Consider the following 57,671-nt stretch of genomic DNA (forward strand, 5'->3'; position numbering starts at 1 on the left):
CTGCCGCCCGGCAACATCAAGGTACGCTTTTTCGTGCCCGAGGCCGCGCTCGGCAGCCTGCGCGCCGGGCAGACGGTGCATATCGCCTGCGACGGCTGCGGCGCCGGCGTGAACGCACGCATCACCTACGTCGCCAATCAGGCGGAGTACACCCCGCCTGTCATCTACAGCAACGACACGCGCGACAAGCTCGTGTACATGGTCGAGGCGCATCCCGACGCGGCGCACGCCGTGAGGCTCAATCCGGGCCAGCCGGTGCAGGTGACGCGCCAATGAGCGATCGGACAGCCCCGACGATCGCGAACGGCGCCGACGGCGCCGGGGGCGATACCAGCGATACCAGCGGTGCTGGCGGTACTGGCACCGCTGACGGCGATAACCGCAATCGCGGCGATGGCGGCAATGGCGGCAATAACGGCAATAACGGCGCTGCGGGCACGGGCGATTTTGCCATCGACGTGCGCGGCCTGAACAAACACTTCGGCGACAAGCACGTGGTGAAGGACGTCTCGCTGCAAGTCAAGCGCGGCGAGATCTTTGGCTTTCTCGGCCCGAACGGCAGCGGCAAGACGACCTGCATTCGCATGATGTGCGGCCTGCTCACGCCGGACTCGGGCAGCGGCACCTGCCTGGGCTTCGACATCTTGCGCGAGAGCGCGCAGATCAAGCGCCACGTGGGCTACATGACGCAGCGCTTCTCGTACTGGGAAGACCTCACGATTCGCGAGAATCTCGATTTCGTCGCGCGCGTCTACGGCATGCCGAACCGCCGCGAAGCCGTCGATCGCGCGATCGAGTCGCTCGGGCTCAGGGGGCGAGCCGGCCAGTTGACCGGCTCGCTCTCGGGCGGCTGGAAGCAGCGCCTCGCGCTGGCCGCCTGCATGCTGCACGAGCCCCGGGTACTGCTGCTCGACGAACCCACCGCCGGGGTCGACCCCACGGCCCGGCGCGACTTTTGGGAGGAACTGCACGAGCTCGCCGCGAACGGCATCTCCGTGCTGGTGAGCACGCATTACATGGACGAGGCCGAGCGCTGCCACAAGCTCGCCTACATCTCCTACGGCGAACTGCTCGCGCAAGGCACGGCCGCGGAGGTCATCGACGCGCAACATCTGTCGACATGGACCGTGCACGGCGAGAACCTGATCGAGCTCGCGCGCGAACTGCGCGGGCAGTCGGCCGTCGCGCAGACAGTCGCCTTCGGCAGCGCGCTGCACGTGAGCGGCCAGGATGGCGACGCACTTGCCCGCGTGCTGCATGAGGTGGCCGACGCACGCGGGCTGCGCGTGGCCCCCATCGAAACCGGTCTGGAAGACGTGTTCATCTACCTGATGAGCCACGCGAAGGACAATTTCGGAGACGGGACGTGAGCGCGCCGCTCGGCTTCTCGCTCGCACGGTGGTGGAGCATCGTGTGCAAGGAATTCTTGCAACTGCGCCGCGATCGCGTCACGTTCGCCATGATCGTGGGCGTGCCCCTCGTGCAGCTCGCGCTGTTCGGCTTTGCGATCAACACGGACCCGAAGCACATGCCGACGGCCGTGCTCATGCACGACGACAGCGAATTCACGCGCAGCTTCGTGGCCGCCATGGAGCACTCCGGGTACTTTCGCATGACCGGAACGCTCGCGAGCGAAGAGGCCGGGCGCGCGGCGCTCGCGCAGGCACGCGTGCAGTTCGTGCTCAATATTCCGGCCGACTTCACGCGCCGGCTGCTGCGCGGCGAGCGGCCGTCACTGCTCGTGGAAGCGGACGCGACCGATCCGATGGCAATGGCCTCGGCGCTCGGCGCGCTGCCGGCCATCGCGCAGTCTGTCGCACAGAAGGATCTGACCGGCGTGCTCGCGCCGCTCGCCGGCGGCCAGAGCGCGTTCGACGTGCAGGTGCACCGGCTCTACAACGCGGAAGGCATCACGCAGTACAACATCATCCCGGGACTCATGGGCGTGATCCTGTCGATGACCCTCGCCATGATGACGGGACTCGCCATCGTGCGCGAACGCGAGCGCGGCACGATGGAAAACCTGCTCGCCACGCCGGTGCTGCCGATCGAGGTCATGACCGGCAAGATCGTCCCGTACATTGCCATCGGGCTGATTCAGGCGAGCATCATCCTGATCGCCGCGCGCTTCGTGTTCCACGTGCCCTTCGAAGGCAGCGTGGTCGCGATCTACCTTGCCGCGCTGGTGTTCATCGCGGCGAACCTGACAGTCGGCATCGCACTGTCATCGTTTGCGCAGAACCAGCTCCAGGCCATGCAGCTCACGGTGTTCTACTTCCTGCCCAACATGCTGCTCTCGGGATTCATGTTCCCGTTTCGCGGCATGCCGGCATGGGCCCAGGCGATCGGCAACGTGCTGCCGCTCACCTACTTCAACCGACTCGTTCGCGGCATCCTCCTCAAGGGCAACGGCTGGAACGACGCGTGGCACGACCTGTGGCCGCTGCTGGTGTTCTGCGCCGTACTCATGGCGGTGGCCGTGAAGTTCTACAAACGCACGCTCGACTGAGGCCGTCATGCGCGCTACACGCCGCCCGTTGCGCATCTGTTCGCCCGGCCGCATGCCGTGGCTGCCGCTCGCGCTGAGCGCGACGCTCGCGGCGTGCGCGGCCGGCCCCGACGCCCGGACGCCGGACGCCCCCGACGCGACGCAGTACACGAGCGGCGCGCAGCCTGTCGTCACGGCGAGTGCGGACGGGGCGCAGGGCGCGGCGCAAACGTTCGACATGCAGGCCGAGGTGCCCGTCGACTGGTGGACGCGCTTCGGCTCACCCGCGCTCGACGCCCTCGTCGCGCAGGCGCTGGCCGACAGCCCGACGCTGCGCCAGGCCGAAGCGAAACTGCGTGAGGCGCAGGAGGATTATCGGGCGCAGCTTGGCGCGCGCATGCTCCCGTCGGCCGATCTGAAACTCTCCGCAACGCGCGAGCAGGTCGATCTCTCCTCGTTCGGCATCACGTCCATGCCGAGCCCCGGGCCGTTCACGCTCTACAACGCCAGCGTCGACGTGTCGTACACGCTCGATCTGTTCGGCGGCAATCGCCGCGCACTCGAAGCGCTCGCCGCGCAGGTGGACTATCAGCGCTTCGAGGTGGAGGCGGCACGGCTCTCGCTGGCGGGCAACGTCGTGACCGCGGCCGTGCGGCAGGCCAGCGCACGCGCGCAGTGCTCCGCGCTCGAAGGCATGGCGGCGGCGCAGCGCACACAGCTCGAGGTCATGCGCGCCCGGCAGCGCGCGGGCGGCGTGGCGCCCCTCGACGTCGAGAATCAGGCGGCACTCGTTGCGCAGACCGAGGCACGGCTGCCGGCGCTGCGCGCCCAGATCGCCCAGTACGATCATCAGCTCGCTCGCCTGACGGGCCAGGCGCCAGGCGCCTTCGCCACGCCCGCGATCGATCTGGCGTCGCTGCAATTGCCGCCGACCGTGCCCGTGGCGCTGCCCTCGTCGCTGGCGCGCCGGCGCCCGGACATTCGCGCCGCGCAGGCGCTGCTGCATCAGGCCAGCGCCAATGTCGGCGTGGCGACGGCAAACCTTTACCCGCGCTTCACGCTCACGGGCAGTTTCGGCACGCAACGCATGCGCGGGGCGGACCTGGGCGACGGCATCAACATCTGGAACATCGGCATGAACCTGCTCCAGCCGCTGTTTCGCGGCGGCGAGCTGCGCGCGCAACGCCGGTCCGCCATCGCCGCCTACGATGCCGCACTGGCGGCCTATCGCGACACCGTGCTGGTCGGGCTCGCCCAGGTTGCCGACGCCATGCGGGCGCTGGAGGCGGATGCCGCCACGCTCGCCGCGCGCGCTCAGGCGGCCCGCAGCGCCGAGGCGGCCTACCGGATCGCCACCGCCCGTTATCGCGCCGGCGGCATCAGTCACTTCGCCCTGCTCGACGCGCAGCGGCAGGCGCTCGACGCCGCGCGCGAGCGCCTCGACGCACAGGGTGCGCGGCTGATCGACACCGCCGCGCTATGGCAAGCGTTGGGCGGTGCGGTGTCGGACACGCCACTACCGCGCCACTGACCCGGCCTCGCCGGTTCGCGCGCGCGCCTCGTCGGTCAGGCACTGCATCAGCGTGCCGACGGGCGCGCGCTTGAGTGCGGACTGGCGAACCAGCACGCCCAACTCGCGCGTGAGCGGCGCGCCGCGGAGCGGCAACACCTGTACGCCGGCGACGGCGGCCTTCGGAGCGGCATGCCCGCCGGCCGTCGCCGACGGTTTCCCGTCCACCGGCAGACCGATCAACGTGGCCGGAACGATCGACCAGCCCAGCCGCGCGCGCACCATGCGCAGGATCACTTCCGGTTCGTCGAGCTCCACGCCCTCGCGCACCCACAGGCGATGGCGGCGCAGATAGCGCTCGACCAGTTCGCCGCCATACGACCGACGGTTGTAGCGCACGAACGGCAACGACGCGGCCCAGTCGGCGACCGTGCCGCGGACACCCTTCGGCGCAATGGCAACGTAGGGCTCCACCATGAGCGTGCGCCACTTCATGTCTGCCGGCACGCCGATGCGCGGACGGATCATCACCGCCAGATCGAGCGCCTTCGCATCGAGCTGCGCGAGCAACTGCACCGACATGCCCGGCACGATGTTCAGGTGCGGCATCGCACCGAGCGAGGCCCAGCGTCGCACCGCACCGGGCAGCAAGCCCAGTTGCGCCGTCAGAATCGCGCCGACATGGATGGGCGCGAGCGCCGCCTGCATGCCTCGCGCGTCGGCTTCACCCCGCATCGCCTGATACCCCGCGATCACGCCCTGCGCCTGCGCGAGCAAACGGCGGCCGTCGTCGGAGAGAGAAACGGCGCGGCCGGTGCGCTCGAACAGTTGCACGCCGAGGTCCTCTTCGAGCCGTTGGATCTGAGCGCTCACGGCCGATTGCGTGAGCCCGAGACGCGCACCCGCCGCGGAAAAGGACGCTGTTTCGGCTGCCGTGACGAAGGTTTTCAGGTAGCGGATCATCTATCGAAAAATATGTTGCTGAGCGGCCGAATTATTCGTTTCTGATTACTTTTATCGATGGATAGAATGTAGCGCAAATCGGCGATGCCCAGCGTCGCCGCCCACGAACGGTCGCGCGCCCGCCGGGCGTGACGGCATCCGTTTTCCCAAACATCGCCCCGGAGTCCCTGATGACCACCCCGCTCTTTCACCTCGCCTTCCCCGTAGACGACCTCGAAGCGGCCCGCCGCTTCTACGGCGGCGTGATGGGCTGCGCCGAAGGCCGCAGCTCGGATCACTGGATCGACTTCGATTTCTTCGGGCACCAACTGGTCGCGCACCTCTCGCCGGAGCGGGCCGGCAAGCGCATCACCAACCCGGTGGACGGCGACGAGGTTCCCGTGCCGCATTTCGGCGTTATCCTTGACATGCCGGCGTGGCACGCGCTGGCCGAGCGCCTTCGCGCCGCCGGCACGCGCTTCGTGATCGAGCCGCACATCCGCTTCGCCGGACAGGTCGGCGAGCAGGCGACGCTGTTCTTTTACGATCCGGCCGGCAACGCGCTGGAGTTCAAGGCATTTGCCGACATGTCGCAGGTCTTCGCGAAGTAAGCGCGCGGCCCCCGGGGTCTTCCAAGGTTTCGTTTCATCGAATTTTCCGTTTTCGCCAAGAGTCTTCTCATGAGCCAATTCGTCATTTCCGCGCCGCCGCAGGCGTCGGTCGCCATTGCCGGCAGCGATGCCCGCTTTCCCGTTCGCCGCGTGTTCTGCGTCGGGCGCAACTACGCCGCGCATGCACGCGAGATGGGCAGCAACCCCGATCGCGAACCGCCGTTCTTCTTCATGAAGCCGGCCGACGCCGTGGTGGCCGCGCAGGGCACGCTGCCCTACCCGCCGCTCACGAGCGAGCTGCATCACGAAATCGAACTGGTGGTAGCGCTCGGCGCCGGCGGCGAGAACGTCGACGCCTCGCAAGCGCTTTCGCTGGTGTGGGGCTATGGCGTGGGTGTCGACCTCACGCGCCGCGATCTGCAGCAACAGGCCAAGGACACGCGCCGGCCGTGGGACTGGGGCAAGGCGTTCGATGCATCGGCGCCGTGCGGCGAGTTGCACGCCGTGGCCGACATCGGCCATCCCGGCAAGGGCCGCGTGTGGCTGGACGTGAACGGCGAGAACCGCCAGAGCGGCGACCTCGACGAGTTGATCTGGTCGGTGCCCGATCTGATCGCGGAAATCTCGCGCAGCGTGAAGCTGGCGCCGGGCGACCTCATCTTCACGGGCACGCCCGCCGGTGTCGGCGCGCTCGAGCCGGGCGACAAAGTCACGGCGGGCGTGGCAGGCGTGGGCGAGATCGCTTTTACCATCGGCCAGAAACCGGCGGTCTGATCGTCGCATGCCAATCCGGCGGCGCAGGATATCCACAGCGACTGTTGATAACCCTCTGCATAAGTCGGTCGCCGCCGGCGCAAACGCCCGTGGGCGTTGAGTGTCAAGTGCTTTGCCCAATTTGCCGTCACCGCGGCTGTCACGGCGAACGCGATCGGGCGGCTCGCCTGACGCCGGACGCCGGACGCGCCGCGCTCATGGGCAGTGTGGTACACGGCGCCCTGCCGCCGTGCAAGCCCGGGCATTGCCCCCCGAGCTTCGTCGCCGCGATCGTGTTCATTCCTGAAACACTTTTCGCCGCACGCCTGGCGGCGCCCTGTTTCGCTTTCCGAACTTCCCCGCCAATTCAACGGGTTGCAGCGTCTGGCATGCTTCTCGCATTGATGTGGAGGCAAACCGTCCGCTTCTGGGGAAGCCTCTTCGCCAGGATCGGTTGCCTCGGGAAATTACGCCATGCACGCCACATGGCCCCGGCACGCCCGATGCCAGATCCTCCGCCGGGAGCGCCCCGGACGCGGACGGATTGCACCTCTGGACGACGACGGCCGCAACGGTCGGACGACGGAAGCTTTTCGGGGAGGGGATCATGCAAATGCGCCGCACCGGGCCTTGCGCCCTCAGTCCCTGCGTCCGGTCGCTCGCGCCGGCGAGTCCGGCCAAGTCCGCCCGTCGCCATCCACGCGAGCGCTGTGCGAGCTGGCGGCACCGCCGGCACGATGCGATCGGCGATCGCCGCCACGTCGCCCCGGGACGGGCGATGCGCTAAAGCCGCGCACGCCGCGCCGTCACCCGAGCGAATTGCGCAGCGAATCCTTCAGGCCTCTTCGGCCCACGCTTTCGCGGCGCGCACCGCGCGCTGCCAGCCGGCGACCGCGCGCGCCACTTCGTCCTCGGGCAGCTTGCGCGAGAAGCGTTGGTGCAATTGCCACTGCCGCTCCAGGGTGTCGATGTCGGGCCAAAAGCCCACCGCAAGCCCGGCAAGATAGGCGGCGCCCGCCGCCGTCGTTTCGATCACTTTCGGGCGCACGACGTCCGCCCCGAGCAGATCCGCCTGCCACTGCATGAGCAGATCGTTCGCCGCCGCGCCGCCGTCCACGCGCAGCTCCGAGACGTGCATGCCGGCGTCGGCCTCCATGGCGCGCAGCACGTCGAGCGTCTGGAATGCGATGCTGTCGAGCGCCGCGCGCGCCACATGGGCGGCCGTGGTGCCACGCGTCGCGCCGAACAGGGTGCCGCGCGCACGCGGCTGCCAGTGCGGCGCGCCAAGTCCCGCGAAGGCCGGCACCAGCACCACGCCGTCGGCATTGGGCACGCTCGTGGCAAGCGCTTCGACATCGCGCGAGTGACGGATGATCCCCAGCCCGTCGCGCAGCCATTGCACGACCGCGCCGCCGATGAAGATGCTGCCTTCGAGCGCATAGTCGACCCGCTCGCCGATCTTCCACGCCACGGTCGTGAGCAGATTGTGGCTCGACGCCTGCGGCTTGCCGCCGGTGTTCATCACCATGAAGCAGCCCGTGCCGTACGTGTTCTTCACCATGCCCGGCGACAGGCACATCTGCCCGAATAGCGCCGCCTGCTGATCGCCCGCCATGCCCGCGATCGGCACCGGGGCGGAGAACAGGGACGTGGCCGTATGACCGTAGACCTCGCTCGAGGAGCGCACCTCGGGCAGCATGCTGCGCGGCACGCCGAGCAGCGCGAGCAGTTCGTCGTCCCAGGCGAGCGTATGGATGTTGAAGAGCATCGTGCGCGATGCGTTCGAGACGTCGGTCACGTGCAGCTTGCCGCCGGTAAGATGCCACACGAGCCAGCTGTCGACGGTGCCGAACGCGAGATGTCCGGCCTGCGCCGCCTCGCGCGCGCCTTCGACGTTATCGAGAATCCAGCGGATCTTGCTGCCGGAGAAATACGCGTCGACGCGCAGCCCCGTGCGACTCGCGATGAGCGGCTCCGAGCCGTCCCCGCGCAGGCGGTCGCAGAAATCGGCCGTGCGACGGTCCTGCCACACGATGGCGTTGTAGACGGGCTCGCCCGTGCGGCGGTCCCAGACGACGGTAGTCTCGCGCTGGTTCGTGATGCCGATGGCCGCGATCTCGCTGCCCGCGACGCCGGCATGCGTGAGCGCCTCGGCGGCCACACCGGCCTGCGTCGCCCAGATTTCGCGCGGATCGTGCTCGACCCAGCCGGGATGCGGATAGATCTGTCGGAACTCCTTTTGCGCCGTCGCCACGACGTGACCGTCGCGATCGAACAGCAATGCCCGGGAGCTCGTCGTTCCCTGGTCGAACGCGAGGATGTATGCGCCTCGTGCCATTGCGCCCGTCTCCTGTGGTTTTCGTGTGAGTTGCGCGGCGCTGCGGCCCCTGCCGCCCCTGCCGCCCTTGCTGCCCTGCACTGCCTATGCAACCGCCTCGGGCACCATCGCCATGTGCCGCGCGAACCATTGCCGCACGCTCGCCTCGCCTTCCGGCCCGACGTGCAGGCCCAGCTTGGTGCGGCGCCAGAGCACGTCCTGCGCCGTGCGCGCCCATTCGTGCTGCACGAGATAGCGCAGCTCGGCCTCGTAGAGATCGCCGCACACGCACTCGCCCAGACTGCCGAGCGAGGTTGCGTCGCCCAGGAGCACGCGCGTGCGCGTGCCGTAGGTGCGCGCGTAGCGGTACGCCAGCGCTGCCGGCAGCCACGGCAGTTGCGCGCGCAGCGAGGCCTCGAAGGCGCCGGCGTCGGGCTCGGCCATGTCGCCGCCCGGCAGCGCGGCGCCGGCCGTCCAGTCGCCCTGCGTGAAGCCGAGCGGTGCATGCAGGTGCGACATCGCTTCCTCGGCCAGACGCCGATACGTCGTGATCTTGCCGCCGAACACCGAGAGCATCGGCGCCCGTCCCGGCGGCGCATCGAGCTCGAGCTTGTAATCGCGCGTGACCGCCGACGGGTTGGCAACGTCTTCCTCCATCAGCGGACGCACGCCCGCATAGGTCCAGACGACGTCCGCCGGCGTGATCGGTTGCGTGAAGTACTCGCTTGCGGACTTGCACAGGTAGGCGATTTCGTCGTCGCTGATCGCGACCTGCGCGGGGTCGCCGCCGTATTCGACGTCGGTCGTGCCGATGAGCGTGAATTCGCGCTCATACGGAATCGCGAAGATGATGCGCTTGTCCGGATTCTGAAAGATGTAGGCGTGGTCGTGATCGAACAGCCTGCGCGTGACGATGTGGCTGCCCTTGACGTTGCGAATGCGGTGAGTCGAGCGCTGGTGCAGCACGTCGCCGAGCAAATGGCCGACCCACGGGCCCGCCGCATTGACCATGGCCCGCGCGCGCACGGTCTGCACGCACCGCGGCCCGCCGTCGGTCGTCTCGAGCGTGGCGCTCCACAGGTGTTCGCCGCGCTCGGCGCCCGTCAACCGCGTGCGCGTCAGGATCGTGGCGCCGCGCTCGGCGGCGTCCTGGGCGTTGAGCACGACCAGACGCGCGTCCTGCACCCAACCGTCGGAATACACGAAGCCGCGCTGTAGATCGCGGCGCAGCGGCGCGCCCGCACGATGGCGGCGCAGATCGATGCTGCGCGAGCCCGGCAGGATTTCGCGACGCGCGAGGTGATCGTAGAGGAACAGGCCGGCGCGAATGAGCCATGCCGGGCGCAGATTGGGCATGTGCGGCATGACGAAGCGCAACGGCCACATGATATGCGGCGCGGCGCGCAGCAGCACCTCGCGTTCCTGCAACGCCTTGCGCACCAGGCCGAACTCGTAATACTCGAGATAGCGCAGGCCGCCGTGAATGAGCTTGGTGCTGGCCGAGGACGTGTGCGAGGCCAGATCGTCCTGCTCGACGAGCAGCACGCGCAGCCCGCGCCCGGCCGCGTCGCGCGCAATCCCGGCGCCGTTGATGCCGCCGCCGACGACCAGCAGGTCATACGGCGCGAGGCGGTTGTCCGATGGCGATTGGGCGGCTGTGTGCACGTGCGGCTCCCGGTCGTGAGCGTCAAGTCATCGAAATTCGAATCCGGCAGGCTGGCCTCGGTTCGAATGGCGTTGCCAATGTTCGCCAACGCCCCATGCGATGTTCGTTTTCGAACATTGATATTCGAATTCTAACAGACAACACCCCACGAGTTTCGAATTCGCGCATTGACACGTCGCCATGTGCGAATTCGCACACCCCCGTTCCCCGGGTCAGTTGACCACGTGCACCTGCGTGCCGGCCTCGGCGATCACCTGCGCCATGCCGTGCGGCACGGGCCGGTCGGTGAAAAGCGCGTCGATCTGCGACAGATGGCCGAGGCGCACCAGCGCAGGCCGGCCGAACTTGCTGTGGTCGGCCGCGAGAAACACGGTGCGCGAATGCGCGATGATCGCCTCGGCGACCCGGACCTCGCGATAGTCGAAATCGCGCAGGGTGCCGTCCGGATCGATGGCGGAAATGCCGATGATGCCGAAGTCGACCTTGAACTGGCGGATGAAGTCGAGCGTGGCCTCGCCCGTCACCCCCTGATCGCGCGCGCGCACCACGCCGCCGGCAATGATCACTTCGGCGTCGGGATAGCTGCTCATCATGGCCGCCACGTGGAGGTTGTTCGTGATCACACGCAGGCCGCGATGGCGCGACAGGGCGCGCGCCACTGCCTCGGTCGTGGTGCCCAGGTTGATGAACAGCGAGGCGTGATCGGGAATCTGTTCGGCCAGACGAGCGGCAATGCGGCGCTTCTCCTCGGCGAGCTGCGTCTGGCGAGCGTCGTAAGCTTCGTTTTCCGCGCCGCCCGGCAACCCGACGCCGCCGTGATATCGCCGCACCCATTTGCGTTCCGCGAGGGAATTGATATCGCGCCGAATCGTCTGCGGCGTGACGTCGAAGCGCGCGGCGAGCTCGTCGACCGTCAGGAAGCCGTCGCGCCGCACCGCGTCGAACAGCGCCTGCTGGCGCGGGTTGAGCGGCGGCTGTCCGGCATCCGCTCCTCCTTCGGCGGCGACTTCGGACACATCGGAAACTTCAACGGGATCGGTAGAGGACATCGGCGCGCATTGAGGAAAGCCTTCGCGCGGGCTTGGTGGCCGCGCGTTCGCCGCCATGATACCGCGCCCCCGGCGCTCGCACGTTCACCCGCCGTCACGCGGCGCCAGCCGGGGCACGCGGTTTATGTGCGTTATGCGGGTCATGTCCGCTGTGCGGCTTATATTCGACGCATGCGAGGCGTCCTTACAGGCACTGGCGGACTGCGTCGGCCAGCGACTGCGGGCCGGTCGAGCCGAGATAGAGCGAGCCTTCGCTGCCCGACTTGTGCGGCGCGAGGTCGAGCACGGCGAGCACGCCATCGTCGTTCGAGGAGAGTTGCAGCGTCTGGCCCGGGCCGGCCTTGCTGCGATCGAGCCGCGCATACGGCAGTTGCTTCTTCCATAGCCGTGCGGTGCAGGCGCTCACGCGCACGAGGGTCTTCTTCGACGAGCCCTGCCAGACGGCCCCGTTGGCGCGGGCGTCTTCCACGGTGTCACGATAAGCGGGCAGCGTCTCGACTTTTACATTTTCCGGTGCAACGTCGGCGACGCTGCCCACCGGCGGATCGTCGTGTGCGACGGCAGGCGGCGTCTGTGCGCACCCGGCCAGCATGACGACGGCAGCGCCCAATGCCGCTGCGGCGATGGTGCGCGCACGGCGGCCTGCGGGCGCCTGGGCCGCGCGCGTCGCCGGTTCGCCGCCGTGCCCGGCGCCCCGATCGGTGTTTCGCGCAATGTCAGGCTTCGCGCCCCGCTTTGTGCTCCGCTTTGTGCTCCACTTCATGCCCCGGCTCCACGCTCGCAAAGGGCCGCCGCCCGCGCGATGCCGCCGTTTGCCGAAGCCGGCCGGACATCGCGTCGGGAGGCGACACCTGGTATCTGGTCACGGCGCACACGATGGCTGGCAGCCGCGGGACGTCTCGCGCACCCCTGCCCGGCCGCGGCTCGCGCCGCCTTGTTCATGAATCCTTTCGGGCGCTCATCTTACTCGCGTTATTCATAGCATGGCAATTCGCGCAATGCGCGCTGGCCCGAATCGCGTATATTGCTGGTTTCTGTCACACTGCGCCGCGACGCCTCGCGCCCCATCCCGCCGCGAGCCGAAGCCCGTTCGCGCCCCGCCCCCCGCGCGGAAAGATCTTCCGCGCGGCCGGTCCGCCACAAGCGATGACGCCGACGCCGGCGGGCCAGATGCGCCAGTCAATCCCTGCCAACCCATTTTTGCGACCGTCCCGATTGCCATGTCCAGCAATGCGCAAGCCCCGATCATCGTCATCGCTCCCGATTCGTTCAAAGGTTCGCTGAGCGCGCCAGAAGTCGCGCGCGCCGTCGCGTCCGGCATCGCCCGCGTGCTCCCGGACGCCGACCTGCGCCTGCGTCCGATGGCCGACGGCGGCGAGGGCACGCTCGACGCCCTGCTATCGGCCGGCGGACGGCGTGTGCCGTTGTCGGTGCGCGGTGCGGGACAGGCGTCGGTCACGGCCGAGTACGGCATCATGCCGGACGGCACCGGCGTGCTCGAGAGCGCCAACGTGGTGAGCATCACGGACCCCGTGGGCATGCAGACGCCGGTCGCCGAGCGCTCGACGGTGGGCCTGGGCGAGCTGCTGCGCGCCCTGCTCGATACGGGCGCGCGCCGCGTGCTCATCGGCCTTGGCGGCAGCAGCACGAATGACGGCGGTGCGGGCCTGCTCGTCGGCCTCGGTGCGCGTCTGCTCGACGAGGCCGGCGAAGTCGTCCAGCCGGTACCGGCGGCCCTGCACCGCGTGGCCTCGATCGATCTGAACGGTCTCGACGCCCGGCTCAAGGACTGCGAACTGATCGCGATGTCCGACGTGAACAATCCGCTCAACGGCGCGCAAGGTGCGACGGCGATCTTCGGGCCGCAAAAGGGCGTGAGCGAAGCGCAGGTCGAGCCGCTCGATCGCGCCATCGCGCATTTTGCCGTTCATGCGCACCGCGCGTTCAATGCCAATGAAGCCGCGAGCCGCGCCGGCGCCGGCGCTGCCGGCGGACTGGGCTTCGCGCTGCATCTGCTCGGCGCGCAATTCCGCTCGGGCGCGGAAGTGGTAGCCGAGCGCGTCGGCCTGCCCCAGGCGGTCGAGGGCGCGGACTGGCTCATCACCGGCGAAGGCCGCAGCGACGGCCAGACCCTGTCGGGCAAGACGCCGATGATTGCCGCACAGGTCGCGATCAAGGCTGGCGCGACGGCGTCGCTGCTCTCCGGCGCCATCGACCGCAGTGCGCTGGACAGCCTCTCGCGCGTGTTCTCGGGCTGCTTCTCGCTGACGTTCGGCCCGACCACGCTGGAAAAGGCCATCGCCGACGCCGCCGGCCTGCTCGCCGACAGCGCCGAACAGATGGCGCGTCTGCGCTACACCCACAGGGGCTGAGCGCCGCCGGCCGGCGCGTCACACCATCAAATCCACGAAGCGATGCACGGGCATCGCTTCGAGCCGCTGCTGATCGAGCGCCACCTCGAGAATGCGTTCCTGGGCTCGCGCGGCGAAACGACGCGCGAGATTGGCGCGGAATTTCTCCACGAGCAACGGAATTCCCTCGGCGCGGCGCCGCTTGTGCCCGATCGGGTACGCCACGAGCACTTCGTCGAGCGTAGTGCCGTCGTTGAACGTGACAGTCAGTCCGTTGGCGATCGAACGCTTGTCAGGGTCATGATAGTCGCGCGTGAACTGCGGATCTTCCACGCACACGATCTTCGCGCGCAGCGCGTCGATGCGGGGATCGGCCGCCACGTCGTCCTCGTAATCGGCCGCCGTGAGCCGCCCGAACAACAGCGGCACCGCCACCATGTACTGAATGCAGTGATCGCGATCGGCCGGGTTGGCGAGCGGACCCTGCTTGTCGATGATCCGAATCGCCGCCGCATGCGTGCGAATCGTCACCGAACGAATGTCCTGCGCGCTTCGCCCGGACGCCTGCATCTGCCGGTGCAGCGTCATGGCCGCTTCGGCGGCAGTCTGCGCGTGAAACTCGGCGGGAAACGAAATCTTGAACAGCACGTTCTCCATGACGTAGGACCCGTAGGGACGCTGGAACGCGAACGGCTTGCCCTTGAACAGCACGTCGTAAAAGCCCCACGTCTTCGCGGTGAGCACCGACGGATACCCCATCTCGCCGGCGCGCGCCATCAGCGCGAGCCGCACCGCGCGGCTGGTCGCATCGCCCGCCGCCCATGATTTGCGACTGCCGGTGTTGGGCGCATGGCGATAGGTGCGCAGGCTCTGTCCGTCGACGAAAGCGAGCGACAGCGCATTGATCAGTTCGTCGCGCGTGAGCCCGAGCATTTCGCCGACGACCGCCGTCGACGCGACCTTCACAAGCACCACGTGATCGAGTCCGACCTCGTTGAACGAGTTCTCCAGCGCGAGACAGCCCTGAATCTCGTGGGCCTTGATCATCGCGACGAGCACATGGCGCATCGTGAGCGGCGCCTGCCCGCCGGCCACCGCCGTGCGCGAGAGCCAGTCCGCGGTCATCAGAATGCCGCCGAGATTGTCGGACGGATGCCCCCACTCGGCCGCGAGCCAGGTGTCGTTGAAGTCGAGCCAGCGAATCATCGCGCCGAGATTGAACGCGGCCTGCACCGGATCGAGCTGGTACGGCGTGCCGGGCACCTTCGCGCCATGGGGCACGATCGTGCCAGGCACGATGGGCCCGAGCAGTTTGGTACATGCGGGGTAGGACAGCGCTTCGAAGCCACACCCGAGCGTATCGATCAGGCAGTTGCGCGCGGTATCGAAGGCGAGATCGCTGCGGATCTCGCAAGAGAGCACGTAGTCGGCGATGTCGGTGAGAACCTTGTCGGGCGCGGGACGCACGTTCGAGATGCCAGCGGACATGGGCTGCCTCCAGTGACGTTGACGCACGCCGCCTGCGCGCAATCGCCTTGCGGGCGCGGCCGCGCGCGGCGGCTTTCGCGGACGCTCCCATGATAAGCCGGCGCGAAGCGCCATGCTCGCCGGCCGCCGATCTCCGGCGCCCGCCTCACGGCATCAGAAGGCGTCGCCCGGAATCCGCACCCAGCCTTCCATCAGCACGCGCGCGCTGCGGCTCATGATGGCCTTGGTGACCGTCCATTCGCCGTCGACCTCGCTCGCTTCGGCGCCCACGCGCAGCGTGCCGGACGGATGCCCGAAGCGCACGGCGTTGCGCGCGCCGCCCCCGGCCGCCAGATTCACCAGCGTGCCCGGGATCGCCGCCGCCGCGCCGATACACACCGCCGCCGTGCCCATCATCGCGTGATGCAGCTTGCCCATCGACAGCGCGCGCACGAGCAGATCGACGTCGCCGGCGTTCACCATCTTGCCGCTCGACGCGGTGTAGCTCGCGGGCTTCGCGACGAACGCCACCTTCGGCGTGTGCTGCCGCGTGGCCGCCTCCGACACGTCCTTGATCAGTCCCATGCGAATCGCGCCGTGCGCGCGAATCGTCTCGAACATCGCGAGCGCCTTGGGATCGCCGTTGATGGCGTCCTGCAATTCCGTGCCGCGGTAACCGATGTCCTCGGCGTTGAGAAAGATGGTGGGAATGCCCGCGTTGATCAGCGTCGCCCTGAACGTGCCCACTCCGGGCACTTCGAGGTCGTCGACGAGATTGCCGGTCGGGAACATCGCGCCGCCCTCGCCGTCCTCCTCGGCGGCCGGCTCGAGAAACTCGAGTTGCACTTCGGCGGCCGGGAACGTTACGCCGTCGAGCTCGAAGTCGCCCGTCTCCTGCACGGCGCCGTCGGTCATCGGCACGTGCGCAATGATGGTCTTGCCGATGTTGGCCTGCCAGATGCGCACGACGGCCACGCCGTCGCGCGGCACCCTCACGGGATCGACGAGCCCCGCGCAGATCGCGAAAGGCCCGACGGCCGCCGACAGGTTGCCGCAGTTGCCGCTCCAGTCGACGAACTTCTGATCGATGGAGACCTGCCCGAACAGGTAGTCCACATCGTGTCCGGGCCGCTCGCTCCTGGCGACGATGACCGTCTTGCTCGTGCTCGACGTCGCCCCGCCCATGCCGTCGATCTGCTTGCCGTATGGATCGGGGCTGCCGATCACGCGCAGGAGCAGCGCGTCGCGCGCGGCGCCCGGCACCTGCGCCGCTTCGGGTAGATCCTGGAGGCGGAAGAACACGCCCTTGCTCGTGCCGCCGCGCATGTACGTGGCGGGAATGCGGATTTGTGGCTGATGCGCCATCGCGTCTCTCCTCAGGCAGCCGCTTGCGACGATTCGAGAAAGTCCTGGGCGAAGCGCTGCAGTACGCCGCCCGCCTCGTAGATCGACACCTCCTCGGCCGTGTCCAGACGGCACGTGACGGGCACCTCCACACGCTCGCCGTTGCGGCGGTGGATGACGAGCGTGAGATCGGCGCGCGGCGTGCGCTCGCCGATCACGTCGAACGTCTCGCTGCCGTCGATGCCGAGCGTCTTGCGATTCGTGCCCGGCTTGAATTCGAGCGGCAGCACGCCCATGCCGACCAGATTGGTGCGGTGAATGCGCTCGAAGCCCTCGGCGACGATCGCCTCGGTGCCGGCCAGGCGCACGCCCTTGGCCGCCCAGTCGCGCGAGGAGCCCTGGCCGTAGTCGGCGCCGGCAATCACGATGAGCGGCTGCTTGCGTGCCATGTAGGTCTCGATGGCTTCCCACATGCGCGTGATCTTGCCTTCGGGCTCGATGCGTGCGAGCGAGCCCGTCCTGACCTGTCCGTCCACGACAACCATCTCGTTTCTGAGCGTCGGATTGGCGAAGGTGGCGCGCTGCGCCGTCAGGTGGTCGCCGCGATGCGTGGCGTATGAGTTGAAGTCCTCTTCCGGCAGCCCCATCTTCGCCAGATACTCGCCCGCCGCGCTGTCGGGCATGATGGCGTTCGACGGCGAGAGGTGGTCGGTGGTGATGTTGTCCCCAAGCACCGCCAGCGCGCGCATGCCGCGCAGCGTGCGCTCGCCCGCAAGCGCGCCCTCCCAGTACGGCGGGCGGCGGATGTAGGTGCTCTTCTCGCGCCAGTTGTAGAGCGGCGCTGCGCGCTCGCCCGAATCCACGGCGGCGGCGAACATCGGCTCGTACACGCGACGGAACTGCTCGGGCTTCACGCTGCTGGCGATGATGGCGTCGATTTCCTCGTCGCTCGGCCACAGGTCGGCCAGGCGCTGCGGCTTGCCGGCCGCGTCCACGCCGAGCACGTCCTTCTCGATGTCGAAGCGGATCGTGCCGGCAATGGCGTAGGCCACGACCAGCGGCGGCGACGCGAGGAACGCCTGCTTCGCGTAGGGATGAATGCGGCCGTCGAAGTTGCGGTTGCCCGAGAGCACCGCCGTGGCGTACAGGTCCCGCTCGATGATCTCCTGCTGGATCGCCGGATCGAGCGCACCCGACATGCCGTTGCACGACGTGCAGGCGTAGGCGACCACGCCGAAGCCGAGCTTCTCGAGCTCGGGCAGCAGGCCGGCCGCTTCCAGATACAGCGTGACGGCCTTCGAGCCGGGCGCGAGCGAGCTCTTGACCCACGGTTTGCGCGTGAGGCCGGCGCGGTTGGCGTTGCGCGCGAAAAGGCCCGCCGCGATCATGTTGCGCGGGTTGTTGGTATTCGTACAGCTGGTGATGGCGGCAATGATGACCGCCCCGTCGGGCATCCGGCCCGGCTCGTTTTCCACCTTGCCGCTAATGCCGCGCGCGGCGAGCTCGCTCGTCGGCACGCGCTTGTGCGGATTGGACGGACCGGCGATGTTGCGCACCACGCTCGAGAGGTCGAACCTCAGCACACGCTCGTACTGCGCGTCGCGCAGGCTGTCGGCCCACAGCCCGGTTTGCTTCGCATATGTCTCGACGAGGCGCACGAGCGCGTCGTCGCGGCCGGTGAGCTTCAGGTACTTGATGGTCTGCGCGTCGATGTAGAACATCGCCGCCGTGGCGCCGAACTCCGGCGCCATGTTCGAGATCGTGGCGCGGTCGCCGAGCGTGAGGTTCGCGGCGCCCTCGCCGAAGAACTCGAGATAGGCCGAGACCACCTTTTGCTTGCGCAGGAATTCAGTGAGCGCCAGTACAACGTCGGTCGCGGTAATGCCCGGCTGCGGCTTGCCGGTGAGCTCCACGCCCACGATGTCGGGCAGGCGCATCCACGACGCGCGCCCGAGCATCACGCTCTCGGCCTCCAGGCCGCCCACCCCGATCGCGATCACGCCCAGCGCATCGACCATCGGCGTGTGCGAGTCGGTGCCCACGAGGGTATCGGGATACGCCACGCCGTCGCTCACCTGCACGACCGGGCTCATGCGCTCGAGGTTGATCTGATGCAGGATCCCGTTGCCCGGCGGAATCACGTCCACGTTGCGAAACGCCTTCTTCGTCCAGTTGATGAAGTCGAAGCGGTCTTCGTTGCGACGGTCCTCGATGGCGCGGTTCTTGGCGAATGCGTCGGGGTCGAACCCGCCGCACTCCACGGCGAGCGAGTGGTCGACGACGAGCTGCGTCGGCACGACCGGATTGACGAGCGACGGATCGCCGCCTTGCGCCGCGATCGCATCGCGCAGGCCGGCCAGATCCACGAGCGCGGTCTGGCCCAGGATGTCGTGGCACACGACACGGGCCGGGAACCACGGGAAGTCGAGATCGCGGCGTCGCTCGATCAGTTGCCTGAGCGAGTCGGTGAGCGCGGCCGGCTCACAGCGGCGCACGAGGTTCTCGGCCAGCACGCGCGAGGTGTACGGCAACGTGTCGTAGGCGCCCGGTGCAATGGCCTCGACGGCGGCGCGGGCGTCGAAGTAATCGAGCGACGTCCCGGGCAGGGGTTTTCGGTATTCGGTGTTCATCATGTGAGGAGTATCGGCCCAGCTTGCGGCGAAAGGCTGCCAGCGGCTGGCAAGATGCCGGCCATGCCGCAACGCGCAGGGCGCCCGGCATGGCCGCGAGAGGCGTCGGAGTGCCGTGCTACGGCAATCTCAGCGCTTCTCGATCGGCACGAACTTCTGATCTTCCGGACCGACGTAGTTGGCGCTCGGACGGATGATCTTGTTGTCGATGCGCTGCTCGATGATGTGCGCGCTCCAGCCCGACGTGCGCGCAATCACGAACAGCGGCGTGAACATCGCGGTCGGCACGCCCATCATGTGATAGCTCACGGCGCTGAACCAGTCGAGGTTCGGGAACATCTTCTTGACGTCCCACATGACCGACTCCAGGCGTTCGGCGATGTCGAACATCTTCATGTTCTGCTGGTCCTTGGACAGCTCGCGCGCCACTTCCTTGATCACCTTGTTGCGCGGGTCGCTCACGGTGTAGACCGGGTGGCCGAAGCCGATGATCACTTCCTTGTTCTCCACGCGGCGACGAATGTCGGCCTCGGCCTCGTCGGGCGAGTCGTAGCGCTTTTGCACCTCGAAGGCCACTTCGTTCGCACCGCCGTGCTTGGGCCCGCGCAGCGCGCCGATGGCGCCGGTGATGGCCGAGTGCATGTCCGAGCCCGTGCCGGCGATCACGCGTGCGGTAAAGGTCGACGCGTTGAACTCGTGCTCGGCGTACAGAATGAGCGACGTGTGCATGGCGCGCACCCACCGGTCCGACGGCTTCTCGCCGTGCAGCAGATGCAGGAAATGGCCGCCGATGCTGTCGTCGTCGGTCTCCACGTCGATGCGCACGCCGTTCTGGCTGTAGTGATACCAGTAGAGCAGCATCGAGCCGAGGCTCGCCATCAGCCGGTCGGCGATGTCGCGCGCGCCGGGGATGTTGTGATCGTCCTTTTCGGGCAGCACGGTGCCAAGCACCGAGACGCCCGTGCGCATCACGTCCATCGGATGCGCGGCGGCCGGCACGGCTTCGAGCGCTTCCTTGACCGCGGCGGGCAGCCCGCGCAGCGCCTTGAGCTTGGCCTTGTAGCCCTTGAGCTCGGCCACGCTCGGCAGCTTGCCGTACACCAGCAGATGCGCGATCTCTTCGAACTCCGAGCTCTGGGCCAGATCCAGGATGTCGTAGCCGCGATAATGCAGGTCGTTACCCGAGCGGCCCACGGTACACAGGGCGGTATTGCCGGCGCTCACCCCGGACAGGGCAACGGATTTCTTCGGCTTGAAGCCGGTGGCGGTCGTCTCGCTCATGCTCATTCCTCCAGATCAGGGATTCGGTTATTTCTGCTGTGCGAACAGCGCGTCGAGCTTGTGCTCGTATGCGTGATAGCCGATGCTCTCATAGAGCTCGGCACGCGTCTGCATGGTGTCGAGCACGGCCTTTTGCGTGCCGTCGCGGCGAATCGTCTGATAAACGTTCTCCGCAGCCTTGTTCATGGCGCGGAAGGCCGACAGCGGATACAGCACCAGGCCAACCTGCGCGCTGCGCAGCTCCTCCACGGTAAACAGCGGCGTGGCGCCGAATTCCGTGATGTTCGCGAGCACGGGCACCTTCACGGCGTCGGCGAACTGGCGGTACATCGGCAGTTCGGTCATCGCTTCCGGGAAGACCATGTCGGCGCCCGCTTCCACGCACGCGCAGGCGCGGTCGATGGCGGCCTGCAGGCCTTCCACGGCGAGCGCGTCGGTACGCGCCATGATCACGAAGTTCTCGTCGGTGCGCGCGTCGACCGCGGCCTTGATGCGATCGACCATTTCCTGCTGGCTTACGATGGCCTTGCCCGGCCGGTGGCCGCAACGCTTCGCGCCGACCTGGTCTTCGATGTGCATCCCGCCCGCGCCGAACTTGACGAGCGACTGGACCGTGCGCGCAATGTTGAACGCCGACGGGCCGAAGCCGGTGTCGACGTCCACGAGCAGCGGCAGATCGCACACGTCGGTGATGCGGCGCACGTCGGTCAGCACGTCGTCGAGCGTGGAGATGCCGAGATCGGGCAGGCCCAGCGAGCCGGCGGCCACGCCACCGCCCGACAGATAGATCGCCTTGAACCCGGCGGCCTTGGCCAACAGGGCATGGTTGGCGTTGATGGTGCCGACAACCTGCAACGGTTGTTCGGTCTTGACGGCCTCGCGCAAGGCGGCGCCGGCGGAGCGAATGGTGTGCGTCACTGGAATCCCTCGGTCGTGGGTCGCGTGCATGCGGCGGGGCTGCCCCCGCTGCGCCCGCACACGGGTTGAGATGTGGCTTCATCGGTAGCAATGGGCGTGCCAGCCTGGCGCCGGGCGTGGCCGCATGCGCCGTGCGGCAGTGCTAACGCCTTCATTTGGCAGCGGAAATCCGGCGCCGGCATGACGCTCACGGCAAGTGCATGTCGCGCAGGAGATGTCGCGGCTCGTCGCACGATGTTTCACATTGAAACATGCAATGAAACAAATCATTGCAATGTGCTACGATCTGTCTCATTCACCCGTTTTCGCCGCCCGACATGCCGAATCGCCCTGCCTCCGGTCTGCCACCGCAAGTCCCACCACCGCGCTCCCCGCACCTGCCGGCTTCCGCGGCCGGCTTGCCGCGCGCCGGACTCGCGCAGCCCGCCACGGCGGTACGCAAGCCCGTGATCTGGGCCGTAGGCATCAGCAAGCTCGGCGAGTTGTATCGCGACATCGTGCCGGACTACGCGGCGCACGCCGAAGTGCAGATCATCGACAAGGGCTACGAAGCGGTGATCGAGGCGCTGGAGCGTCTGCCGGCCGGCAGTGTGGACGGTATCGTCGCCGCCGGCTCGAACGGCGCGTTCCTGCGCGAGCGTCTGGTGCTGCCCGTCGTCCTCGTGAAGGTCACCGGCTTCGACGTCATGCACGCGCTCGGCCGTGCTCGCCGCGCGTTGCCCGCGGACTCGCCGGCCTCGCGCATCGCACTGGTCTCATACGCCCGTCCCGCGCCGGAATTCGAGCGGTTCAGAAGCGCCTTTCATCTCGACGTTGCCCAGCACGCCTACTTCGACGCGCACGATGCCGAAGACCTCGTACATCGCCTGCGTGACGAGGGCATCGAGGTCGTGGTCGGCCCCGGGCTCGTGACCGAACTGGCCGAACGTGCAGGTATGACCGGCGTCTTCCTCTACTCGCAGGACTCGGTGCGCGCCGCCTTCGACACCGCGCTCGAAGTCGCGCGCTTCGGACGCATCGAGGCGCAGCGGCGCGAGCGGCTCGACACGGTGCTGCGACACCTGCACGAGGGTGTGGCGGCGGTGGATCTGAACGGACGGATCGAGGCGATCAATGCGGCGATGGCTGGCATGCTCGGCGTGACGGTAGCCGACGCGGTCGGTCGCCCGCTCGATGCCATCGCACCGGCGCTCGACATCGGGCGCACGCTCGAGAGTGCGAGCGCCGAACTCGAGGCGATCGTGTCGATGGCGGGCAAGACCTGGGTCATCAACCGTATCCCGCTGCTCGACCAGGGCACGCTCACGGGTGCACTGCTCACCTGCCAGGACTCGCAGTCGTTCGCGCGCGTGGACCGTTCGCTGCGCTCGCGCCATCGCCCGCGCCACCTCGTGGCGCGCTACCGGCTCGACGATCTGATCGGCGACTCCGCCGCCATCGCGCACGTCCGCGCGCTTGCGCGCCGTTACGCGCAGACCGATTCCACGGTGCTCGTGCACGGCGAGAGCGGCACCGGCAAGGAACTGCTCGCGCAAGGCATTCACAACGCGAGCCGGCGCCGGGACTATCCGTTCGTGGCGATCAACTGCGCGGCGTTTCCGGAAACCCTGCTCGAGAGCGAGCTGTTCGGCTACGAGGAAGGGGCGTTCTCCGGCGCGCGGCGCGGCGGCAAGGCGGGCCTTTTCGAGACGGCCCACAACGGCACGATTTTCCTGGACGAAATCGGCGAAATGCCGATGCCGCTGCAAACGCGCCTGCTGCGCGTGCTGCAGGAGCGCGAGGTATTGCGGCTGGGCGCGACGGAGCCCGTGCCGTGCGACGTGCGCGTGATCGCCGCCACACACCGCGATCTGCGCCAGCAGGTTGCCCAAGGGCTGTTCCGCGAAGACCTCTATTACCGGCTGAACATCCTGCGCCTGGTGCTGCCGCCGCTGCGCGAGCGCATGGACGACCTGCCGCGCCTCGCCCCGCTCTTTCTCGAACGGGCGCTCGCCCGCGCCGGGGCGCGCATGAGCGTCGACGCGCTGCTCGCCACGCTGCTGCCGCTGCTCGCCACCTATCGCTGGCCGGGCAACGTGCGCGAGCTGGAAAACCTGCTGGAACGAATTGCGGTGGTTTGCGCCGACGTGGTCGACGCGCGCGAGATCAGTCGCGCACGACTCGTCGAGATCGCGCCGGAGCTGGGCCCGAATGCGGCATCCAGCGCCGGGCCGGCGTGGCCCGCGACGCCGCAAGGCGAGGCGGCGGGCACGGCGCCCGCGGCGGGCTTCGCCGGCGCAGTCGCGCACGACGCCGCCGCGCCACTCAGCGGCCGCGCGCGGCGCGCGGCGGCCGAACTCGCGCGCATCCGCACGACGCTCGCCGCCTGCGGCGGTGATCGCGCGGCGGCGTGCGAGGCGCTCGGCATCAGCCGCTCGACGCTCTGGCGAAAATTGCGCGACGCGCCGGGCGACTGAGCCGGACGCATCGCCATGCGCCGTCAGTGCTGGTGACGGATGCGCTCCCACATTTCGTGCCAGTCAAGCCGCTTGTGCGCCGAGGGCTCGTCGTGATGCGTTACCCAGAAGTGATCCACGAGCATGCCGATGGCGAAGCCGACCAATAGCGCCACCAGCATCATCGAGACATTGATCATGGACATGGCAGCCTCCCGCTGATCCGGATCACATCTTCATTCTAGGCCAGCGCTTTCATGCCGGCAGGGGGATTTCGCGGGCCAAGGGAGCCAGCGTGGCCAGGGGGCTCATCGACGCATCGGTCGGCCAGCCGTCGACGGACCATAAAAAAAACCGGGGCCGAAACCCCGGTGCTGCCCATGCGCATGCGCTCACCGGGAAGCGAGCGCCATCGCGATGGCTTACCACGTGGCGATCAGCGCGCCATTGAATTTGGTCTTGATGAACTCCTTCACCTCGTCGGAGTGATAGGCGTCGACCAGTTGCTTGACCCAGGGCTTGTTGGCGTCCTGCGCGCGCACGGCGATCAGATTCGCATACGGGCCTTTCAGGTCTTCGATGGCGATGGCGTCGCGCTGCGGAACCAAACCGGCTTGCGCGGCGAAGTTGGTGTTGATCGACGCGGCGTCGAGGTCGGGCAGCGCGCGCGGCAACTGGGCAGCTTCGAGTTCCACGATCTTCAGCTTCTTCGGGTTCTCGACGATGTCGAGCGGCGTTGCGTTCTTGCCCTCGAGGCCGGCGCGCAGCTTGATCACCCCTTCCTTCTGCAGCAGGAGCAGCGCACGGTTGCCGTTCGACGGATCGTTCTGGATACCGACCTTGGCGCCATTCTTCAGGTCCTTGAGCGACTTCACCTTCTTCGAATAGAAACCCAGCGGCGAGACGTAGGTGAGACCGGCGCTCACGATCTTGTAGCCGCGGTCCTTGACCTGGCTGTCGAGGAACGGCTTGTGCTGGAAGCCGTTGGCGTCCAGATCGCCCGCATCGAGCGCGGCATTCGGCTGTGCGTAGTCACTGAATTCGATGATCTTGATTTCGAGACCGCGCTTGTGCGCGACCTGCTTCACAACCTCGAAGATCTGCGCATCCGAGCCGGCCATCGTGCCGACCCTCAGGGGCTTCTCGGGCGTCTGGGCCGAAACGCCAAAGGCGGCCAGCGCGAACGTAGCGCCGAGCAATGCGTTGATCAGTTGACGGGACAGCATGTGCGATTTCTCCTTTTGCTTATGAACGCCTGTTGGGCGCCTGTTCGGTGTCGGGCGGACCGGATGAGCCCGCGGCGGCCGCGAGCATCGCGACCCAGACCCCGGATGCTGCCACAGATGCGGGTATACGCGAAATACATTATCGGCATTTCCATATCCTCCGCCGGTGGCGATAGCGTCGGTAAATGACAAAAAAAACGCCCCTTCGGACTACCGAAGGGGCGCATCGCCGGGAGAACCGCCTGAGCACGGGCCGGGGGGAGTGGCACGGCTGGCGGGGCACCGCCAGCCGGTCGCGCCAGGAACCAGCGATCAACCTGCAAGACGCGTCGTGCCGTTGTTCTGAATGTCGGCCAGTTCCCGCACGCGCTGTGCCGAACGCGTGCGGGGCCGCCCGTCACTGGCTCAGGGGCACGGCTCTTCGCCGTTCTGACCATTCATCTGGCAGCCCCCGCCGCCACCGAAACCTGCGGGACCGCCGAACGCGGCAAGCCCATTGCCGCCCGCTGCGCCTCCGATACCGATACCACCGGGGCCGCGGGCGCCCACACCGCCACCGCTCGCCCCCGCGCCAACGCCGCCGCCAACGCCGCCACCGGTGCCGCCACCGGTGCCGCCTCCGCTGCCACCACCGCCGCTGCCACCGCCGGTGCCACCGCCGCCACCGCCGCCACCGCCGCCACCGCCGCCGCCACCGCCGCCGCCGCCACCGCCACCGCCGCCGCCGCCGCCGCCGCCGCCGCCACCGCCGCCGCCGCCGCCGCCGCCACCGCCGCCGCCGCCGCCGCCACCCGGGCCGCCGCCGCCGTGGCCACCATGGCCGCTGCCGCAGCCACAGCCGCCGGCACCGCCGATACCGCCGATACCGCCAGTGCCGATGCCGCCTGGGCCACCGAATCCGCCGAATCCTCCCACGCCAATGCCACCGCCGCCAAAACCGATACCGCCCCCTCCGCCGCGCCCGCCGCCGCCACCCGCGGCATGGGACGCATGGATCGAAATGCCGCAAAGCATGACGGCTGCCGCCGCACCCACCAAAGTCGCCTTGAACCCGTTCATGGTTCCCTCCCCGCGCACGTGACGCCTCGTCTCAGAACACGCGGCACCCCGCCATAAGGTGCTGCGTTACGGCCTCAGCGCGTCAACGGGAAAACGCGGGCAATAGGGAACCCGCCCGTGCCAACGTGCACAGGAGAGCCTTGCCAACGACCTGCGGGAATTCCGGGTTGGCGCTTCGCCATACGCGATTCACATACGCGAATTCCGTGCCAATCGCCTCAACCCGTTGATTTGCAAAGAACTAATAACTCAACTTGCGAGATATCGCGACGCATCGTGCGGAAAATGTATCGTTCATGAAACGCTTAAATTCCCGCAGTTCGCCCGCGTCGCACAGGCGCATCGCGCCGCAGGTCAGTTTGCCTCGATCAGTTCCGCCGACGACTCGCGAAGGCATGCAGCGAACAGCTCCGCCGCCGGCGGCATTGTGTCTTCACGCCAATACAGAATCGCTTCGCCCAGGGGCGCGAGCGGCGGGAGGGGCAGCACGCGCATCGTGCCGCGCTGCACGTAGCGCCGCGCGAGCGAGAGCGGCAGGATAGACACGAAGTCGCCGCCACGCAGCAGCGACAGGTTCAGCGCCAGTGAACTGGACTCGATCGCCGGGCGCTGCAGCGCCACGCCGTGCTCGGCCAGAATTTGCGCCATCGTCGCGAAGGCCGGCGAGCCGCGCATCGGCGTGATCCAGCGCATTTCCCGCAGATCGTCCCAACTCACCGGCGTGTCCGGGCCGCCCAGCGCATGCCGTGCGCCGACCACGAAGACAAACGGTTCGTGATGCAGCGATTCGTGCCGCATCACCGGCAAGTGTCCGGCCACGCGATTGCGCCCGAGCGCGAGATCGAGATTGCCCTCGTCCATCATCTTGAGCAGCCGGTCCAGCGTGGCTTCGACGAACGAGAACGATGCCGTGGGCGCGCGGCGCGTGAACAGTTCCACGGCGTGCGCGATTAGCGGTTGCGGAATCGTCACGACCGCACCAAAGCGCACATGCCCGGCCGTGCCGGCCGCGAGCGCGCTGACGTCGCGCCGCGCCAGTTCGATCTGCCGAAGAATCTCGCGGCCGCGCTCGACCAGCACGCGCCCGATGCCGGTGAGCTCGACGGCGTTGCCCACGCGGCGCAGCACCGGCGTGCCGAGCGCCTCTTCGATCTCCGCAATCTGCTTGGAGATGGCAGGCTGCGTGACGTGGAAGGCCGCCGCCACGCGCGTGACCTGACGCAGTTCGCCCAGCGTCACCAGAATGCGCAGGTGCCCGAGCTTCAGGCCGCTGCGAAAAAAACGTTCTATCGAATTGTCGGTCGTGGACATGGCGTGATCTCGAAGACGCCGGAGACGCGGCACGCGCCCCCATAGGCCCGACATCATAACCAAACGGTAATACCGAGTGCGCAAAGTGTGATTTGCCGCCCGGGCGGCTCGCGTCTTACTCTTCGATCGGGCAACGCCGTGGTGTCGGAGTCTTTCACCACCCGAACGGCCGCCGGCGCCGAGAGGCCGGACCGCCCCTGGTGAGACACACGCATAACCGAATGCGCGGCACACCCCGGCGACTGCCCGATAACTCGACGTGCCCGACGGCACGCATTCACGGAGACAACACTCATGAGCACGTCACTTTCCGGCGGCGCGCAGCCGCATGCGGGCGCGGGCGCCATACTGGACCCCGCGCAGCGCGAGGCTCTGTACCGCAAGCTGACCTGGCGCATCATTCCTTTCCTGTTCCTCGCGTTCATCGTCGCGTACATCGATCGCGTGAATGTGAGCTTCGCGAAACTGCAAATGCTCTCGGACCTGTCGCTGTCCGAGACAGTGTACGGGGCCGGGGCGGGCGTGTTTTTTCTGGGCTATTTCCTGTTCGAGGTGCCGAGCAACCTGATTCTGCATCGCGTGGGCGCACGCATGTGGATTGCCCGCATCATGGTCACGTGGTCGATCATCTCGTGCCTCACGATGTTCACGCAGGGCCCGGTGTCGTTCTACGTGCTGCGCTTCGCGCTCGGCGTGGCCGAGGCCGGCTTCTTTCCCGGCATCGTGCTTTACCTGTCGACATGGTTTCCGTCGAGCAAGCGCTCGCAGATCATCGCGCTCTTCATGGTGGCGATCCCGGTCTCGGGCGCCATCGGCGGGCCGGTCTCGGGCTGGATCATGCAGCAGTTCGGCGGTCTGCACGGCTTTGCCGGCTGGCAGTGGCTGTTCCTCATCGAAGGGGTGGCGTCGCTGCTCGTGGGCATTGCGGCGTTTTTCGTGCTGCAGGACCGGATCGAGACGGTGAAGTGGCTGAGCGCCGACGAGAAGCGCCTGCTCGCGCAGGATCTCGCGGCGGACGATCGCACGCGCGCGCATCACAGCGTGCGGCAGGTGTTCGGCAGCGGCAAGGTGTGGCTGCTCGGCCTGCTCTACTTCTGCATCGCGATGGGCAACTACGGCCTCGTGTTCTGGCTGCCGACGATGATCCGCGCGGCCGGCGTCGCCAATCTCGGCAACATCGGTCTGCTCTCTGCGGTGCCCTCGCTGGTGAGCGCGGTGGCGATGATCCTGGTCGCACGCCACGCCGACCGGCATGACGAGCGCCGCGTGCACGTGGCCGTGTGCTGCCTGCTCGGCGCGGGCGGCATGCTCGCATCCGTGCTGCTCGCCGCACATCTGTGGTGGTCGATCGCGGCGCTCATCGTCGCGGCGATCGGCATCAATTCGATCGCGCCGGTGTTCTGGGGCATTCCCACGGCGATGATGGGCGGCGCGGGCGCGGCGGCCGCCATCGCGCTGATCAATTCGACGGGCAATCTCGCGGGCTTCGTCAGTCCGTATGTCATCGGCTTTCTGAAGGACACTACCGGCGAGCTGCTGCCGGGCATGATCGTGCTCGCCTGCGTGCTCGCCGCGGGCGCCGTCATCGTGCTGTCGCTCAAGCCGCAACGGAGCCGGGCATGAGCGCTCCCGTGTGCCTGGTCACCGGCGCCGCGACCGGCATCGGCGCGGCCACCGCCCTGCGCTTCGCTCGCGGCGGCTGGGCGGTGGCCATCAACAATTTCGACGACAGCACCCGCGCGGCGGCCGAAGCCGTCGCCGCGCAGTGCGGCGAGGCCGGCGCGCCGACGCTGGTGATCGACGCCGACGTCGGCGACGACGACGCCTGCCGCCGCATGGTCGAGGCCGTCGCCTCGCGCTGGGGGCGACTCGACGCCCTCGTGAACAGTGCCGGCACGACGCGCGTGATTCCGCACGGCGATCTCGAAGCCCTCGACGCCACCGAGTTCGAGCGCGTCTATCGCGTGAACCTCATCGGCATGTTCCAGATGACGCGCGCCGCCTCCGGCCTGCTGCGCGAGCGCACGGCGGCAGCGCCGTCGGCGTCCGTCGTCAATATTTCGTCGCTGGCCTCGCTCAACGGCACCGGGTCGTCGATCGCGTATGCGGCGTCCAAGGGCGCGGTCAACGCCCTCACGCTGTCGCTCGCGCGCAATCTGGCGCCGCGCGTGCGCGTGAACGCCATTGCGCCGGGCATGGTCGACGACGGGCTGCTGCGCCGCACCCTCGGCGACGACGCTTACGCGCGCGTGCTCGAGAGCATGCGCGAGAACGCACCGCTCGGGCGCGTCTCGCAGCCCTCGGAAATCGCCGAACTCGCCTGGTTCCTGGCCGCGCACGCGCCGGCCATGACCGGACAGGTGCTCGCCATCGAGAACGGGCTGCTGCTCAATACCTGAGCCTCACGACACGATTCAAGGACGTCCCCCAATGACAGACCTGCACAAACATCGCTCGCGCACGGTGACCGAGGGCATCACGCGCACGCCGCACCGCGCCTTCCTGCGCGCCACCGGTCTCGACGACGACGCCATCGACAAGCCGTTCGTGGCCGTCGTCGACACGTTCGGCGAGAACACGCCGTGCTCGATGTCGCTCAACCAGATCTCGGACAACGTGCGGCTCGGCGTGGCCGCCGGCGGCGGCGTGCCGATTCGCGGCTCGGCCATCTCGGTGTCGGACGGCACGTCGATGAACCACTCGGGCATGCGCTTCTCGCTGGTCTCGCGCGAGACGATCGCCGACAGCGTGGAGCTCTTCGTGCGCGCGCACTGCTACGACGCGCTCGTCGGCGTGGCGGGCTGCGACAAGACGCTGCCCGGCATTCTGATGGGCATGGTGCGCGTGAACGTGCCGGGGGTGTTCCTGTTCGGCGGGGCCATGCTGCCGGGCGTGGCGCCCGACGGATCGCAGGCGACGATTCTCACGGCCATCGAAGCGGTAGGCACAGCGCAGCGCGGCGACATGTCGGTCGAGACGCTGCGCGGCATCGAAAAGCGCTGCACGCCGACGGCGGGCTCCTGCCCCGGCCAGTTCACCGCCAATACGATGGCCATGGTGGCCGAAGTCCTCGGTCTTGCACCGCTGGGCTCCGCGATGGTGCCCGCCGTGTACAGCGAGCGCATCGCCATCGCGCGGCGTGCGGGGCAGAACGTCATGCGAGCGCTGCGCAACGGCGGGCCGCTGCCGCGCGATCTGGTCACGCGCAAAAGCCTGGAGAACGCCTGCGCGGCGGTGGCCGCAACGGGCGGATCGACCAACGCCATGCTGCACATCCCCGCCATCGCGCACGAGGCCGGCATACGCTTCACGCTGGACGACGTGTCCGAGGTACTCGCCCGCACGCCGCTCATTGGCGACATGCAGCCGGGCGGCCGTTATCTGGCCGTCGATCTGCACCATGTGGGCGGCGTGCCCGCCGTGCTCAATGCATTGCTCGCCGGCGGCCACATTCACGGCGACACGCTCACGCAAAGCGGCGAGACGCTCGAGGCCGCGCTGCGCGCGTTTCCCGGCCCGGACGGCCGCGTCGTCAAACCGCACACCGAGCCGCTCTCGCCCAACGCCGGGCTCGTGGTGCTGCGCGGCAATCTGGCGCCCGATGGCGCCGCGCTCAAGACGGCCGGCCTCAAGCAACTGGTCTTCTCGGGCACGGCGCGCGTGTTCGAGACGGAAGAAGCGTGCATGGCCGTGGTGTCGGCGCGAACCTACCGCGAAGGCGATGTGCTCGTGATCCGCAACGAAGGTCCGAAGGGCGGGCCGGGCATGCGCGAAATGCTGAGCGTGACGGCAGCAATCTACGGTCAGGGCATGGGAGAAAAGGTGGCGCTGCTCACCGATGGCCGCTTCTCGGGCGCCACGCGCGGCATGTGCATCGGCTATGTCGGGCCGGAGGCGGCCGCGGGCGGGCCGATCGGGCTGCTGCGCGACGGCGACCGCATCCACATCGACGCCATCCGGGGTAAGCTCGAGGTCGAACTCTCCGACGAGGCGCTCGCCGCACGCGCTGCCGAGGCCAAACCGTTCGTGCGCGGCCGCCTTGGCGGCGTGCTCGAGAAGTACGAGGCGCTCGTGCGCCCGGCCAAGTTTGGCGCCGTCACGCATTCAGGCGCGGTGCCGTGGCCCTACGAAGCCTCGGTCGGGGAGGCGTCAACCGTCGAGGACAGGAAACGATGACTCACCCGCGTGTAGGCTTTTGCGGCATCGGCCGCATGGGCGAACCCATGGCGCAACGGCTGCTGGCCGCCGGCCATGAGGTCGCTGTCTGGAACCGTTCGGCGGCCAAGCTCGCGGCCTTGACCGACGCCGGCGCATTGGCGTGCGTGACACCGCAGGCCCTCGGCGAATGCGTGGACGTCGCGCTGCTGTGCCTGGGCGACGGCAAGGCCGTGGAAGACGTGGTTTTCGGCGAGCACGGTCTCGTGCATGCCGCCACGCCGCCGCGTTATCTCGTCGATCATTCGACACTCTCGCCCGCCCTCACGCGCACGCTCGCGAAACGCTGGGCCGAGGCGACGGGCCACGTCTGGATCGACGCGCCGGTCTCCGGCGGCACCGGTGGCGCCCAGGCGGGCACGCTCGCGATCATGGCCGGGGGTCCGGCCGACGCCATCGAGGCCGTCACGCCGGTGCTGCGTGCTTTCGCTGCGCGCGTGACGCGCATGGGTGACGTGGGCGCCGGCCAGACGACGAAACTTGCCAATCAGGCCATCGTGGCAACCACGCTCGCCGGGCTGGCCGAGGCCTTCGTGCTGGCCAAGCGCAGCGGCATCGACACGGCAGCCGTGCCGTCGGCGTTGCAGGGCGGGTGGGCCGATTCGGTGCTGCTGCAAACGCTCTGGCCGCGCATGGTCACGCCACCCGAGCACGCGAGCGGGACCGTGCGCGTAATGCTCAAGGATCTCGATGCGATTGCCGAACTGACGCACACGAGCGCGACCGTGCAACGCGTGTTGCCTGAAGTGCGCCGTCTGCTCAAGGACGCCGCGCAGCGCGGCATGGCGGACTGGGATCTGTCGCAGATTTTCCGGATTGGCGAAGCGGAGAGCGCACCGCACGCCTGAGCCCCTTGGTCACCGGGGCCAGGCCGCGCGGGCCGCGCGCCCGCGTAGCGCCGTCGAACCACCGGCTTGCGGCGGCGGCCGGGGCGCCGACGGCCGCATCCCGGCATGACCGCCGGGAGGTGCGGCTCTGGCGGCTTACTTCACTTTCACGCTCGCGAAGTTCTGGCGGCCGAACGGGCTGACCTGATAGCCCGTGACTTCGGCACGCGTGATCACCGCGGCCACCGGATGCGCCAGCGGAATCCACAGCGCGTCTTCCTTGATGGTCTTCTGCGCGGCCTGGTACTTGGCGGTGCGTGCGGCAATGTCGTGCGTGCGCTTGCCGTCGCTGATCAGCTTGTCGAGATTGGCGTCGCAGAAGCGGGCGAAGTTCGTGCCCGACGTCACGGCCGCGCAACTGAATTGCGGCGTGAGGAAGTTGTCGGGATCGCCGTTGTCGCCCGACCAGCCCATGAACAGCAGATCATGCTCGCCGGCCTTGCCGCGGCGGATGAGCTCGCCCCACTCGACCGTCTTGATCTGCGCGCGCACGCCGATCTTCGCCAGGTCGCTTTGCAGCATCTCGGCGCCCACGCGCGGGTTCGGGTTGAGCAGGCTGCCGCCCGGACGCGTCCAGATCGTCGTCTCGAAACCCTCGGGCAAACCCGCCTCGGCGAGCAGCTTCTTCGCCTTCTCGACGCTGTGCGGATAGTCCGCGATGTTCTTCGCATAGCTCCACGTATTCGGCGGATACACGTTGACCGCCGGCGTCGCCGTGCCCTCGAAAACCTGCTTCACGTAGCTCGGCTTGTCGAATGCGATGTTCAGCGCCTGGCGCACGCGCACGTCGTTGAGCGGCTTGTGCTGCGTGTTGATGGCGACGAAGGCCGTCATGAACGCGGGCGTCTCCACCACGCGCAACGCCTTGTCGCTGCGCGCGGCCTGCACGTCGAGCGGCTTGGGCGAGAGCGCGATCTGGCACTCGCCCACCTTGACCTTCTGCGCACGCACGGCGGCGTCGGGCACGATCGTGTAGATGAGGCGCTCGGAAGCGGGTGCGCCGCCGAAGTAGGCCTTGTTGGCATCGTAACGCACGACGCAGTCCTTCTGATAGCTGCGGAATACGAACGGTCCGGTGCCGATCGGACGTGCGTTGAGGTCGTCGGTCCTGCTCGCGGCAATGAGCTTGTCCGCATACTCGGCCGAGTAGATCGACGCGAAGCCCATCGAGAGCATCGACAGGAACGTGGCCTCGGGCTCGGACAGTGTAAAGCGCACCGTATTGGCGTCGACCTTCTGCACGGACTTGATCAGCTTGCCGAGCGAGAGCGACTGCGCGTGCGGGAAACCCGACGGCGTGAGCTTGTGCCACGGCGCATTGTCGTCGAGCATGCGATCGAAGGTGAAGACGACATCGTCGGCGTTGAACGGCCGCGTCGGCTTGAAAAGATCGTTGCTGTGGAAGCTGACGTTCGGGCGCAGCGTGAACGTGTAGGTCAGACCGTCGGGGCTCACTTCCCACTTGGTCGCCAGGCTCGGCACCACCTTCGCTTGCGCGGCGTCGAATTCGACCAGGCGGTTGAATACCGGGTCGGCGGACGCGTTGGTCGTGGTAAGCGAGTTGTAGCGCACGACGTCGAAGCCTTCGGGACTGGCTTCGGTGCATACGGTAAGGGCTTTGGCGTGAGCCGCGAGCGGGACGAGCGGCAGTGACAGGACAGTCAGAACGGCGGCGAGAGTATGACGCGAGCTACGACGCATGAGCTTCTTCTCCAGGAAGTCGATGGCGGATGGCACAACAACGGCGCAGAATAGCGCAAATTCAGGACACCTGCCGTTCTCGCGCCGCATATCCATATATCGACGGTGCGCAATGCCTAAGCCGCCCGTCAATTCTGCCAACCGAACGCGCACACCCGGTGCACGAAGCTGTCGCTCGCGACAACCACCGTCAGGCGCGAACTCACGGACATGTCGTAGAGATATCGCGTGCGTCCTGCGTAGGGCACGCTGACGTAGGGATGGGCGAGCAATGGTATGTCGGCGCCCGGTGCGCACGCGTCCCCTTGGCTTGCGCCACTTTCTGCGCCCCCTCCGACCCCTCCGACCCCTTCGCTTCCCTCGCCCGCCAGGCGGGCCAGGCACAGCCGGTGTGCCGCGTCCCGCGACCGTGCGAGCGGGTTGTCCGGCGCCCCGGCCGCCGCCGAGGGTGATGCCCCGTCGGCGCCGCCCGGTGCGGGCGCATGCGCGGCGAGCGCCAGCGGCCCCTGTCCGAGCGCGACGAAAAGCCATAAGCCAGCGTGCGCCACGTCGATCCAGACCCTGCCCTGCGGCCCGTCGCACACCATCGACGACGCGCCTGGCGTGGCGTCCGGCACGGGCGCCTGGGCGGGCGGGCAGCGGAACCAGCGGCCAAAGATCCAGCGCATCGCAATGCGCTCGGCAAGAAAGCGATGGCGCATCTGCGTGCGTGGCAAGCGCCGCGCGTGCGCGTGTTCGGGCGTCGAAAGCCAGGTGGCGCCATCGTCGGGGCCGCCGGCGGCCGCGCCTGTCGCGACGAACGGGCGCCCGGCGAGCAAAAAGCGCCAGAGCCACAGTTCGTCGCCGGCACAGTGGGGAAGCGGTGACGAGGCGGCCGCGGCGGCTCCGCTTGCTGCCCCACCTGCTGCCCCACCTGCTGCCCCGCCTGCTGCCCCGCCTGCTGCTCCGCTTGCTGCGCCGCCTGCTGCCCCACCCACCGCGCCACTTGCTGCCCCGGCCGCGTCACGGCCCGCGAGGGCGCGGGGGCGCCCGCTGCCCGTCAGCTTCCGCTCGCCCTGCCCGAATTGCCCCAGCGGCACATACATGAGCGACGGCGTCGGGATCGAGGCCACGCGCGGCGTCAGATCGAGTGTTCGTTTCAGCATCAACATTTACGGCCTCCACGGACGAGGTCTCCCATGACGCCGCCCGCGCTTGCCTCGGTGCGCCCGGCCTCGCTTGCGAGCATCGGGCGCGTCGGGGCCGGCGCGGGCGCCGGACAACGGTGCGTCATCGGCGGCCATGCCTGCAATCAAAATTGCAAATGAGAATCATTATCAAATAATAGCACAAGGACACCCGTCATCAGCGTGGCGAAAGGCCTGGGAATGACGCGGGTCGGGCAACGGCCGGCCCCACGACCGTATCCGCCGCCAGAGGGCGAGAAACGCAGGCAATGCCGGAGACGCCCGAGGCAGGATCCGGGGCCGGCGCCCCGATTTCAGGCGCCGGAGGGCAGTGGCGGCCGGTAGCCGAGGGCGTGGCTTGCGGCCAGCGCCTCGCGCCGCACGGCCTCGCCGATGGGACCGTCCATGCGAGCATCGAAGCCACCGGTCGCACCCAGCGCCGTGATGACGCCGACGAGCCTGCCGTCGTAATTGAAGACAGGGGCGGCCAGCGCGCTGATGCCGGTGAGATTGGTGTCGCGCACGCTCGCGGCCTGCGTCGCGCGCACCGATGCCCGCAAGGCGCCAATCGGGTCGACCGGATCGAGCTCAGCCCGGTGCTCGGGTGTCGCGCCGGCAAGTTCGCGCTCGGCCATTGCCAGCACCTGTGGATCGTCGAGCAGACCGAGGAACACGCGGCCGGTGGCCGACCACAGCACGGACATGACCGAGCCGATACGCACGTTGATCGTCACCGGCAGCCCCGGCTCCTCGAAGCGCACGATGGTCGGCCCCTTGTTGCCCATCACCGCAATGAAGCAGGTGACGTCGAACGCCTCGCGCAGACGCACCAGCGCGGGCTCCGCGGCGCGCACCGGGTCGGCCTGGCGCATGGCGGCCACGCCGATCAGCATGGCTTCGAGACCGAGGTAATAGTGTTGAGAATCGGCGTCCTGGGCGACCAGCCCCTCCTCCACCAGACTCATCAGATAACGGTGGACCTTGGCAGGGCTCTGCTGCACGTGCTGCGCCAGCATGGTGAGGCTCGCCCGACCGCCCAGGCGGGCCAGTCCCTTGAGCACGACCATGCCGGTCTCGGCCGATTGCACGCGCTGGCGCCGTCCGCGCTCGCGGGGTGCGCCGGCGCCGTCCGCATGGCTCGCGTCTTCGGCAGCGTCGAGGCCGGCGGCGCCGACGCCGCCGGCGGTGCGGGAGAGCGAGGCGGCGCTGCGCGGGCGGCCGACTGTGGATCGTTTGATTGTCGTCATCGGCGAGATTTTAAGATGCAAATCGACGGCGCCCGACATGGGCGCGTCTAGAGGTTAACCCCAGTCCACCTATTTACGCAATGCGTATTATATTTACGCTTATCAGATCAAGAGAATGCGACTCCCTGTCAGCGCGAGACCCGCGGTATCAGACAAATCGCATCGAATGAGGAGACGTCCGGGCCGGCGCCACCGCGGTTCACGTGGGCGCACCGGGCGCACTGGGCGCACTGGGCGCGGGCCGGACGCTCCTCTACACTTGTTTCATTGCGTGTGGCGTCGCGAGTCCCTGCGGGGTCGCCGTCACACCGGACCGAGAGAGCGTGAACGGATGAGTCAATCGATTGCCCCCACCCCGAACACGGCCGCAGCGAGCGCTGGCGGCTGCCCGTTTCATCAGACCACCGAGTTGAAGGCGCCCAACGGCTGCCCGGTCAGCGCACGTGCGGCCGAGTTCGATCCGTTCGAGGACGGCTATCAGCAGGACCCGCCCGAATACGTGCGCTGGGCGCGCGAGCAGGAGCCGGTGTTCTATAGCCCAAAGCTCGGCTACTGGGTCGTGACGCGCTACGACGACATCAAGGCGATCTTCCGTGACAACATCACGTTCAGCCCGTCGATCGCGCTGGAGAAGATCACGCCGACGGGACCCGAGGCCAACGCCGTGCTCGCGTCCTACGGTTTCGCGCTCAATCGCACGCTGGTCAACGAGGACGAGCCCGCGCACATGCCGCGCCGCCGCGTGCTGATGGAGCCGTTCACCCCCGAGCACCTCAAGCATCACGAGCCGCTCGTGCGGCAGCTCGCGCGTGAGTACGTCGACCGCTTCATCGACGACGGCCGCGCCGATCTCGTCGACCAGATGCTCTGGGAAGTCCCTCTCACCGTCGCACTGCACTTCCTCGGAGTGCCCGAAGAGGACATGGACAAGCTGCGCGAATACTCCATCGCGCACACGGTAAACACCTGGGGACGCCCGAAGCCCGAGGAGCAGGTGGCCGTCGCCCACGCCGTGGGCAACTTCTGGCAGCTCGCCGGCAAGATTCTCGAGAAGATGCGACAGAACCCGGACGGCCCCGGCTGGATGCAATACGGCATTCGCAAACAGAAGGAATATCCGGAGGTCGTCACCGATTCGTACCTGCACTCGATGATGATGGCCGGCATCGTGGCCGCGCACGAGACGACGGCGAACGCCACGGCCAATGCCATGAAGCTGCTGCTGCAGCACCCGGACGTCTGGCGGGAAATCTGCGAAGACCCGTCGCTGATTCCGAACGCCGTAGAAGAGTGCCTGCGCCACAACGGCTCGGTGGCCGCATGGCGCCGTCTGGCCACGAAAGACGTGACCATCGGCGGCGTGGACATCCCGGCGGGATCGAAGCTGCTGATCGTCTCGTCGTCGGCCAATCACGACGAGCGCCACTTCGCCGACGCCGATCTGTTCGACATTCGCCGCGAGAACGCGAGCGACCAGCTCACCTTTGGCTACGGCGCGCACCAGTGCATGGGCAAGAACCTCGCGCGCATGGAGATGCAGATCTTCCTCGAGGAATTCACGCGCCGCCTGCCCCACATGAAGCTCTCGGAGCAGAAGTTCACATACGTGCCGAACACGTCGTTCCGCGGGCCTGAGCATCTGTGGGTCGAATGGGACCCGGCGCAGAACCCCGAGCGCCGCGATCCGAGCGTGCTCGAGCGCCGCGCGCCGGTGCGCATCGGCGAGCCGTCGGGCCACAGCGTGACGCGCCCGGTCGTGGTCGAGTCGGTCACGCCGGCGGCCGAAGGTATCGTGAAGCTGCGCCTCGTCGCGCCGGACGGCCGCGCGCTGCCGCGCTGGGCGCCGGGCTCGCACATCGATGTCGAGTGCGGCGACACGGGCCTCTCGCGCCAGTATTCGCTGTGCGGCGACCCCGCGAACGCCGGCGTTTTCGAAATCGCCGTGCTGCACGAGCCGGCAGGCCGCGGCGGCTCGAACTGGGTGCATACGCAGGTACGCGTCGGCGACCGGCTGCGCATTCGTGGCCCGCGCAATCACTTCCGTCTGGACGAGAGCACGCCGCGGGCGATTTTCGTGGCGGGCGGCATCGGCGTGACGCCGATTGCGGCGATGGCACGCCGCGCCCGGGCGATCGGCATGGACTACGAGATCCATTACAGCGGCCGCAGCCGGCGCACGATGGCGCTCGTCGAGGAACTGCAGGCGCTGCATGGCGAGCGTCTGCATCTGTGGGTGAGGGACGAAGGCCGGCGCGCCGACTACGCGCAGTTGCTCGCGGCGCCGCAAGCCGGCACGCAGGTCTATGCGTGCGGCCCCGTGCGCATGCTCGAAGGACTGGCCGAATGCTGTGCGCACTGGCCGGAGGACACGTTGCGCGTGGAGCATTTCCAGTCGCAGCTGGGCACGCTCGATCCGGAAAAGGAACATGCGTTCGAAGTCACGCTCAAGGACTCCGGCATCACCCTGACGGTGCCGGCCGATCAGACGCTGCTCACCGCCTTGCGGGCCGCGAACATCGACGTGCAGAGCGACTGCGAGGAAGGCTTGTGCGGGTCGTGCGAAGTGCAGGTGCTCGAGGGCGAGGTGGATCATCGCGACGTGGTGCTCACGCGCGCCGAGCGCGATGCGAACACGAAGATGATGTCGTGCTGCTCGCGCGCCTGCGGCAAGAAGCTGGTGCTCGCGCTGTGACGCGCTGACGCGAAGCTCATCCCGGCTCGCCGCCGTCCCGGCGGCGGGTGCGAACGAAAAGGAGCGCCGCTCACACGGCGCTCTTTTTCATCGATCGGCGGCTTCAGCGCGCCTGCGCCGGGCGCCGCATCATCAGCATGGCGGCGAGCGCCAGCAGCGAGAACCCGCACATGACCGTCGCGAGCGGGCGCGGCGAGCCGTCGTTGAGCACGCCGAGCAGGCCGCCCGCGGCGAAGCCCAGGCCGTACTGCACGCTGCCCACGAGCGCCGCCGCTGCGCCGGCGCGGGTCGGGTGATTGGCCAGTGCACCGGCCACCGAGTTCGCCGTGATGATGCCGCGCAGCGACATGAACAGGAACAGCAGCGCCACCATCAGCGGCAGGATCGCAATCCCCAGCCAGGTTATCGCGCACAGGACCGACGTCACGATGGCGCAGCCGATGATGCCGATGCGCATGAGCCGGTAAGCGCCGATCTGTCCCACACGCCGCGAGTTGAACATGGTCATCGAGGCCATGCCCACGATGTTGATGCCGAAGAGCACCCCAAAGAATTGCGGCGAGACATGGAAGTACTCCATGTACACCAGCGGCGTGCCGGTGATGTACGTGAACGAGGCGCCGAACACAGCGCCCCCCGCGAGCATGTAGCCCACGAAGTGCGGATCGCGCAGCAGGTGCCAGTACGACATGGCCACCGCGCGCGGGCCGCCCTGCGTGCGCGCCTGCGCCGCGCCCGTCTCCGGCAGACGCCACAGCGCGAGCATCGCCACCGCACCGAACGCGGCGAGAATGCCGAAGATCACGCGCCAGCTCGTCAAGCGCAGCATCTGCCCGCCAACGAGCGGTGCGACGATAGGCGCCACGCTCATCACGAGCAGCATGATCGAGAACGCGCGGGCACTGTTGCGCGGCCCGTACACGTCGCGCACGATCGCCTGTGCGATCACCGGCATGGCACAACCGCCTAGCGCCTGCACGAAGCGCCACATCATCATGTGATCGATGCTGTCGGCGAACGCGCAGCCCGCGCTGCCGAAGATGTACAGCGCGATGCCGGCCGCCATCGGTCGGCGGCGCCCGAACCGGTCGGCGAGCGGCCCCCACAGCAACTGTCCGAACGCAAACCCGAGAAAGAAGTACGACAGCGTGAGCTGAGTGGCCGCCGCGCTCGCCCCAAGCTCATGGCGCATTGTCACGAGCCCTGGCAGGTACATGTCCGTGGACGCGGGCGCAATCATCATGAACAGACCGAGAATGCCCAGCAGCACGCGCTCGGAAGGTAACGCAGGAGAGAGTTCGGACGTCGATGTCATTGTCGTTATGGTGAGCGCACGCGGCGCGCCGCGTGGGGGGACGAAGCCCATGGAGCCGTGGAGCCGTGGAACCGTGGAACCGTGAAGTCGTCAAGCCGCGGACGCGGTGGCGCATCGGTCGGACGCGCGCGTGTCGCACCACCGCGGCAAACGGCACAACGCCCGCCATGATACCGCCGGCGGGCGTTGCGCTTTCATACTCGATCGTTATTGCACCACTAACGTCTGCTTATGCCTGTTTATGCCTGCGTCTGCCTGATCAGTTGGCCGGCGCGGTGCGCAGGCTCGCGCCGCCGCGCTGCGTGCGCGCAATGGCCAGCACGCCGATCAGCGACACGCACGCCGGGACGGCGGCCGCGAGGAACAGCGACGACGACGACCATTGCAAATGCATGAGCGCACCGCCGAGCACGGGGCCCAGCACCGAGCCGATACGGCCCACGCCCAGGCTCCAGCCGATACCCGTCGAGCGCAGCGAGGTCGGGTAGTAGGTCGCGGCGAGCGCGTTGAGCGCCGGCTGGCCGCCAATGATCGAGAAGCCCGCGAAGAAGATCGCCACGAACACCGCCACCATCGACACCATCACGACCGGATTGCCAATGGCCGCCGTGGCCGCGATGGCAATGAGGAACGTGACGGCAAGCACGCTCGTGAAGCCCACGCGGTCGATCACGCGACCGAGCAGCAGCGTGCCGATCACGCCGCCGGCCCACAGCGCCGTGCCGGCCATCACGGCGACCTGCGTCGAATAGCCGGCGTCGCGAATCACCGTCGGCAGCCAGTTCGACAGGAAATACATGTCGAGCAGGTTGGCGAAGTTGATGATCCACAGCAGCAGCGTGACGCGCGCACGGCCGTCCTTGAACAGCTCGACGAACGGCACGCCCCTGGCCTTCTGCTCGTCGAGCACGAAGTTGGCGTCCACAGGCACGTCGGCACCCGGCGCCACGCGCATGAGCTGCTTGCGAATGCGCGCGCGGTCGCTCTTCTTGAACAACAGGAACTGGATCGACTCGGGCAGCGAGACCCACATCAGCAGGCCAAGCACCAGGGGAATCGCACCGCCGATATAGAACACGGCGCGCCAGCCCAGGCTCGGGATGATGGCTGCGGTAATCAGGCCACCCACCACGCCGCCGAGCGTGAAGCCGCACGACACGATCATCATGAGCGACACGCGAATGCGGCGCGGGCTGTATTCGCCGGCGAGCGCCATGGCGTTCGGCATGATGCAGCCCAGTCCGAGGCCGGCGGCAAAGCGCCAGACCACGAGCTCGGTGATCGTATTGGCAAAACCGGTCACGATCATGCACACCGAGAAGCACAGCGTGGCGCCGATGAGCACCGGGCGCCGGCCCAGCTTGTCGGCCAGCGCCGAGAACGTCAGCGACCCCACGAGCATGCCGAACAGGCCGGCGCCGAACACCGGCGAGAGCGTTTCCTTGGCAATGCCCCACTCGCGGATCACCACCGGCGCCACATACCCCATGGCCTGCACGTCGAAGCCGTCGACCACCAGGCACATCGCGCACAACACGATCACCCACCATTGGTAGGCGCCGAGGCGACTCTCGTCGATCAATGCGCCCACATTGACTTCTGCTGCTTTCATTCTGTCTCCAAACGTTCTCGCAACTTCATGGCACGACGTCCCGCTCGAGGCGCCGGCGGCTTGCCGCATTGCCTCGCATCGGGTCCGGGCCGCCGCGCGCCGGGCGGCCAGGCATTGTGCGCCCGGCGGGAGGACGACATGTCCTCCCTGCCGCACGTCAATTACGCTTTGCGGAAGTTTATATTGCTGAACGTAAATCGATGCTCAGTGTAAACACTTAGGCGGGCGTGCCGCACCGCGGCGATTCCCGTGACATGCCACGAAACGTGGCGTGACCTTCAGAGGCTCACGAGCGCAGAGGCCTCGGCGTTGGCGTAGCCCGAGACGAAGCGCTTGCGCGTGCCGTCGGGCAGATACACCGAGCGCGCCACGCGGCCGATGTCCGCGCCGTACACGTGGATGCTCACGGAGACGCGATCGTCGAACGCGTTGCGGACCTGATGGATGTCGCCGAGGGTGGGCGAGACCGCTTCCACGTCCCCGGGCTGCAGGCGCACGGCCTGCGGCGCGGCCTGCAGCCCGCCGCTGGCCGAGACGGTAAACGGCAGCGAATCCTCGGCGCCGCGCAGCATGCCGATGAGCCCCCAGACGGTGTGGTCGTGAACGGGCGTCGACTGTCCTGGCCCCCACACGAAACTCACCACGCTGAAGCGGGCTTGCGGATCGACGTAGAGCCGGTACTGCGTGTAGCGCGCCGGGTCGGGCTGCGCGCAGGCGTCGGGCAGCCATCCGTCACGGGAGACGAGCTTGGCCAACGCCGCGCGCCCTTGCGCGATGAGAACGGCCTCGTCCGGCGCCTGCGCCACGAGATGCGTCATGGTGACGATGAAATCCCTCAGGGGACCGAGTGGGTCCGCGACACCGGCGGCGTCCGCGGAACCGGCGGGGCCGCGCGGGGCGGGGATAGTGGGAAACGCCATGGTCATCTCCTCGAACACCATCGGCGCGGCATGGGCCTTCGCGCCCGCGCACCGTTCTTGTGGTTTTTCTCCATCCCGGCCACGGGACGACGCTCGGGTCACGCGCCGCAATCCCCTATGGGCCTTGAGAATGGCCCAAATGGCCCACAGTGATGCAAAAAAGCGACGAATTGTCGCAGCTGTGGTTTTTCTACAAGTTTTTTTGCCAAAGGTTTACCCGTCTAGGGATTTCCCTGATATAGTTGCACCTGTCTCCTCCACCTCCTCCTGGTGGATTTCACGGCCAGCAACGCGCTGGCCGTTTTTTTTGCCCCCGCGTTGCGCCCCCTGCGCATGCTCGCATCAAACGGATCGCGCGCGTCGCCGGACGGCGCGCTCCCATCGTCACCGCAAACGCGGGCTTGTCGCCGCGCGCCACGACGCCGTAGTCCAACGTATCGTTTTGATTGTCCTGGGAGCGCGGCCCGAGTGGCTTGAGAGAGCCGTTGCTGCCGTCGCCGGCATGGGAGGCCGCACCCGCGGCTTGATGACCCGACCGATGTGAATCCGGGGCCGACTTGCGCTCAGTGCGCCGTACCGTTCTCGCGCGCTACGCGGTCTTCGATGCGGCGCTCGATGCGTTTGCGGATCTGCTCGGCGGCGCCGGTCGCATCGCTCGCCTCAATGCTCGAGTACTCGCAGCGCCCGATGTAGTTGCCTTCACAGTAGGCGTCGACAGCGCCATCGAAACGCTCATCCGCGCGTGGTGTGACGGCGCCCTCGAGGTCGAACGGCCGCCCGGGCGGCGTGCTGCTGACATAGTGCCAGGAAAAACGGAATGATTGAGCCACATGTCCCCCTTCGGTAAAGCGACAGCTATGGAACTGCCGGGCCAATGCTGTTTTTCGGGAAATCGTAACATGTTCACGATTTGCGGCAAGCGCACAAAAAAAAGCGGCCCGCAGAAGCGGCGAGCCGGATAGTCCGTGGAGGTCGGGGGCACATCAGGACCACGGTGATTCCACTGTAGTCCCGAATCGGTGTCGTTATTCTCCGTAATTTGCCTGATGCGACGCACACGGACTGCCGACGGCCGGCAACTCGTCGCGCGCGCCCTCACATCCCCGCCGCCGCGGCTCACGCGCCCCCTTCGATCGGCCAACGCACCGGCGCCGCCGTGGTCTTCATTCCCGCCATCGCCCCCACGTCGCCAGCGGGCACGGCCTTACCGAAATACCAGCCCTGCCCCACGACGTCCGGATAACGCTCGAGCAAGTACGCAACCTGCGCTTCGGTCTCGATGCCCTCCACGATCACGCCAAGCTCGAGCAGCGCCGCCATCTTGCAGATCTGGTCCACGATCGTATTGCCGACGGTGTCCGTGCCGAGCGCCTGCGTAAACATCCGATCGATCTTGAGCGCATCGACGTTGAGCTTGGAGAGATACGCCAGATTCGAGAAACCCGTGCCGAAATCGTCGATGTGAACCTGATAACCGTCCAGGCGCAAGCGGTCGAGCGCTTCTTTCAGAAGCGTCATGTTCTCGGTCGAACGCTCCGTGATTTCCAGCGCGATTTGCGCAGGCGGCACGCGCAGCACCGAGGACATGTGGTCGAGATAAGCGTGGAACGCGGGGTCGACGATGTCGGTCGCCGCGAGATTCAGGCTGATGTGGAACTCGGGGTCGGCCAGTGCGCGGCCATGCATTTCCACGAGCGCGCGGCGCACGACCTGACGGGTCACGAGCCCGATCACGCCGCGCCGCTCGGCAATGGGGATGAACAGCTCGGGCGATATCGGCGCACCGGCATTGTCGTTGAGTCGCGCGAGCGCTTCCACGCCGACCATCTTGCGATCGCGCAGCCGCACGAGCGGCTGGTAGGCGACGTGGATGCCGCCCGACTCGGCCGCGTGCTGCGTGACCCAGTCCACCGACATGCGGTAACGCCGGCGCGAGCGCCACGACGCGCCCACGGCGGCGCCGCCAATGCCGCCGATGCACAACGCCAGCGTAAACAGCAGCGGATTGTCGGTAATGCGCGAGGCGACGTAGACGGCCGAGGCGCATACATCCACGGCGCTCGCACACGCGGAATAGCGGCGCAGCGCCGTGAAGTCGAACCACGGCGATCGTTCACCGAGGCGAATGCGCAATTGATCTCCGTACATGCCCGCTGCCCAGAACTGAAAGCGCATGTCGCTCGTGGACGCCACCGAAGCAAATCCCGGTGGCGGCATGGCCAGCCGCTCGGGCAGCACGGGCGGGCTGAAGACCACGACGTCGCCCATGCCCATGGCGTTTGCCTGCACGCCGGGCGAGACCACTCCGGTAAGCGTGTGCCACAGCTTCACGCCGGCGCGGGTTTCGTGAGTGGGCGGTGGCAGAACGGGCTTGGGATCGAAGCGGCCCGCCACGGCCGAGCACAGCAGGCGAGAATCGTGAACGCGCCCGATATCGTGAAAGTAGGGGCTGCGCATGGCCACGCGGCGCAGCGCGAGAATGTCGGCATCGGTGCACGGTTCGGCGCCACCGTCCAGCGCGCTTTGCAGTGCGTCGCTGCCAGAGAGCGACGCATCGCGCATGAACCCCATGATGTCCTGCACGTAGGCGCGAAGGCGGAAGTCGTCGATGCGCGTCTGGATGATCTGCCCGACCATCAGCATGATGAGCATGCCGGCCGCGACAGCCGTCAGCAACGGCAGCCAGCGCGTCAGTCTTCGGAATGTACGCATGGGGAGATGGCGTCCATGTGGCGCCTACCGTCGAACCCTACCGGTCTCGCGGCGAGGCATGACGGCAGTGTAGCGCAGCGAATTGGCGAATGTATCGGATTGCCGACGATCTCGAACGCACTGTCGCGCGCGCCACACACGCCGCCCGTGCACGACACCGTGACGCTATGTGCCGCGGATGCACAACGCCTGCGCCTGCCTGCCGCCAAACGCCCGTGGCGCGGGGTTTGCGAGGGATACGGACAGTGGGACGAAAGGGGGTCGGGGCTCGGGTAACGTGACGCCTAACGCTTCTTCACATGGCCCGGCCACGCCACTGAAATTTCGCAATTCGGCCAAAGGGGACGTCGATGATGCCTATGCGCACGCCGCCGGCGAAACTGCATGCCGGCATTGCACCAAGACCATCAAACGACGGGCGGTGCGCTGTCGCTGCTCTCTGGCGAATCCGCAGGCAGCATCGCAATGAAGTTGGCCAGCGCCGCCGAGCCGTGATCGCTTCGGTAGGCGAGGCTGATCGGCGCGCTCGGCACGTCGCCGTTGACCGGCCAGAAGCCCATGCCGGGCGTGCGGATCTGGCGCACGGACGCGGGCACCAGCGAGACACCGAAGCCTGCCGCCACCATCGGCACGATCGACGTGATCTGCGGCGCCTCCTGCCCGAGCTTCGGCCGAAAACCCGCCGCCTCGCATGCGGCAATGGTCCGGTCGTACAGTGACGGACTGATTTCCCGCGGCAGCAGAATGAATTCGTCCTGCGCGAGCGCGGCAAGCGGCACGCGCTTTCGAGCGCACATGGGATGACTTAGCGGCAGCGCCAGCACCATGGGCTCGTCCACCACCGGCAGCGTCTCGATGCCCGGCGGTACGTCCTCGGGCGTGCGCACGAACGCGGCATCGACGGACTCGTCCACCAGCGCGGCCAGCAGACTCGCGGTGTTGCTCTGCTGCGGATGCAAATGCACGTCGGGATATTGCGCGCGAAAGTCGCGAATCCATGCCGGGACGCGCGGCTCGAAATACGTCGCGCCCGCGAACCCGATCCGGAGGTGCCCCGCTTCACCACGCGAGATCTGCTGCATGCGGCGCTTGACCCGCGCCACGCGCTCGAGAATGTGACGCGCCTCAGGCAGGAAGGCCTCTCCCAGCTCGGTGAGCGCCACGTCGCGCGGCAGACGCACGAATAGCGGCCCGCCCAGCTCGGCTTCCAATTGCCGGATCTGCAGGCTCAACGGCGGTTGCTGGATGCCCACGCGCGCTGCCGCCCGCGTGAAATGCCGCTCCTCGGCCACCGCAATGAAATATTGCAAATGCCGCAACTCCATGCCCGCTCCTCCGTCCGCCCGGCCCCACCGGGTTTGGCGCGATCAATACATAAAAAGTATTGAAATACTTTGTTCAATATATTGGAAATGTGACGCATGCGTCAATACACTTCGAGTCGAGCGTGATCAACGGCGTTGCCTGCGGCCACGCGGAGCATTCACGAGATTCGAATAAGAGAGACGAGGAGCCTCACGATGTTTGAAGACCGCATCCGCCTGGCGTCGCTGCGCGACCGGGTGATGAGCGCCGACGACGCGGCCACGCTGATCGGCGACGGCATGGTGGTCGGCATGAGCGGGTTCACCCGCGCCGGCGATGCCAAGGACATGCCGCTTGCGTTGGCGCGGCGCGCCCAGGCCCATCCGCTGAAGATCACGCTGATCACGGGCGCATCGCTGGGGCACGATTCCGACAAGACGCTGACCGAGGCCGGGGTGCTCGGCAAACGTCTGCCGTTTCAGGTGGACACCACGCTGCGCAGCGCGATCAACCGCGGCGACGTGATGTTCGTCGACCAGCACTTGTCCGAGACGGTCGAGTTCCTGCGCGCCGGTCAGTTCGGCAAGCTCGACGTGGCGGTGATCGAAGCGGTCGCCATCACGGAGGACGGCGGCCTGGTGCCCAGCTCGTCGGTCGGCAATTCGGCGAGCTTCGCGATCCTCGCGGACAAAGTGATCGTGGAGATCAACCTCGCGCAGCCGCTCGCCTTCGAGGGTATGCACGACATCTGGATTCCGGGCCAGCGCCCGCATCGCGACCCGTTGCCGATCGTGGACGTGCGCGACCGCGTCGGCACCAGCGCCGTGAAGATTGCGCCCGAGAAGATCGCGGCGATCGTCATCACGCACACCCCCGACAGCGCGTCGAATGCCCTGCCGCCCGACGCCGAGACGCAGAACATCGCCGGCCATCTCATCGAATTCTTCCAGCATGAAGTCTCGCGCGGGCGCCTGCCTCGCACGCTGCCCGCGATCCAGTCAGGTATCGGGACCATTGCCAATGCCGTACTCATGGGCTTCGTCGATTCGCCGTTCGAGCAGCTCACCATGTACTCGGAGGTGCTGCAGGACTCCACGTTCGAGCTGATGGACGCGGGCAAGATGGTGTTTGCCTCGGGCTCGTCGATCACGGTATCGCAGCCGGTGCAGGACCGCGTGTTCGGCGATCTGGCGCGCTATCGCGACAAGCTCGTGCTGCGCCCGCAGGAAGTCAGCAACCATCCGGAGGTGATCCGCCGCCTGGGCCTCATCGCGCTGAATACCGCGCTCGAAGCCGATATCTACGGCAACGTGAATTCCACGCACGTGGGCGGCACGCACATGATGAACGGCATCGGGGGATCGGGCGACTTCGCTCGCAATGCACGCATGGCGATCTTCGCGACCAAGTCGATCGCCAAGGACGGGCGCATTTCGAGCATCGTGCCGATGGTGCCGCATGTCGACCACAACGAGCACGACGTGGACATCCTCGTCACCGAGCAGGGACTGGCCGACCTGCGCACGCTCGCGCCGCGCGAGCGCGTGAAGCTGGTAATCGACAACTGCGCGCATCCGAGCTATCGCGAAGTGCTGCGCGACTACTACCGCGACGCCCTGCGCTATGCCGGCCACACGCCGCACGCGCTGGAGCGCGCCTTCGAGATGCACATCAATCTGCGCGATCGCGGCTCGATGCTGGCAGCGAAGTAACGCAGCGACGGTCGGCAGCGACGGTCGGCAGCGACGCAGCGACGGTCGGCACCGTCGCGGCGGGGTCCAGGAACACGGGGCGCATGCGGTCCCGTGAGCCCGGCGCGGCTGAGCGCGACGGGCATTCGCGGCTCGCCGGCACGCGCGGGCGAGCCGCTTTTTATTGCGTCAGCCAGCGGCCGGCGGTGGCGCGCGCCGGCGTCTACCTGCTCGCGCCATCGAATGGCGTGGGATGCACGGTATCCAGATCGATGCCATCGAGGCACCGCACATTGACCGCCGCCATTTTCGTGCCGTCGGGCATTTCACCGAACGCGAATGCCTCGACACCGCATCTCGGACAGAATTGATGGCGAATGACGTGCTTGTTGAAAAGATATTCGGCAGCTTTTCCCTCGCCCGCCGTTTGCGTGAATTCCGTCAGCGGCGTGAAGGCCAGAATCAAGCCCCGCTTCTTGCAGATGGAACAGTTGCACGCGACTGTTTTGGATAGATCGACATTGGCGGCAAAGCGCAAGTCACCGCAATGGCATCCGCCTTCGTACCGTTGATGGGTCATGTGGAGTCTCCTGAACGTGATCGGCAATATCGATTCGACACCGGCAGACGTCGGGCACAAGCGTTTCGGGAAGGAAGGACGCCGCGCCGGAATGCGGTCCATTGTGCGACAAATTCCGGCGGCAGGGCGGTGCGGCGCTCTAGCGGTGCGGCGCTGTAGCGCTGTGGTGACGTCAGGGCAAGGCTGGCGGCGCGCGCGCGGGCCTCGCCGCCCGAGTGCGGCACAGCGAGGCCGCCGTCCATTCAGGCGTGGCGCGCTCAGGCCGCGAGCGCCGGCTCGTCGCGATGCGGGTCGCGCGGCGCCCCTGCCGGGCTGCGCACCACGGTCACGCCGTGGCGGCTGTGCTCGCGCAACTGGAAGAGCGCGACGGTGTCGGCAAGATTGCGCGCCTGCTCGCTGAGCATTGCCGAGGCGGCGGCCGACTCTTCGACCAGCGCGGCGTTCTGCTGCGTCGACTGATCCATCTCCGCCACGCTGCGATCGATCTGGCTGATGCCGGTGCTCTGCTCGGTCATGGCGCTGTGGATTTCGCTGATCAGACGGCGCACGCGGGCGATGCCGTCGACGATCTCGCCCATCGTGTCGCCGGCGGCCTGCACGCGCTGCGTGCCGCTCTTGACGTTCTGTACGGAAGCCTCGATGAGCGTCTTGATTTCCTGCGCGGCGGCCGCGCTGCGCTGGGCGAGCGTGCGCACCTCGCCGGCCACCACGGCAAAGCCGCGGCCCTGCTCGCCCGCGCGCGCGGCTTCCACCGCGGCGTTGAGCGCGAGGATGTTGGTCTGGAACGCAATGCCGTCGATCACACTGATGATCTCGGTAATGCGCTCGGACGACCGGGCGATCTCGCTCATGGTCGTGACGGCGCCCGTCATCACTTCGCCCCCGCGCGCCGCCGCTTCGCTGGCGTCGTTCGCTAGGCGCGTGGCGTGCTCGGCGGCCTCGGCCGTCTGTTTCACGCTGGCGGTGAGTTCGGTGAGCGCGGCCGACGTCTCCTGCAGCGTTCCGGCCGACGCTTCGGTGCGCTGCGACAGATCGCGGTTGCCCATCTCGATCTCGCTGGTTGCCGAGGTCATGCCGTTCACGCCTGCGCGCACGTCGAGCATGACCGTACTGATCTTGTCGACGAACGCGTTGAACGAGCGCGAAATCTGGGCGACTTCGTCGTTGCCGACCACGTCGAGGCGGCGCGTCAGGTCGCCGCCTCCCGAGCCGATGGTGTCCATCGCGTCGCGCACCTGCGACAGACGGCGAAACGCCTGCGAGGTAAAGAAGCTCGCAATGCCGATGGCGCACAGCGTCAGCACGATCAGCGTGATGACGGTCGCGCTCAGCACGCGCGAGAGGCCGGCGGTCGCTTCAGCCTTGTCGAGCGCCACGACGAACAGCCAGTCGGTGCCCGGCACGGGCTGCACCTTGACGAGCTTGGCCGCACCGCCGAGCTCCACTTCCATCGGTTCGGTGGCGCGCTCGAGGCCGGCGAGCGTGTCCGGCGTGAGCGACTGCGCGAGATCGCTCGACTGCTTGAGCATGAGTTTCTCGTCCGGGTGCGCGATCACGAGGCCGTCGCGCGAGACCACGAAGGCCAGGCTCGAGGGCGTGGGATGGACGGCCCTGACGACTTCCTGCACGGCGTCGAGCGGCACGGCACCGCTCACCGCCCCGAGCGTCTGGCCGTCGCGCAGGATCGGGGCGGCAAACGACACGTACAGCTTGCCGGACGCGATGTCGGCATACGGCTTGACCACCGTGAGCCTGCCCGCGGCCGTGGCGCCCTTGTACCACGGACGAACGGTCGGATCGTAGTCGGGCGGCGTGGGGCCGCTGGAGAAGTATGACTTGTCGCTCCAGCCGATGCTCGAGATCGGGAAGCCGTTGGTCGCGCCGAGCAGCTTCGTGAGGGCGACGCCTTGCTCGCCCTTCTCGACGGCCGCGGCCGTGCCGACGACCGACTGGCCCTTTGCGGCGGCCCAGCGCTCGACGGCGAGCGTGTTGCCGCGCGCGACGGCGTCGAGCGTGTTGGCAATGGTCGACATCATGCTGTTGCGCACGATGAGGTAGGTGGTGATGCCGGAGAGGATCAGTGCCCCGATTACGGTGGCACACGCGATCAGGATGATGCGTGTTCTAAGCGAAGATACTGTCATGCTGTCTGGACGGGCCTGCGGCTAGGGGGGGGGTCAAAGACAGGAAACCGGCGCCCAGGCCACCGGCTCCACGAGGTGGGGGTTCCACCCCAGCAATTACGGCCGGCGCACGAAGAACTTTAGGTGTTAACCCGGAAAGCCGACGAGAATCGGCCGCGAAAGCGCGCACGGCGTCTTGCCGGGCACCACCAGGCACCACCACGCACTATTGCGCACTATCGCGCATCACCCGGCATTGCCGGACATGACGGATCGCGGATGATCAGGTGTGCGAAGCATCACCGGCGCGGGGCGGCCGGCGATGTGGCGCCTCGCGCTGGCGTCACTCGTTGGCGTCACTCGTTGGCGGCCGCCTGCGCTTCGGTCTGCTCGATGGCCTTGACGATGATGCGCAGCGTAGCGTCGAGATGGTCTTCCGTGTGCCGGCGGGCGGCGGCCACATCGCGGGCGCGGTACTCGTCGAGCATTTTCTGGTGTTCCTGATTGCTCACGTCGACATGCACCGGCCGCATGTAGAGCGACAAGGCGATGTAGGGGCCGGACGCATCGCGCAACGTCTTGATCAGATGCGCCAGCCGGGAATGGTCCTGCGAGGCCCAGAGCGCCGCGTGGAACGCCTGGTTCAGCTCGGTCCACTTCACGACATCCGTCGTGGCGAGCATTTCGCCGTGCAACGCCTGGGCCCGCGCGATGTCCTCGTCGCGGATCGTGGCCATTGCCTGCTCGGCCATCATGGGCTCGAGCGTCTTGCGCAGGCGGTAGAGTTCATTGACGTCGTCGATCGTCAGCCCTCGCACCACCGCGCCGCGATGCGCGTCGAAGAACACGAGCCCCTCCGAGACCAATGTGCGCAACGCCTCGCGCACCGGCGTCGTCGACATCTCGAGACGGCGGGCGAGATCGTCCTGCCGCAGCCGGTCGCCCGCCTTCAGCCGACCCTGCAGAATCTCGGTGCGCAGCGTCTCGATGGCGTACTGATAGGCGGTGAGGCGGCGGCGGCCGGACGTGCCGGACGTGCCGGTAGCACCCGACGCGGCGGCCGATGCGGAAGACGTGCTTTTCAAGGGGAAGGCCGTGGGAGTTTATCGACGCGTGAGTTTACTCCAATTTTCCAGTGCGTCCGCAACCGCGGCGGGCGGCACGCCCGAGGCGATCAACGCGGCGAGCAGCAGCCGCGACTTGAGCGCCGAGAGCCAGCCGGACATGCGCGCGCCGCGCTTCACGAGATCGATTTCCGCGCCCACATAGCCGTATGTCGATGACGCGGTCGAGCCGCCGGCCGCTCGGCTCGCGACAATTACCGGCACCTGTTGCGCGAGCGCGCTCACCCGCTCGGCAAACGCGAACGACACGTGTCCGGCGCCCTGCGCCGCGATCACGACGCCTTCGTAGCCGCCGCGCACGGCCATCTCGGCCAGCTCGCCGTCGTCTCCCAACACGGCCGTCACCAACGCGACCTTCGGCCACGCGCGCACCGGCCGTGCGAGCGGCGCCGGCCGCGCGCCCGCCGCATGGAAGTACGTGGGCCGCCCTTCGACGAGGCGCGCGGCCGCACCGCCGTCGAGCGACACGAATGCCTGCACCGCCAGCGCGTCGCCCTTGCTCACCCAGCGCGCGCAATGCACGGTGTCGTTCATCACGACGAGTACGCCGCGGCCCGCGCTTTCCGGGTGTAGCGCCGTTCGCACCGCGGCCAGCAGGTTCGCGGGGCCGTCCGCACCGGCGGCCTGCGGCGCGCGCATGGCGCCCGTGATGACCAGTGGTGCGGGCAGCGTCCAGAACAGATCGAGCAGGAAGGCCGTTTCTTCGAGCGTGTCGGTGCCTTGGGTCAGGACCACGCCGCGGGCGCCCTGCGCGATCTGCTGCTCGGCCCAGTCGAGGGCTTCCATGAGGTCGTCGTAGCAAAGCGACGCGCTGGGCAATTGCCGGATCGACGCGGTGCGCACGGCAGCCACCTCGGACAGGCCGGGCACCGACCGGGCGAGTTGCGCGGCGTCGAGCGTGGGGACGACGCCGCCGGCGGCGTCGGATGGCGTCATGCTGATCGTACCGCCGAGCGAGCCGACGGCGACCACGGGAAGCGAGTTGGACATGGTGGACAGTATTTTGATTTCAGTTGATATGCATTGTGCATTATATATAATCGACAATCGTTTGCGAAGGGCGTGGAGGCATGGGCGCGTCGGGGCATCTGTCGTTTTGCCCCTGTCACCCCGTCCACCGGCCCACTCGTGGTCACTGTTCAGTCAACACTCAGGAGACGTCATGCAACCCAGCCCCCTGGCCCATCCGGCCGTCGCCGCAACGCGGTATCGATTTGCGGTATTCGCGCTGATCGTCGTCATCGCGCTCGTGAACTACATCGATCGCGGCGCGATTTCGTACTCGGCCGCGCAAATTACGTCGGAATACGGCTTCGACCGTGCCGGCTGGGGCGCCGTACTCGGCTACTTCGGCTATGGCTACATGTTCGGCGCGCTGTTCGGCGGCGCGCTCGCCGACCGGCTCGGCGCCAAGACGGTGTGGGTCATTGCAGGCGTGGCATGGTCGGCCTTCGCGATCGCAATGATCTGGGCCGGCGACCTCGGCGTGGCCGTTTTCGGCGGCTCCGCCCTCACCGGCTTCGCCACGGTTCGCGTGCTGTTCGGCTTCGCGGAGGGACCGGCGTACTCCATCATCAACAAGACGATGTCGGCCTGGGCGTCACCCTCGGAGCGCGGCTTCGCCGTGTCGATCGGCTTGCTGAGCACGCCGCTGGGCGCGCTGCTCACTGCCCCCGTGGCCGTGGGCCTGCTGTTGCTCACCGAGAGCTGGCGCACGATGTACATCGTGCTCGGCGTGGCGGGCTTCGTGCTGATCGCGCTGTTCGCGCGCGTCTACACGAACCGTCCCGAGGACAATCCGCGCGTCAATGCGGCCGAGCTGGCGCTCATCCAGGAAGGACGCCCGGCGCAGCAGGTCGGCGGCGCCGGCGCCGCAAGCGACTTGCCGTGGTGGAGCTTTTTTCGCAGCAAGACACTGGTATTCAATTCGATCGGCTACTTCGCATTCATCTACGTCAACTTCATGCTGCTGACTTGGACGCCGAAGTATCTCGCCGACGAATTTCACTTCACGCTGTCGTCGCTGTGGTACGTCGGCATGATTCCGTGGACCGGCGCGTGCGTGACGGTGTTGCTCGGTGGACGTATCTCGGACTGGCTGTATCGCAAGACCGGCAAGCTCGTGGTGGCGCGCAGCTGGTTCGCCGCGGCCGCCCTCACCTGCACCACGCTGTGCTTCCTGATGGTGTCGCAGGCGCAAAGCGTATGGGCCGTGATCGCGTTGATGACGCTAGGCAATGCGCTCAATGCCCTGCCCAATTCGGTGTACTGGGCTGTCGTGATCGATACGGCGCCGTCGCGCGTGGGGACCTTCAGCGGCCTGATGCACTTCATCGCGAACATTGCGTCGGTGCTGGCGCCCACGCTCGCAGGCATTCTGTCGGCCAGGTACGGCTACTCGTCGATGTTCGTCGCGACGGCGGTGGCGACGGCCGTTGGCGTGTTCGCAATGTTGCAGGTTCGCCCCGGCGTAGCCCCGAGTCTCGGCCGCCGCGGCGTGAAGCCGGCATCCGCCTGAGGAGGCGGCCGCGGCGCGCGTGCGGCGACACGATCGAGCGGATGGTTCATTCGATGGACGTTAGCCGGATGCGCGATGCCGGCGCGGCGTTCGTGCGAACGCGGGTCATCGATGCCGCAAGGCAAAAAGCCCCTGACGTCACCGTCAGGGGCTTTTCTTCACTTCCTGGTAGGCCGTGCTGGGTTCGAACCAGCGACCAAGGGATTATGAGTCCCCTGCTCTAACCGCTGAGCTAACGGCCCTGAACTACTGGCGCTCGCTCAGCAGCAATCAATTGCCTTCGAGGAACGACTTGAGCTTGTCGGAACGGCTCGGGTGACGCAGCTTGCGCAGCGCCTTGGCCTCGATCTGACGAATACGCTCGCGCGTCACGTCAAACTGCTTGCCCACTTCCTCGAGCGTGTGGTCCGTGCTCATCTCGATACCGAAACGCATACGCAGCACCTTGGCCTCGCGCGGCGTCAGCGAATCAAGCACGTCCTTCACGACGTCGCGCATACTACCATGCAATGCGGCGTCCGCAGGGGCTACCGTGCCGGTATCTTCGATAAAGTCGCCCAGATGGGAATCGTCGTCGTCACCGATCGGCGTTTCCATGGAGATCGGCTCCTTCGCGATCTTCATGATCTTGCGGATCTTGTCCTCCGGCATTTCCATCTTCTCGGCCAGCGTCGCCGGATCCGGCTCGACACCGGTCTCCTGCAGAATCTGGCGCGAAATCCGGTTCATCTTGTTGATCGTCTCGATCATGTGCACCGGAATACGGATGGTACGCGCCTGGTCCGCGATCGAACGCGTGATGGCCTGACGGATCCACCACGTCGCGTAGGTCGAGAACTTGTAACCACGACGGTATTCGAACTTGTCCACGGCCTTCATCAGGCCGATGTTGCCTTCCTGGATCAAATCCAGGAACTGCAGGCCACGGTTCGTGTACTTCTTCGCGATCGAAATCACCAGACGCAGGTTCGCCTCGGTCATCTCGCGCTTGGCCTTGCGGGCGCGGCGCTCGCCTTCGGACATCTTGCGATTGACGTCCTTGAGCTCGGCGAGCGGCAACACCACTCGCGCCTGCAAGTCGATCAGCTTCTGCTGCAGTTCCTGCACGGCCGGCACGTTCCGCTCGACCACCGAGCTGTACGGCTTGTTATCGGCCACGACCGTGTAGATCCAGTCGAGATTGGTTTCGTTGCCGGGGAAGCGCGACACGAAATCCGCACGCGGCATGCCGCACTTGTCGACCACGATGTTCAGGATCGCACGCTCGATGTTGCGCACTTCGTCCACTTGCGAACGCAGCGTGTCGCACAAACGCTCGACCGTGCGCGCCGTGAAGCGGATCGTCATCAACTCGGCCTGGATGGCTTCGCCCGCCTTCACATACGGCTTGGACTGATAGCCTTCCTTCTCGAACGCGCGACGCATCTTGCCGAACCAGTCGGCGATCACCGCGAACTTGGCGAGCGAATCGCGCTTGAGCTGCTCGACCTGCGCTGCCGAAGCACCGCCGCCGCTGCCGCCGCTGTCCTCTTCCTCGTCGGCCTCTTCTTCCTCGTCCTCGGCGTCTTCTTCGGCGTCAGCGTCGAAGTCCTCGTCCTCGGAAGCCGCGGCCGCCGCTTCGGCTTCCGCGTTCGGGTCGATCAGGCCGTCCACCACTTCGTCGATGCGCATTTCCTCACGCTCGACCTTCTCGGCCATCGCCAGGATCTCGGCGATCGTCGTCGGGCATGCGGAGATGGCCTGCACCATGTGCTTCAGGCCTTCCTCGATGCGCTTGGCGATCTCGATTTCGCCCTCACGCGTGAGCAGCTCGACCGTCCCCATCTCGCGCATGTACATACGCACCGGGTCGGTCGTGCGGCCAAACTCGGAGTCGACCGTCGACAGGGCCGCTTCGGCCTCTTCCTCGACTTCGTCGTCCGACGCGGCGTTCGGCGCGTTGTCGTTGAGCAGCAGCGTTTCGGCATCGGGCGCCTGCTCGTAGACGGCAATGCCCATGTCGTTGAACGTGCCGATCACGCCCTCGAGCGCTTCGCTCTCCACCAGCTCGTCGGGCAAGTGGTCGTTGATCTCGGCGAAGGTGAGGAAGCCACGCTCCTTGCCCAGCTTGATCAGTGCCTTCAGTTTGCCGCGACGCTCCTCAAGTTCCTCGGCCGTACCGGGCTGGTGCGAGGAAAATGCGTCCTTGAGCAGTGCTTTCTCTTTTGCCCGGCGATCACGCGCCTTCTGCTTTTCCACTTTGGTCTGATCTTCGTTCACGGGTTGATCATTAGTATTCGCTGCGACGTTCTGCTCCGCCGGAGCGGGGGTCTTCGCGGCCCGGCCACGCGTCTTTTGGACGGGTGGCTCGACGGTTGCCGACGCGAGCTCCACGGCTTCGGTCTTGCGTGAGGCCCCGGTCTTGCGTGGGGCCTGCGTCGCAGGTGTACTGCGGCCCGCCTGGCTCGAAGCCCTGGCGGTAGTTGCGCTCTTCGCGCTTTTTTCAGCGGGTTGTCGGGCCTGCGG

43 protein-coding genes and 1 tRNA gene (1 of these 44 only partly in view) are annotated in these 57,671 nt (G+C 67.4%); 15 read left to right on the forward strand and 29 right to left on the reverse strand.

Annotated elements, in window-relative coordinates; all coding sequences use genetic code 11:
* The 4 genes in view from CDN36_RS07540 to CDN36_RS07555 are tightly spaced (at most 7 nt apart) and all read left to right on the forward strand, a layout consistent with a single transcriptional unit that may run on beyond the window.
* A protein-coding gene (locus CDN36_RS07540; protein WP_150555826.1) for an HlyD family secretion protein crosses the window boundary here: on the forward strand, window positions 1-276 show its 3' portion. The gene continues 684 nt to the left of window position 1, outside the view; the window shows 276 of its 960 coding nt (coding positions 685-960); its start codon lies off the left edge, out of view; the stop codon is at window positions 274-276.
* On the forward strand, window positions 273-1,370 hold the full coding sequence (locus tag CDN36_RS07545; protein WP_287496387.1) for an ABC transporter ATP-binding protein: 1,098 nt from the start codon (window positions 273-275) through the stop codon (window positions 1,368-1,370). Before CDN36_RS07540 ends, CDN36_RS07545 begins: the two co-directional genes overlap by 4 nt.
* Entirely contained in the window at window positions 1,367-2,509 is a 1,143-nt protein-coding gene (locus CDN36_RS07550; protein ID WP_150555671.1) for an ABC transporter permease, read from the forward strand. Before CDN36_RS07545 ends, CDN36_RS07550 begins: the two co-directional genes overlap by 4 nt.
* A 7-nt stretch (window positions 2,510-2,516) precedes the next feature.
* On the forward strand, window positions 2,517-4,019 hold the full coding sequence (locus tag CDN36_RS07555) for an efflux transporter outer membrane subunit (protein WP_150555670.1): 1,503 nt from the start codon (window positions 2,517-2,519) through the stop codon (window positions 4,017-4,019).
* Here the strand turns inward: CDN36_RS07555 and CDN36_RS07560 are convergent.
* A complete protein-coding gene (locus CDN36_RS07560) occupies window positions 4,005-4,961 on the reverse strand; it encodes a LysR family transcriptional regulator (RefSeq protein ID WP_287496388.1) in 957 nt (318 codons plus the stop codon). The two genes, CDN36_RS07555 and CDN36_RS07560, sit on opposite strands and share 15 nt — an antisense overlap.
* Before the next feature lie 170 nt (window positions 4,962-5,131).
* Between CDN36_RS07560 and CDN36_RS07565 the strand changes: the two genes are divergently transcribed.
* Together CDN36_RS07565 and CDN36_RS07570 are read left to right on the forward strand one after the other, a co-directional pair.
* Window positions 5,132-5,551 (forward strand): VOC family protein, encoded by a 420-nt coding sequence (locus CDN36_RS07565; RefSeq protein WP_150555668.1) that lies wholly within the window; start codon window positions 5,132-5,134, stop codon window positions 5,549-5,551.
* A gap of 69 nt (window positions 5,552-5,620) precedes the next feature.
* Complete coding sequence (locus CDN36_RS07570; RefSeq protein ID WP_150555667.1) at window positions 5,621-6,325, forward strand: fumarylacetoacetate hydrolase family protein; 705 nt, start codon at window positions 5,621-5,623, stop codon at window positions 6,323-6,325.
* Window positions 6,326-7,139: 814 nt separating this feature from the next.
* On the opposite strand, the gene glpK is transcribed toward CDN36_RS07570, so the two are convergent.
* From glpK to CDN36_RS07590, 4 genes are all read right to left on the reverse strand, one after another.
* Window positions 7,140-8,642 (reverse strand): glycerol kinase GlpK, encoded by a 1,503-nt coding sequence (glpK, locus tag CDN36_RS07575; RefSeq protein ID WP_150555666.1) that lies wholly within the window; start codon window positions 8,640-8,642, stop codon window positions 7,140-7,142.
* Window positions 8,643-8,726: 84 nt separating this feature from the next.
* Window positions 8,727-10,286, reverse strand: coding sequence for a glycerol-3-phosphate dehydrogenase (gene glpD / locus CDN36_RS07580; RefSeq protein ID WP_287496389.1), 1,560 nt, complete (start codon window positions 10,284-10,286; stop codon window positions 8,727-8,729).
* Between the two features lie 213 nt (window positions 10,287-10,499).
* On the reverse strand, window positions 10,500-11,336 hold the full coding sequence (locus CDN36_RS07585; RefSeq protein WP_287496390.1) for a DeoR/GlpR family DNA-binding transcription regulator: 837 nt from the start codon (window positions 11,334-11,336) through the stop codon (window positions 10,500-10,502).
* A 184-nt stretch (window positions 11,337-11,520) separates the two neighbouring features.
* A complete protein-coding gene (locus CDN36_RS07590; RefSeq protein WP_287496391.1) occupies window positions 11,521-12,099 on the reverse strand; it encodes a hypothetical protein in 579 nt (192 codons plus the stop codon).
* A gap of 457 nt (window positions 12,100-12,556) precedes the next feature.
* Between CDN36_RS07590 and CDN36_RS07595 the strand changes: the two genes are divergently transcribed.
* The gene (locus CDN36_RS07595) at window positions 12,557-13,708 is read left to right on the forward strand and encodes a glycerate kinase (RefSeq protein WP_150555662.1); all 1,152 of its coding nucleotides are present in this window, start codon (window positions 12,557-12,559) and stop codon (window positions 13,706-13,708) included.
* A gap of 18 nt (window positions 13,709-13,726) precedes the next feature.
* Here CDN36_RS07595 and CDN36_RS07600 read toward each other — a convergent pair whose 3' ends face one another.
* The 5 genes from CDN36_RS07600 to prpB all read right to left on the reverse strand — a co-directional run bounded on the left by CDN36_RS07600 (window position 13,727) and on the right by prpB (window position 21,327).
* Complete coding sequence (locus tag CDN36_RS07600; protein ID WP_287496392.1) at window positions 13,727-15,175, reverse strand: bifunctional 2-methylcitrate dehydratase/aconitate hydratase; 1,449 nt, start codon at window positions 15,173-15,175, stop codon at window positions 13,727-13,729.
* Window positions 15,176-15,328: 153 nt separating this feature from the next.
* Window positions 15,329-16,519 carry a 2-methylaconitate cis-trans isomerase PrpF gene (gene prpF / locus CDN36_RS07605; protein ID WP_287496393.1) on the reverse strand — a complete coding sequence of 397 codons (1,191 nt, stop codon included), beginning with the start codon at window positions 16,517-16,519 and terminating at the stop codon, window positions 15,329-15,331.
* Between the two features lie 11 nt (window positions 16,520-16,530).
* Window positions 16,531-19,128 carry a Fe/S-dependent 2-methylisocitrate dehydratase AcnD gene (gene acnD, locus CDN36_RS07610; protein WP_206111349.1) on the reverse strand — a complete coding sequence of 866 codons (2,598 nt, stop codon included), beginning with the start codon at window positions 19,126-19,128 and terminating at the stop codon, window positions 16,531-16,533.
* 129 nt (window positions 19,129-19,257) lie between these two features.
* Window positions 19,258-20,409, reverse strand: a complete 1,152-nt coding sequence (gene prpC, locus CDN36_RS07615) for a bifunctional 2-methylcitrate synthase/citrate synthase (protein WP_150555658.1) — start codon at window positions 20,407-20,409, stop codon at window positions 19,258-19,260.
* Window positions 20,410-20,436: 27 nt separating this feature from the next.
* Window positions 20,437-21,327 carry a methylisocitrate lyase gene (gene prpB, locus CDN36_RS07620; RefSeq protein WP_420874500.1) on the reverse strand — a complete coding sequence of 297 codons (891 nt, stop codon included), beginning with the start codon at window positions 21,325-21,327 and terminating at the stop codon, window positions 20,437-20,439.
* A 446-nt stretch (window positions 21,328-21,773) separates the two neighbouring features.
* On the opposite strand from prpB, the gene prpR reads away from it, so the two are divergent.
* Window positions 21,774-23,783, forward strand: coding sequence for a propionate catabolism operon regulatory protein PrpR (gene prpR, locus CDN36_RS07625; protein ID WP_287496394.1), 2,010 nt, complete (start codon window positions 21,774-21,776; stop codon window positions 23,781-23,783).
* Window positions 23,784-23,806: 23 nt separating this feature from the next.
* Here the strand turns inward: prpR and CDN36_RS07630 are convergent, their stop codons facing one another.
* From CDN36_RS07630 to CDN36_RS07645, 4 genes are all read right to left on the reverse strand, one after another.
* A complete protein-coding gene (locus CDN36_RS07630; protein WP_174966498.1) occupies window positions 23,807-23,968 on the reverse strand; it encodes a hypothetical protein in 162 nt (53 codons plus the stop codon).
* Between the two features lie 216 nt (window positions 23,969-24,184).
* Window positions 24,185-24,988 carry a MetQ/NlpA family ABC transporter substrate-binding protein gene (locus CDN36_RS07635; RefSeq protein ID WP_150557512.1) on the reverse strand — a complete coding sequence of 268 codons (804 nt, stop codon included), beginning with the start codon at window positions 24,986-24,988 and terminating at the stop codon, window positions 24,185-24,187.
* A gap of 437 nt (window positions 24,989-25,425) precedes the next feature.
* Window positions 25,426-25,980 (reverse strand): hypothetical protein, encoded by a 555-nt coding sequence (locus tag CDN36_RS07640; protein WP_287496395.1) that lies wholly within the window; start codon window positions 25,978-25,980, stop codon window positions 25,426-25,428.
* A 421-nt stretch (window positions 25,981-26,401) separates the two neighbouring features.
* Window positions 26,402-27,358, reverse strand: coding sequence for a LysR family transcriptional regulator (locus CDN36_RS07645; RefSeq protein ID WP_150556873.1), 957 nt, complete (start codon window positions 27,356-27,358; stop codon window positions 26,402-26,404).
* Between the two features lie 294 nt (window positions 27,359-27,652).
* Here CDN36_RS07645 and CDN36_RS07650 point away from each other — a divergent pair, with 294 nt between their 5' ends.
* From CDN36_RS07650 to CDN36_RS07665, 4 genes are read left to right on the forward strand one after another with little or no spacing between them, the layout of a single operon-like run.
* Window positions 27,653-28,981, forward strand: coding sequence for an MFS transporter (locus CDN36_RS07650; RefSeq protein WP_150556872.1), 1,329 nt, complete (start codon window positions 27,653-27,655; stop codon window positions 28,979-28,981).
* Complete coding sequence (locus CDN36_RS07655; protein WP_287496396.1) at window positions 28,978-29,757, forward strand: SDR family NAD(P)-dependent oxidoreductase; 780 nt, start codon at window positions 28,978-28,980, stop codon at window positions 29,755-29,757. Before CDN36_RS07650 ends, CDN36_RS07655 begins: the two co-directional genes overlap by 4 nt.
* Before the next feature lie 31 nt (window positions 29,758-29,788).
* Window positions 29,789-31,534, forward strand: a complete 1,746-nt coding sequence (gene ilvD / locus CDN36_RS07660) for a dihydroxy-acid dehydratase (RefSeq protein WP_287496397.1) — start codon at window positions 29,789-29,791, stop codon at window positions 31,532-31,534.
* Window positions 31,531-32,421, forward strand: coding sequence for an NAD(P)-dependent oxidoreductase (locus tag CDN36_RS07665; protein ID WP_287496398.1), 891 nt, complete (start codon window positions 31,531-31,533; stop codon window positions 32,419-32,421). The genes ilvD and CDN36_RS07665 overlap by 4 nt, the downstream gene beginning before the upstream one ends.
* A 135-nt stretch (window positions 32,422-32,556) precedes the next feature.
* Here the strand turns inward: CDN36_RS07665 and CDN36_RS07670 are convergent, their stop codons facing one another.
* From CDN36_RS07670 to CDN36_RS07680, 3 genes are all read right to left on the reverse strand, one after another.
* Complete coding sequence (locus CDN36_RS07670; RefSeq protein WP_287496399.1) at window positions 32,557-34,161, reverse strand: ABC transporter substrate-binding protein; 1,605 nt, start codon at window positions 34,159-34,161, stop codon at window positions 32,557-32,559.
* A gap of 128 nt (window positions 34,162-34,289) precedes the next feature.
* The gene (locus CDN36_RS07675) at window positions 34,290-35,312 is read right to left on the reverse strand and encodes a 4'-phosphopantetheinyl transferase family protein (protein ID WP_287496400.1); all 1,023 of its coding nucleotides are present in this window, start codon (window positions 35,310-35,312) and stop codon (window positions 34,290-34,292) included.
* A gap of 329 nt (window positions 35,313-35,641) precedes the next feature.
* On the reverse strand, window positions 35,642-36,574 hold the full coding sequence (locus CDN36_RS07680) for an IclR family transcriptional regulator (RefSeq protein WP_287496401.1): 933 nt from the start codon (window positions 36,572-36,574) through the stop codon (window positions 35,642-35,644).
* Window positions 36,575-36,905: 331 nt separating this feature from the next.
* On the opposite strand from CDN36_RS07680, the gene CDN36_RS07685 reads away from it, so the two are divergent.
* Window positions 36,906-39,266, forward strand: a complete 2,361-nt coding sequence (locus tag CDN36_RS07685; RefSeq protein WP_287496402.1) for a cytochrome P450/oxidoreductase — start codon at window positions 36,906-36,908, stop codon at window positions 39,264-39,266.
* A gap of 103 nt (window positions 39,267-39,369) precedes the next feature.
* Here the strand turns inward: CDN36_RS07685 and CDN36_RS07690 are convergent, their stop codons facing one another.
* The 6 genes from CDN36_RS07690 to CDN36_RS07715 all read right to left on the reverse strand — a co-directional run bounded on the left by CDN36_RS07690 (window position 39,370) and on the right by CDN36_RS07715 (window position 47,150).
* Window positions 39,370-40,581 carry a multidrug effflux MFS transporter gene (locus tag CDN36_RS07690; protein ID WP_287496403.1) on the reverse strand — a complete coding sequence of 404 codons (1,212 nt, stop codon included), beginning with the start codon at window positions 40,579-40,581 and terminating at the stop codon, window positions 39,370-39,372.
* A gap of 259 nt (window positions 40,582-40,840) precedes the next feature.
* Window positions 40,841-42,193, reverse strand: a complete 1,353-nt coding sequence (locus tag CDN36_RS07695) for an MFS transporter (protein ID WP_287496404.1) — start codon at window positions 42,191-42,193, stop codon at window positions 40,841-40,843.
* A 278-nt stretch (window positions 42,194-42,471) separates the two neighbouring features.
* Window positions 42,472-43,011 (reverse strand): cysteine dioxygenase family protein, encoded by a 540-nt coding sequence (locus tag CDN36_RS07700; protein ID WP_287496437.1) that lies wholly within the window; start codon window positions 43,009-43,011, stop codon window positions 42,472-42,474.
* Between the two features lie 665 nt (window positions 43,012-43,676).
* Entirely contained in the window at window positions 43,677-43,943 is a 267-nt protein-coding gene (locus CDN36_RS07705; RefSeq protein WP_287496405.1) for a hypothetical protein, read from the reverse strand.
* 286 nt (window positions 43,944-44,229) lie between these two features.
* Window positions 44,230-45,825, reverse strand: coding sequence for an EAL domain-containing protein (locus CDN36_RS07710; protein ID WP_150556860.1), 1,596 nt, complete (start codon window positions 45,823-45,825; stop codon window positions 44,230-44,232).
* Window positions 45,826-46,232: 407 nt separating this feature from the next.
* Window positions 46,233-47,150 (reverse strand): LysR family transcriptional regulator, encoded by a 918-nt coding sequence (locus CDN36_RS07715; protein WP_287496406.1) that lies wholly within the window; start codon window positions 47,148-47,150, stop codon window positions 46,233-46,235.
* A 195-nt stretch (window positions 47,151-47,345) separates the two neighbouring features.
* On the opposite strand from CDN36_RS07715, the gene scpC reads away from it, so the two are divergent.
* Window positions 47,346-48,842: a succinyl-CoA:acetate CoA-transferase ScpC gene (scpC, locus tag CDN36_RS07720; RefSeq protein ID WP_287496407.1), complete on the forward strand. Its 1,497-nt coding sequence runs from the start codon at window positions 47,346-47,348 to the stop codon at window positions 48,840-48,842.
* 202 nt (window positions 48,843-49,044) lie between these two features.
* Here scpC and CDN36_RS07725 read toward each other — a convergent pair whose 3' ends face one another.
* The 4 genes from CDN36_RS07725 to CDN36_RS07740 all read right to left on the reverse strand — a co-directional run bounded on the left by CDN36_RS07725 (window position 49,045) and on the right by CDN36_RS07740 (window position 53,638).
* Complete coding sequence (locus CDN36_RS07725; protein ID WP_150556857.1) at window positions 49,045-49,401, reverse strand: GFA family protein; 357 nt, start codon at window positions 49,399-49,401, stop codon at window positions 49,045-49,047.
* A gap of 257 nt (window positions 49,402-49,658) precedes the next feature.
* On the reverse strand, window positions 49,659-51,545 hold the full coding sequence (locus CDN36_RS07730) for a methyl-accepting chemotaxis protein (RefSeq protein WP_287496408.1): 1,887 nt from the start codon (window positions 51,543-51,545) through the stop codon (window positions 49,659-49,661).
* A 335-nt stretch (window positions 51,546-51,880) separates the two neighbouring features.
* The gene (locus CDN36_RS07735) at window positions 51,881-52,609 is read right to left on the reverse strand and encodes a GntR family transcriptional regulator (RefSeq protein WP_287496409.1); all 729 of its coding nucleotides are present in this window, start codon (window positions 52,607-52,609) and stop codon (window positions 51,881-51,883) included.
* An 18-nt stretch (window positions 52,610-52,627) separates the two neighbouring features.
* Complete coding sequence (locus tag CDN36_RS07740) at window positions 52,628-53,638, reverse strand: asparaginase (protein ID WP_150556854.1); 1,011 nt, start codon at window positions 53,636-53,638, stop codon at window positions 52,628-52,630.
* Window positions 53,639-53,810: 172 nt separating this feature from the next.
* On the opposite strand from CDN36_RS07740, the gene CDN36_RS07745 reads away from it, so the two are divergent.
* Window positions 53,811-55,166: an MFS transporter gene (locus tag CDN36_RS07745; protein WP_287496410.1), complete on the forward strand. Its 1,356-nt coding sequence runs from the start codon at window positions 53,811-53,813 to the stop codon at window positions 55,164-55,166.
* Between the two features lie 166 nt (window positions 55,167-55,332).
* Here the strand turns inward: CDN36_RS07745 and CDN36_RS07750 are convergent.
* Both CDN36_RS07750 and rpoD read right to left on the reverse strand, forming a co-directional pair.
* Window positions 55,333-55,408, reverse strand: a tRNA-Ile gene (locus CDN36_RS07750).
* Window positions 55,409-55,436: 28 nt separating this feature from the next.
* Window positions 55,437-57,539, reverse strand: coding sequence for an RNA polymerase sigma factor RpoD (rpoD, locus tag CDN36_RS07755; protein ID WP_287496411.1), 2,103 nt, complete (start codon window positions 57,537-57,539; stop codon window positions 55,437-55,439).
* Window positions 57,540-57,671 lie beyond the last annotated feature (132 nt).

The sequence above is a fragment of the Pandoraea sp. CB10b_02 genome, assembly GCF_002216225.1.
Lineage (GTDB): Bacteria > Pseudomonadota > Gammaproteobacteria > Burkholderiales > Burkholderiaceae > Pandoraea > Pandoraea nosoerga.

Bases quoted from the DNA above. Each gene is read 5' to 3' on its own strand.
- CDN36_RS07545 (WP_287496387.1), top strand. From the start codon at position 273: ATGAGCGATCGGACAGCCCCGACGATCGCGAACGGCGCCGACGGCGCC.
- CDN36_RS07555 (WP_150555670.1), top strand. From the start codon at position 2,517: ATGCGCGCTACACGCCGCCCGTTGCGCATCTGTTCGCCCGGCCGCATG.
- CDN36_RS07560 (WP_287496388.1), bottom strand. From the start codon at position 4,961: ATGATCCGCTACCTGAAAACCTTCGTCACGGCAGCCGAAACAGCGTCC.
- CDN36_RS07565 (WP_150555668.1), top strand. From the start codon at position 5,132: ATGACCACCCCGCTCTTTCACCTCGCCTTCCCCGTAGACGACCTCGAA.
- CDN36_RS07570 (WP_150555667.1), top strand. From the start codon at position 5,621: ATGAGCCAATTCGTCATTTCCGCGCCGCCGCAGGCGTCGGTCGCCATT.
- glpK (WP_150555666.1), bottom strand. From the start codon at position 8,642: ATGGCACGAGGCGCATACATCCTCGCGTTCGACCAGGGAACGACGAGC.
- CDN36_RS07585 (WP_287496390.1), bottom strand. From the start codon at position 11,336: ATGTCCTCTACCGATCCCGTTGAAGTTTCCGATGTGTCCGAAGTCGCC.
- CDN36_RS07590 (WP_287496391.1), bottom strand. From the start codon at position 12,099: ATGAAGTGGAGCACAAAGCGGAGCACAAAGCGGGGCGCGAAGCCTGAC.
- CDN36_RS07595 (WP_150555662.1), top strand. From the start codon at position 12,557: ATGTCCAGCAATGCGCAAGCCCCGATCATCGTCATCGCTCCCGATTCG.
- CDN36_RS07600 (WP_287496392.1), bottom strand. From the start codon at position 15,175: ATGTCCGCTGGCATCTCGAACGTGCGTCCCGCGCCCGACAAGGTTCTC.
- prpF (WP_287496393.1), bottom strand. From the start codon at position 16,519: ATGGCGCATCAGCCACAAATCCGCATTCCCGCCACGTACATGCGCGGC.
- acnD (WP_206111349.1), bottom strand. From the start codon at position 19,128: ATGAACACCGAATACCGAAAACCCCTGCCCGGGACGTCGCTCGATTAC.
- prpC (WP_150555658.1), bottom strand. From the start codon at position 20,409: ATGAGCGAGACGACCGCCACCGGCTTCAAGCCGAAGAAATCCGTTGCC.
- CDN36_RS07630 (WP_174966498.1), bottom strand. From the start codon at position 23,968: ATGTCCATGATCAATGTCTCGATGATGCTGGTGGCGCTATTGGTCGGC.
- CDN36_RS07635 (WP_150557512.1), bottom strand. From the start codon at position 24,988: ATGCTGTCCCGTCAACTGATCAACGCATTGCTCGGCGCTACGTTCGCG.
- CDN36_RS07640 (WP_287496395.1), bottom strand. From the start codon at position 25,980: ATGCGTCCCATGCCGCGGGTGGCGGCGGCGGGCGCGGCGGAGGGGGCG.
- CDN36_RS07645 (WP_150556873.1), bottom strand. From the start codon at position 27,358: ATGTCCACGACCGACAATTCGATAGAACGTTTTTTTCGCAGCGGCCTG.
- CDN36_RS07650 (WP_150556872.1), top strand. From the start codon at position 27,653: ATGAGCACGTCACTTTCCGGCGGCGCGCAGCCGCATGCGGGCGCGGGC.
- CDN36_RS07655 (WP_287496396.1), top strand. From the start codon at position 28,978: ATGAGCGCTCCCGTGTGCCTGGTCACCGGCGCCGCGACCGGCATCGGC.
- ilvD (WP_287496397.1), top strand. From the start codon at position 29,789: ATGACAGACCTGCACAAACATCGCTCGCGCACGGTGACCGAGGGCATC.
- CDN36_RS07665 (WP_287496398.1), top strand. From the start codon at position 31,531: ATGACTCACCCGCGTGTAGGCTTTTGCGGCATCGGCCGCATGGGCGAA.
- CDN36_RS07670 (WP_287496399.1), bottom strand. From the start codon at position 34,161: ATGCGTCGTAGCTCGCGTCATACTCTCGCCGCCGTTCTGACTGTCCTG.
- CDN36_RS07675 (WP_287496400.1), bottom strand. From the start codon at position 35,312: ATGTTGATGCTGAAACGAACACTCGATCTGACGCCGCGCGTGGCCTCG.
- CDN36_RS07680 (WP_287496401.1), bottom strand. From the start codon at position 36,574: ATGACGACAATCAAACGATCCACAGTCGGCCGCCCGCGCAGCGCCGCC.
- CDN36_RS07685 (WP_287496402.1), top strand. From the start codon at position 36,906: ATGAGTCAATCGATTGCCCCCACCCCGAACACGGCCGCAGCGAGCGCT.
- CDN36_RS07690 (WP_287496403.1), bottom strand. From the start codon at position 40,581: ATGACATCGACGTCCGAACTCTCTCCTGCGTTACCTTCCGAGCGCGTG.
- CDN36_RS07695 (WP_287496404.1), bottom strand. From the start codon at position 42,193: ATGAAAGCAGCAGAAGTCAATGTGGGCGCATTGATCGACGAGAGTCGC.
- CDN36_RS07700 (WP_287496437.1), bottom strand. From the start codon at position 43,011: ATGACGCATCTCGTGGCGCAGGCGCCGGACGAGGCCGTTCTCATCGCG.
- CDN36_RS07710 (WP_150556860.1), bottom strand. From the start codon at position 45,825: ATGCGTACATTCCGAAGACTGACGCGCTGGCTGCCGTTGCTGACGGCT.
- CDN36_RS07715 (WP_287496406.1), bottom strand. From the start codon at position 47,150: ATGGAGTTGCGGCATTTGCAATATTTCATTGCGGTGGCCGAGGAGCGG.
- scpC (WP_287496407.1), top strand. From the start codon at position 47,346: ATGTTTGAAGACCGCATCCGCCTGGCGTCGCTGCGCGACCGGGTGATG.
- CDN36_RS07725 (WP_150556857.1), bottom strand. From the start codon at position 49,401: ATGACCCATCAACGGTACGAAGGCGGATGCCATTGCGGTGACTTGCGC.
- CDN36_RS07730 (WP_287496408.1), bottom strand. From the start codon at position 51,545: ATGACAGTATCTTCGCTTAGAACACGCATCATCCTGATCGCGTGTGCC.
- CDN36_RS07740 (WP_150556854.1), bottom strand. From the start codon at position 53,638: ATGTCCAACTCGCTTCCCGTGGTCGCCGTCGGCTCGCTCGGCGGTACG.
- CDN36_RS07745 (WP_287496410.1), top strand. From the start codon at position 53,811: ATGCAACCCAGCCCCCTGGCCCATCCGGCCGTCGCCGCAACGCGGTAT.